The organism is Vibrio sp. Vb0349, from assembly GCF_033338975.1.
Genome location: NZ_JAWOTS010000006.1, coordinates 1 through 57671, shown reverse-complemented (window position 1 = coordinate 57671; position 57671 = coordinate 1). Strand labels below are relative to the sequence as shown.

55 protein-coding genes (1 of these 55 running past the window's edge) are annotated in these 57671 nt (G+C 44.9%); 34 read left to right on the top strand and 21 right to left on the bottom strand.

What is annotated here, in order from left to right; translation table 11 throughout:
• A protein-coding gene (locus R7Q47_RS09430; protein WP_005380301.1) for an AbgT family transporter crosses the window boundary here: on the top strand, positions 1 to 1122 show its 3' portion. The gene continues 465 nt to the left of window position 1, outside the view; the window shows 1122 of its 1587 coding nt (coding positions 466–1587); its start codon lies off the left edge, out of view; its stop codon occupies positions 1120 to 1122.
• Between the two features lie 106 nt (positions 1123 to 1228).
• Here the strand turns inward: R7Q47_RS09430 and R7Q47_RS09425 are convergent, their stop codons facing one another.
• The 8 genes from R7Q47_RS09425 to R7Q47_RS09390 all read right to left on the bottom strand — a co-directional run bounded on the left by R7Q47_RS09425 (position 1229) and on the right by R7Q47_RS09390 (position 8393).
• Positions 1229 to 2302: a hypothetical protein gene (locus tag R7Q47_RS09425; protein WP_248486931.1), complete on the bottom strand. Its 1074-nt coding sequence runs from the start codon at positions 2300 to 2302 to the stop codon at positions 1229 to 1231.
• Complete coding sequence (locus tag R7Q47_RS09420; protein WP_213912252.1) at positions 2302 to 3411, bottom strand: ATP-grasp domain-containing protein; 1110 nt, start codon at positions 3409 to 3411, stop codon at positions 2302 to 2304. Before R7Q47_RS09420 ends, R7Q47_RS09425 begins: the two co-directional genes overlap by 1 nt.
• Positions 3399 to 4667 (bottom strand): F390 synthetase-related protein, encoded by a 1269-nt coding sequence (locus tag R7Q47_RS09415; RefSeq protein WP_372434315.1) that lies wholly within the window; start codon positions 4665 to 4667, stop codon positions 3399 to 3401. Before R7Q47_RS09415 ends, R7Q47_RS09420 begins: the two co-directional genes overlap by 13 nt.
• Complete coding sequence (locus tag R7Q47_RS09410) at positions 4655 to 5518, bottom strand: MBL fold metallo-hydrolase (RefSeq protein ID WP_213912254.1); 864 nt, start codon at positions 5516 to 5518, stop codon at positions 4655 to 4657. Before R7Q47_RS09410 ends, R7Q47_RS09415 begins: the two co-directional genes overlap by 13 nt.
• Complete coding sequence (locus R7Q47_RS09405; RefSeq protein ID WP_005380308.1) at positions 5487 to 6473, bottom strand: NAD-dependent epimerase/dehydratase family protein; 987 nt, start codon at positions 6471 to 6473, stop codon at positions 5487 to 5489. The genes R7Q47_RS09410 and R7Q47_RS09405 overlap by 32 nt, the downstream gene beginning before the upstream one ends.
• On the bottom strand, positions 6470 to 7459 hold the full coding sequence (locus R7Q47_RS09400; RefSeq protein WP_248486929.1) for a ketoacyl-ACP synthase III: 990 nt from the start codon (positions 7457 to 7459) through the stop codon (positions 6470 to 6472). The genes R7Q47_RS09405 and R7Q47_RS09400 overlap by 4 nt, the downstream gene beginning before the upstream one ends.
• Before the next feature lie 194 nt (positions 7460 to 7653).
• Complete coding sequence (locus tag R7Q47_RS09395) at positions 7654 to 8103, bottom strand: YaiI/YqxD family protein (RefSeq protein WP_005380310.1); 450 nt, start codon at positions 8101 to 8103, stop codon at positions 7654 to 7656.
• The gene (locus tag R7Q47_RS09390) at positions 8100 to 8393 is read right to left on the bottom strand and encodes a hypothetical protein (protein ID WP_005391777.1); all 294 of its coding nucleotides are present in this window, start codon (positions 8391 to 8393) and stop codon (positions 8100 to 8102) included. The genes R7Q47_RS09395 and R7Q47_RS09390 overlap by 4 nt, the downstream gene beginning before the upstream one ends.
• Before the next feature lie 932 nt (positions 8394 to 9325).
• On the opposite strand from R7Q47_RS09390, the gene R7Q47_RS09385 reads away from it, so the two are divergent.
• Positions 9326 to 9811, top strand: coding sequence for a GNAT family N-acetyltransferase (locus R7Q47_RS09385; RefSeq protein WP_005380314.1), 486 nt, complete (start codon positions 9326 to 9328; stop codon positions 9809 to 9811).
• On the opposite strand, the gene R7Q47_RS09380 is transcribed toward R7Q47_RS09385, so the two are convergent.
• Both R7Q47_RS09380 and R7Q47_RS09375 read right to left on the bottom strand, forming a co-directional pair.
• Positions 9771 to 10070, bottom strand: a complete 300-nt coding sequence (locus tag R7Q47_RS09380; RefSeq protein ID WP_005380315.1) for a DUF3301 domain-containing protein — start codon at positions 10068 to 10070, stop codon at positions 9771 to 9773. The two genes, R7Q47_RS09385 and R7Q47_RS09380, sit on opposite strands and share 41 nt — an antisense overlap.
• 13 nt (positions 10071 to 10083) lie before the next feature.
• Positions 10084 to 11121: a DUF3549 family protein gene (locus R7Q47_RS09375; RefSeq protein ID WP_169628591.1), complete on the bottom strand. Its 1038-nt coding sequence runs from the start codon at positions 11119 to 11121 to the stop codon at positions 10084 to 10086.
• A gap of 76 nt (positions 11122 to 11197) precedes the next feature.
• Between R7Q47_RS09375 and R7Q47_RS09370 the strand changes: the two genes are divergently transcribed.
• Complete coding sequence (locus R7Q47_RS09370) at positions 11198 to 11512, top strand: YqcC family protein (protein WP_005391784.1); 315 nt, start codon at positions 11198 to 11200, stop codon at positions 11510 to 11512.
• Positions 11513 to 11516: 4 nt separating this feature from the next.
• Positions 11517 to 12287, top strand: coding sequence for a tRNA pseudouridine(65) synthase TruC (gene truC / locus R7Q47_RS09365; RefSeq protein ID WP_047102610.1), 771 nt, complete (start codon positions 11517 to 11519; stop codon positions 12285 to 12287).
• A 90-nt stretch (positions 12288 to 12377) separates the two neighbouring features.
• On the opposite strand, the gene R7Q47_RS09360 is transcribed toward truC, so the two are convergent.
• The 3 genes from R7Q47_RS09360 to map form a co-directional block, all read right to left on the bottom strand.
• Complete coding sequence (locus R7Q47_RS09360; protein WP_005380322.1) at positions 12378 to 12761, bottom strand: DUF3461 family protein; 384 nt, start codon at positions 12759 to 12761, stop codon at positions 12378 to 12380.
• A 142-nt stretch (positions 12762 to 12903) separates the two neighbouring features.
• Entirely contained in the window at positions 12904 to 15528 is a 2625-nt protein-coding gene (gene glnD / locus R7Q47_RS09355) for a bifunctional uridylyltransferase/uridylyl-removing protein GlnD (RefSeq protein WP_017636037.1), read from the bottom strand.
• A gap of 108 nt (positions 15529 to 15636) precedes the next feature.
• The gene (gene map / locus R7Q47_RS09350) at positions 15637 to 16515 is read right to left on the bottom strand and encodes a type I methionyl aminopeptidase (RefSeq protein WP_005380326.1); all 879 of its coding nucleotides are present in this window, start codon (positions 16513 to 16515) and stop codon (positions 15637 to 15639) included.
• Between the two features lie 384 nt (positions 16516 to 16899).
• Here map and rpsB point away from each other — a divergent pair, with 384 nt between their 5' ends.
• From rpsB to R7Q47_RS09245, 21 genes are all read left to right on the top strand, one after another.
• The gene (gene rpsB, locus R7Q47_RS09345; protein ID WP_005380327.1) at positions 16900 to 17628 is read left to right on the top strand and encodes a 30S ribosomal protein S2; all 729 of its coding nucleotides are present in this window, start codon (positions 16900 to 16902) and stop codon (positions 17626 to 17628) included.
• Positions 17629 to 17760: 132 nt separating this feature from the next.
• The gene (gene tsf / locus R7Q47_RS09340) at positions 17761 to 18606 is read left to right on the top strand and encodes a translation elongation factor Ts (protein WP_005380328.1); all 846 of its coding nucleotides are present in this window, start codon (positions 17761 to 17763) and stop codon (positions 18604 to 18606) included.
• A 147-nt stretch (positions 18607 to 18753) separates the two neighbouring features.
• Positions 18754 to 19479 carry a UMP kinase gene (gene pyrH / locus R7Q47_RS09335; protein WP_005380329.1) on the top strand — a complete coding sequence of 242 codons (726 nt, stop codon included), beginning with the start codon at positions 18754 to 18756 and terminating at the stop codon, positions 19477 to 19479.
• A 100-nt stretch (positions 19480 to 19579) separates the two neighbouring features.
• The gene (frr, locus tag R7Q47_RS09330) at positions 19580 to 20137 is read left to right on the top strand and encodes a ribosome recycling factor (RefSeq protein WP_005380330.1); all 558 of its coding nucleotides are present in this window, start codon (positions 19580 to 19582) and stop codon (positions 20135 to 20137) included.
• 96 nt (positions 20138 to 20233) lie between these two features.
• Positions 20234 to 20989 (top strand): isoprenyl transferase, encoded by a 756-nt coding sequence (locus R7Q47_RS09325; protein ID WP_005380331.1) that lies wholly within the window; start codon positions 20234 to 20236, stop codon positions 20987 to 20989.
• Positions 20990 to 21001: 12 nt separating this feature from the next.
• Positions 21002 to 21844: a phosphatidate cytidylyltransferase gene (locus tag R7Q47_RS09320; protein ID WP_005385351.1), complete on the top strand. Its 843-nt coding sequence runs from the start codon at positions 21002 to 21004 to the stop codon at positions 21842 to 21844.
• Between the two features lie 50 nt (positions 21845 to 21894).
• Entirely contained in the window at positions 21895 to 23100 is a 1206-nt protein-coding gene (ispC, locus tag R7Q47_RS09315; RefSeq protein ID WP_005385353.1) for a 1-deoxy-D-xylulose-5-phosphate reductoisomerase, read from the top strand.
• Positions 23100 to 24458: a sigma E protease regulator RseP gene (gene rseP, locus R7Q47_RS09310; protein WP_005380334.1), complete on the top strand. Its 1359-nt coding sequence runs from the start codon at positions 23100 to 23102 to the stop codon at positions 24456 to 24458. Before ispC ends, rseP begins: the two co-directional genes overlap by 1 nt.
• 44 nt (positions 24459 to 24502) lie before the next feature.
• The gene (bamA, locus tag R7Q47_RS09305) at positions 24503 to 26917 is read left to right on the top strand and encodes an outer membrane protein assembly factor BamA (RefSeq protein ID WP_005391802.1); all 2415 of its coding nucleotides are present in this window, start codon (positions 24503 to 24505) and stop codon (positions 26915 to 26917) included.
• 13 nt (positions 26918 to 26930) lie between these two features.
• Entirely contained in the window at positions 26931 to 27440 is a 510-nt protein-coding gene (locus tag R7Q47_RS09300) for an OmpH family outer membrane protein (RefSeq protein ID WP_005391804.1), read from the top strand.
• Between the two features lie 6 nt (positions 27441 to 27446).
• Positions 27447 to 28478 (top strand): UDP-3-O-(3-hydroxymyristoyl)glucosamine N-acyltransferase, encoded by a 1032-nt coding sequence (gene lpxD / locus R7Q47_RS09295; protein WP_167415390.1) that lies wholly within the window; start codon positions 27447 to 27449, stop codon positions 28476 to 28478.
• Positions 28479 to 28710: 232 nt separating this feature from the next.
• Positions 28711 to 29163, top strand: a complete 453-nt coding sequence (gene fabZ / locus R7Q47_RS09290; RefSeq protein WP_005380349.1) for a 3-hydroxyacyl-ACP dehydratase FabZ — start codon at positions 28711 to 28713, stop codon at positions 29161 to 29163.
• 1 nt (position 29164) lies between these two features.
• Entirely contained in the window at positions 29165 to 29953 is a 789-nt protein-coding gene (lpxA, locus tag R7Q47_RS09285) for an acyl-ACP--UDP-N-acetylglucosamine O-acyltransferase (protein WP_005380357.1), read from the top strand.
• Positions 29954 to 30072: 119 nt separating this feature from the next.
• Positions 30073 to 31212: a lipid-A-disaccharide synthase gene (lpxB, locus tag R7Q47_RS09280; RefSeq protein ID WP_017636041.1), complete on the top strand. Its 1140-nt coding sequence runs from the start codon at positions 30073 to 30075 to the stop codon at positions 31210 to 31212.
• Between the two features lie 9 nt (positions 31213 to 31221).
• Entirely contained in the window at positions 31222 to 31857 is a 636-nt protein-coding gene (rnhB, locus tag R7Q47_RS09275; protein ID WP_167415389.1) for a ribonuclease HII, read from the top strand.
• A gap of 81 nt (positions 31858 to 31938) precedes the next feature.
• Positions 31939 to 35418 (top strand): DNA polymerase III subunit alpha, encoded by a 3480-nt coding sequence (dnaE, locus tag R7Q47_RS09270; protein WP_005385364.1) that lies wholly within the window; start codon positions 31939 to 31941, stop codon positions 35416 to 35418.
• 46 nt (positions 35419 to 35464) lie between these two features.
• Positions 35465 to 36424: an acetyl-CoA carboxylase carboxyl transferase subunit alpha gene (gene accA, locus R7Q47_RS09265; RefSeq protein ID WP_005380365.1), complete on the top strand. Its 960-nt coding sequence runs from the start codon at positions 35465 to 35467 to the stop codon at positions 36422 to 36424.
• Positions 36425 to 36531: 107 nt separating this feature from the next.
• Positions 36532 to 37842 (top strand): tRNA lysidine(34) synthetase TilS, encoded by a 1311-nt coding sequence (tilS, locus tag R7Q47_RS09260; RefSeq protein WP_318088938.1) that lies wholly within the window; start codon positions 36532 to 36534, stop codon positions 37840 to 37842.
• A gap of 70 nt (positions 37843 to 37912) precedes the next feature.
• Positions 37913 to 38227 (top strand): c-type cytochrome, encoded by a 315-nt coding sequence (locus tag R7Q47_RS09255; protein WP_033905507.1) that lies wholly within the window; start codon positions 37913 to 37915, stop codon positions 38225 to 38227.
• A gap of 188 nt (positions 38228 to 38415) precedes the next feature.
• Entirely contained in the window at positions 38416 to 38754 is a 339-nt protein-coding gene (glnB, locus tag R7Q47_RS09250) for a nitrogen regulatory protein P-II (RefSeq protein ID WP_005380372.1), read from the top strand.
• A 140-nt stretch (positions 38755 to 38894) separates the two neighbouring features.
• Positions 38895 to 39740: an endonuclease/exonuclease/phosphatase family protein gene (locus tag R7Q47_RS09245; protein WP_054574849.1), complete on the top strand. Its 846-nt coding sequence runs from the start codon at positions 38895 to 38897 to the stop codon at positions 39738 to 39740.
• Between the two features lies 1 nt (position 39741).
• On the opposite strand, the gene R7Q47_RS09240 is transcribed toward R7Q47_RS09245, so the two are convergent.
• From R7Q47_RS09240 to gloB, 3 genes are all read right to left on the bottom strand, one after another.
• Entirely contained in the window at positions 39742 to 40428 is a 687-nt protein-coding gene (locus R7Q47_RS09240) for a YIP1 family protein (protein ID WP_005380375.1), read from the bottom strand.
• Positions 40425 to 42008, bottom strand: a complete 1584-nt coding sequence (locus tag R7Q47_RS09235; protein WP_318088936.1) for a LysM peptidoglycan-binding domain-containing protein — start codon at positions 42006 to 42008, stop codon at positions 40425 to 40427. The genes R7Q47_RS09240 and R7Q47_RS09235 overlap by 4 nt, the downstream gene beginning before the upstream one ends.
• 254 nt (positions 42009 to 42262) lie before the next feature.
• Complete coding sequence (gene gloB, locus R7Q47_RS09230) at positions 42263 to 43021, bottom strand: hydroxyacylglutathione hydrolase (protein WP_005380380.1); 759 nt, start codon at positions 43019 to 43021, stop codon at positions 42263 to 42265.
• A 37-nt stretch (positions 43022 to 43058) separates the two neighbouring features.
• Between gloB and R7Q47_RS09225 the strand changes: the two genes are divergently transcribed.
• Complete coding sequence (locus tag R7Q47_RS09225; protein WP_017636046.1) at positions 43059 to 43805, top strand: class I SAM-dependent methyltransferase; 747 nt, start codon at positions 43059 to 43061, stop codon at positions 43803 to 43805.
• Here R7Q47_RS09225 and rnhA read toward each other — a convergent pair.
• Positions 43802 to 44266 (bottom strand): ribonuclease HI, encoded by a 465-nt coding sequence (gene rnhA / locus R7Q47_RS09220; protein ID WP_005380384.1) that lies wholly within the window; start codon positions 44264 to 44266, stop codon positions 43802 to 43804. The two genes, R7Q47_RS09225 and rnhA, sit on opposite strands and share 4 nt — an antisense overlap.
• A 59-nt stretch (positions 44267 to 44325) precedes the next feature.
• Here rnhA and dnaQ point away from each other — a divergent pair, with 59 nt between their 5' ends.
• From dnaQ to R7Q47_RS09195, 5 genes are all read left to right on the top strand, one after another.
• On the top strand, positions 44326 to 45048 hold the full coding sequence (gene dnaQ / locus R7Q47_RS09215; protein WP_005380385.1) for a DNA polymerase III subunit epsilon: 723 nt from the start codon (positions 44326 to 44328) through the stop codon (positions 45046 to 45048).
• Between the two features lie 8 nt (positions 45049 to 45056).
• Positions 45057 to 46307, top strand: a complete 1251-nt coding sequence (locus tag R7Q47_RS09210) for a TIGR03503 family protein (protein ID WP_318088935.1) — start codon at positions 45057 to 45059, stop codon at positions 46305 to 46307.
• Positions 46308 to 46487: 180 nt separating this feature from the next.
• Entirely contained in the window at positions 46488 to 47060 is a 573-nt protein-coding gene (locus R7Q47_RS09205; RefSeq protein WP_137282305.1) for a hypothetical protein, read from the top strand.
• A 191-nt stretch (positions 47061 to 47251) separates the two neighbouring features.
• Positions 47252 to 47644: a DUF1353 domain-containing protein gene (locus R7Q47_RS09200; RefSeq protein ID WP_137282304.1), complete on the top strand. Its 393-nt coding sequence runs from the start codon at positions 47252 to 47254 to the stop codon at positions 47642 to 47644.
• A gap of 84 nt (positions 47645 to 47728) precedes the next feature.
• The gene (locus R7Q47_RS09195; protein ID WP_005391824.1) at positions 47729 to 48139 is read left to right on the top strand and encodes a GNAT family N-acetyltransferase; all 411 of its coding nucleotides are present in this window, start codon (positions 47729 to 47731) and stop codon (positions 48137 to 48139) included.
• 73 nt (positions 48140 to 48212) lie between these two features.
• On the opposite strand, the gene R7Q47_RS09190 is transcribed toward R7Q47_RS09195, so the two are convergent.
• Positions 48213 to 49988, bottom strand: a complete 1776-nt coding sequence (locus tag R7Q47_RS09190; RefSeq protein ID WP_167415386.1) for a SulP family inorganic anion transporter — start codon at positions 49986 to 49988, stop codon at positions 48213 to 48215.
• 202 nt (positions 49989 to 50190) lie between these two features.
• A complete protein-coding gene (gene fadE, locus R7Q47_RS09185; protein WP_005385392.1) occupies positions 50191 to 52635 on the bottom strand; it encodes an acyl-CoA dehydrogenase FadE in 2445 nt (814 codons plus the stop codon).
• Positions 52636 to 53011: 376 nt separating this feature from the next.
• On the opposite strand from fadE, the gene lpcA reads away from it, so the two are divergent.
• Complete coding sequence (lpcA, locus tag R7Q47_RS09180) at positions 53012 to 53587, top strand: D-sedoheptulose 7-phosphate isomerase (protein WP_005380392.1); 576 nt, start codon at positions 53012 to 53014, stop codon at positions 53585 to 53587.
• 50 nt (positions 53588 to 53637) lie between these two features.
• Entirely contained in the window at positions 53638 to 54483 is an 846-nt protein-coding gene (locus R7Q47_RS09175; protein WP_005385395.1) for a class II glutamine amidotransferase, read from the top strand.
• A gap of 389 nt (positions 54484 to 54872) precedes the next feature.
• On the opposite strand, the gene purN is transcribed toward R7Q47_RS09175, so the two are convergent.
• Both purN and purM read right to left on the bottom strand, forming a co-directional pair.
• On the bottom strand, positions 54873 to 55529 hold the full coding sequence (gene purN, locus R7Q47_RS09170; protein WP_318088934.1) for a phosphoribosylglycinamide formyltransferase: 657 nt from the start codon (positions 55527 to 55529) through the stop codon (positions 54873 to 54875).
• Positions 55530 to 55680: 151 nt separating this feature from the next.
• Positions 55681 to 56721, bottom strand: coding sequence for a phosphoribosylformylglycinamidine cyclo-ligase (purM, locus tag R7Q47_RS09165; RefSeq protein ID WP_005389861.1), 1041 nt, complete (start codon positions 56719 to 56721; stop codon positions 55681 to 55683).
• A 179-nt stretch (positions 56722 to 56900) separates the two neighbouring features.
• On the opposite strand from purM, the gene upp reads away from it, so the two are divergent.
• Positions 56901 to 57527, top strand: a complete 627-nt coding sequence (gene upp, locus R7Q47_RS09160) for a uracil phosphoribosyltransferase (RefSeq protein WP_167415385.1) — start codon at positions 56901 to 56903, stop codon at positions 57525 to 57527.
• Positions 57528 to 57671: the final 144 nt, after the last annotated feature.

The window sequence follows — 57671 nt, the reverse complement described above, 5'->3', positions numbered from 1 at the left end:
CTTGGCTATGTGGTACTTATTCCACTGGCTGCAATGCTGTTCCATTCTTTAGGTCGTCACCCACTTGCCGGTCTTGCTGCGGCGTTCGCTGGTGTATCTGGTGGTTACTCAGCAAACCTACTTATTGGTACGGTTGACCCGCTGTTGTCAGGCATTACTGAAACGGCGGCGCAAATGATTGACCCAACTTACACTGTTGGTCCAGAAGTTAACTGGTACTTCATGTTTGTGTCGACATTCTTCATTGCAATCACAGGTGCGTTTGTTACTGAAAAAATTGTTGAGCCAAAGCTTGGCAAATACAGTGAAGAAGAAGCCTCAGAAGATTTGTCGAACGACAAAATGGGTGGCTTAACAGACATTGAGAAGAAAGGCCTAAAACTAGCAGGTGTTGCTGTACTGGTTGTTTCAGCGCTGCTTGCTTGGACGGTTGTTCCAGAAGACGGCATTCTACGTTCTGATGCAGGTACAATTGCAGGTTCACCATTCCTGAAAAGTATCGTGGCATTCATCTTTGTGTTCTTTGCTATTCCAGGCTTTGTGTTTGGTAAAGTTGTTGGCACGATGAAGACGGATCGCGATGTAATTGATGCAATGGCGAAATCTATGTCTTCTATGGGCATGTACATTGTATTAGTTTTCTTTGCGGCTCAGTTCGTTGCTTTCTTTAAATGGACTAACTTCGGTCAGGTATTCGCGGTTGCTGGCGCTAGCTTCCTGCAAGAAATTGGCTTAACTGGCCCAATGTTGTTCTTTGCCTTCATCCTGATGTGTGGCTTTATCAACCTAATGATTGGTTCGGCATCGGCACAGTGGGCAGTAACGGCTCCGATTTTTGTTCCTATGTTGATGCTTGTTGGTTATGCACCGGAAACGATTCAGGCTGCTTACCGAATTGGTGACTCGACGACAAACATCATTACTCCAATGATGAGCTACTTTGGTTTGATTCTTGCCGTAGCGACTCGTTACATGAAGAACTTAGGTATCGGTACGCTGATCGCGACCATGCTACCTTACTCAATCTGCTTCATTGTAGGTTGGAGTGTGCTGTTCTACCTATGGGTATTCGTATTTGGTTTACCAGTAGGCCCTGGCGCAGCAACATACTACACACCGTAGAAAACGGTTACCTCACACAGCTCCATTATAAAAAGCCTGCGAACGTCGCAGGCTTTTTTATCGATTGAGACTGTGTACGCAGGCTTACCTGATTATAGATGTCGGTTTATAGCTGAAAACGCATCAACAAAGGGCGATAAAAGTGCTGAGTGAGCCAGCACAAGCTTTTCCAAATTATGCGTTTGTACCAAGGTAAGTGCGCAATATAAACATAGCTAAATTCAATTTCTGGCCGGGCTTTTCTGTTGCGTTTAAAAGCCGGAGCGCCTGAGCTCATATTAAAGCGACGCTGGTATATCATGGCATGGCGGATGGTATAGGCCGATATTCGACGATACAATGCGAGGCGTTGTGGCTTATTGGTATCGTAGCCAAAAATTGGGCAAGTCATATCATTATCAATTTCTACAATGCCTAACGTAGCCAGCATCTCTTCTTGATAAAACAGTCCCACTAAATGTACTAATTTGTTCTGGCTCGCCTGTTTTAAATATTGGCTTGAAAACTGGATGTTATTGATGCTGTATTTATCAAGGTAAAGCATGTCATATAACTCTTTGGCACGCTGAAATTCTTCATCAGTGGTCAGTGGCCTAAACTGCCAATCTTTATCATTAAGCAGTTTGAAGTCTTTCGTTAAATCTCGGTTGAAGCTGAACGCTTGCCAATCATCAAGTAAATACACTTGTCGTGTTACCAAGCTTTGCCATTTTGGCTGCTTCAATCGCTGAATTAAGTGTAAATGCTGACGCTGGTTGAGGGAGCGAAGCACCAAGGGAAAGGTGGGGTATTGATCGAGTGCGACGCGACGCAGTTCATCGAGATTTAAGGCTGCCCATTGTTCGCTATACATATTGGTGGACAAGCACTGATTGTTGAGCGTTTGGACTTGATCCAATCCAGCCAGTGATAAGATTGGTTTAGTCATATTAATAAGTAACTTACATACCCATCGAACAGCCACATTTTTGACTTTGTGAAGCTCTTCTTCGGCGTAGCCACTAAGCAGTGTCATAGGGGACACGGCATAACAGTTGTTTGGTATTTTTGGTGTTACGGAGTAGGGAATGGCAACATCATCGATATAGTAGCAACCAAAGCTTGCTGTGCATTCATCAATGGGATTCGACTGCATAAGAGTGAAAAAAGTTTTATGCCATTCTTGAGAGGAAAGCGTCATTAGTTCAATGCCTCTCCATTCCACTCAATATCAACGGTAGAAGCGTCGCTCCACTTCGTCTTGTTCTGCCTAGCTAACCGGAGTAATTCAAACATACTCCGGATTTGGCTCCCGGCCGGTAAGTTATGCTGTTGCATCACATTCACTCCAGACCACCAATCTTGCCAAGTTCGAGCCTTGAACAGGGATAATCCACCTTCCGCGATGAGTGTTATTGGACCTAAATGATGCAATCGCTGCTTGGAAGGACTGGTAAACTCCATATTAGGAAGCAGTTGGTTGCATCGAGACGAGAGTAGGTGCAAACCACTGGTGGCTCTTGGGTTACATTCAATCACGTAGAGTTCATCTTGTGATTTGATGAAGTCAAACGACACTTGCCCATGATAAGTATGACGTTTACCAAAAGCTGCGATAAATCTATCTAGTCGTTCGCACGAGATCGGCTGAAAAGCACTGGCGGCCGAGCCGTTTACACAGTATTTCGGCACATAAGCTTGGTGTGCTTTAAGGTCACCATGTTCAAAAATGGCATAGTTACACACCGGAGTCCCATGGATTTTTTGTTGCTGAACCCAAGGGAAAAGGGGCGATATCGTGGCGGCAGAAATAGACTGAGTCGTCACATCTCTTATGACTTGCCCGCCAAACCGAGAGTAAACGGGCTTTAGAACGGTTCTCTTATTAATTTCAATCTCACTTTTATCAGCGACCAAACGAGTTTTGGGAAGTGTAATTTCTGGCAAATCTTGAAGCTGTTCAAAGACGGTCAACTTGTTGTGCAGGGCATTGAGTAGTCCTACATTGGGCAGAAAAAAATCTACTTCTGGGCATTGTTTGGCAACATGAGCCAAGTAATACACTTCTTCACAAGTGGGTATCACCATATCAATACGCATCTGAGTAATGATTTTTAGGATCTGCTGTTGATAGTTGGGAAACGCAAATCGAGGCGAAGCGGTGGGGATATAAGACTTGATGCCTCGCAAAAACGATCCTAGAGGTTTTTTTAGCGAATCGGTGAGAATTACGTCATGTCCATGATGCATACACATGGTTGCCCACTCTAGTGCAACTGGTGCTCGGGCTCCGGTGATTAAGACCCGCATATGTTCACCACACGTCGTTGTTTATTCATTGGCGTCCAAATAGGCGCAGGGCGGTAACTAAATCTGACAGGATCAAGCCGCAATTGGTCAAACAACTTTATCAAGGCTTGATGTATAACCCGATGGTGGTGAAAATCCGCTTCAATTTGAATGGCTTGTGACCCTGTTTGGGTGATTCGGTAATCCACGCGACCTTTGGCAAATAGCGTTATAGCGCGGTAGATGAGATCTGGTAACACCGTCACTGGGACGTGGTTTGCGTTTAGCGTGAGGCGATCACCACATCGTCCGGCAATCGCGCCAAGAGGTTCAAATACGCCATTATCCTGTTTATTCTCAATAATATCGTCGAGCTGATAACGAATAATTGGCTGAGTTTTACGACGAAAATCGGTGATAATTGGGCTGTAATGAGTACGTTCGGTATTCAGCCAATGTTTTTCGATGTAAACAACATCTTGATTCCAGCGCATTTGTCCATGCTGATCAGTACATGCAAGAAAACCTTCGGTACATTGATAGACTTCATGGAGTTCGCTGTCGAACCGTTGAGAAATAAAGTGACGGTCACTCTCAGTTAGGACTTCTGCACCAGAAATGATCCGCTGTGGTTGAATTTCGGGTTGACTAAATTGACCGCTGAACTGGGCGCAGAGCTGAAGAGCTTGCGCACTACCAACCAAAAGTGTGGGTTGGAACTCATCCAGCTCTTTTATCCATTCTTGGTAAGGTTTGGTCAAATCGGCATAAAAGAATGTGACTGGCCCTTTCGCGATGGATTTATACAGTGGGCTGTTGGCGCGCAAGGCTAGCGCAATTCGGTGTTTTTGCCATAGGTTGGGCAACAGGCGAGCCAATATATTGCCAGCCCATAGTTGCGTTTCCTGTTTGTCAGCAAGAAACAACCCGCGCATGCCTGATGTGCCCGAGGAAAGCCCAACAGTAACATCGCCAACTTTCGAAGCGGCGAAGTTGCGTGACTGTTCTGCGTCGAGTGCTTGTTGCATTAGCTGTTCAGCATCTAAGCCTTTCGTATTCAACTCCGAGAGGTTCTCCATCATGGTTTGCTTATTCATGATAGGGAAATCACTGAGTGCTGCACCTTGAAGTGAGCGGTAATACGGTGAATGACAGCATACCCATTCCAGGTGTTGCGTTAAATGTTGTTGCTGCCACGCTTCGACTTGTTCCCTTGAACCGAATGGGCGGTAGCGGGTTCGCCAGAATTCTGAGATAAGCGTTATCACTTCATCCACCCTTCTTTGATTAGCTGCCGGATAGTTTCCTGACAATGTGAAGGCACGAAGCGAACAAAGTGGTGGGTTTGTTGGTAGCAACTTCTCAATTCGGAGAGGGTGTTTTTATAGGCATTTGTGTCATCGCAAAGCATGTTCGCCAGCCAATGCTGATCAATATTTTCACTCAAGCTCTCGATTAACCAGCATGCATCGGCGAGTAAGAATAGCCAACCTTGGTCTCTTTTAACCAGCAAGCCCACTTGGCCAGCTGCATGGCCTGGCAAGCTAACCATATAAATGACTCCGTCGTCGAACATGTCTTTACAGAGCAAATTAACACCTTGGCACTGAGGAAGAATTTGGCTGATTGGTACAGAAAAATCACTATGAATGAATAAGTTAGGTTCAATCTGTGGAGGAAGTAGAGCTTTTAGGTATCCTTTTCTTACGCCTCCAATTCGACCACTTTTAGTAATTGCATCTACCCCTTTTTGTTGGCAATGCAATTGAGAGTGGGAAAACTCAGACACGGCAGCAATGTGATCAGCATGGAAGTGGGAGAGCACTAAGTGTTCAATATCATGAGGTTTGAGACTTTCTTTTGCTAACTGCGCAACAATTCCGTGTTCTTTTTTATAGCGACAAGGTGTTGTCCAAGCATAAAAACGTTCAGGGAAGGGACGAGTCGCGCTAAAAAAATGCTCGTGATATCCCGTGTCGAACAGGATGTTGCCTTGCGTTGGGTGCTGAATTAACGCAACGGCTGCCGGAAATGCTCTAGGCTTGATACCAGAACCTGGTTTGACAACAAAGCCTGGGTGTACGCAGTGTCCAGCCTCAAAGATTTTTATTTTTAGACCAGTTTGCATACTGCTGTATTCCTTCTTGAATTGAAAAAAGCGGTTGGTAATTCAGTGTTTGTTTCGCCTTGCTGATATCCAGAGTTTGATGATAGTTAAACAATCCTGCGCTGTATGAGGTGAGCCTTGGTTCTGGCTGATGTGGTAAGTGCCTTCGTATTTGCTCACTGAGCTTTAATAATGGTGATACCACACCGTATGGTAATGATTGTAACGTTACTTTTAGGTTTAACCCCTCACATAAAGCTTGCAGAACAGTCTCAATTGGCATTGGTTCGTTGTTGGAAATGTTGAACACATCACCATGCTGAAGTCGGTCTGCCTGAGTGCAAGCGAGCATCGCTGCATGGGCAACGTTGTCGACATAGGTCAGATCAACCACAGGATTTCTACCCGATGGCAGAAGCAGAGTGTTGTTTTTTATCGCCTTAAGCACTCTTGGGATAATCGCGCGATCATTGGGTCCAAAAATGCCACGCGGTCTTAAAATGATCGCTTTACTTCGACCTTTTACGGCTTCAATTTCTGATAGATATTTTGTGTGTGCGTAATCATTACACCAGTATGAAGCTATGGCGTCGGTTTCTCGAATATTCCAACGGTCTTGATGGTCAAAGTAGACGCTGGTGGACGAAATATGGATAAAACGCGAGATTTGATGCGTATTAGCCGCATTGACGAGGTTTTTGGTGGCATCTACATTGGCTTGATAAAACGCCTGCCACTTTCCCCATGGGCTTGAGAGAGCGGCACAATGGATGACTGCATCCATACCTTGGCATACCGCATGAACTGCTGAGTGGTCTCTTAAATCGACTATATGGGGGATAACATCGAATTGCTCGGCGAGTTGTTTAGCGATGACTGTATTTCGTGCTATAAAATGCAGTTCATGCTGCTGGTGAAACATTCTCAGAATTGCGCTACCCAACATCCCGCTGCCACCAGTGACCAATATCTTCATAGTTTTAGCACTCCCATCCCTAGCGACAACCCTGCGGCGGTGCCAGCTAATAACACATGTTTTCCTGCGGTTTCTGGCTGATTACGCAGCCAGTGTAAGTTAATTGGGAGTGAGGCGGCGACTTGGTTTCCCAAAGTCGAAAAGTGATTAACGGTTTTCTCTGTTGGTAGCTCGGTGAGTGAAGGCAGTTTTTTTAATCCATGCGCGCTGGCTTGATGAGGAAGAAAATAATCAATATCGCCGAGTGTTACCGGAGAGGCGTCAAACCCTTTTTTTAGAAACGCTGGTAAGGCTTTACGCACATGTTTAAAGAGTGCTTTGCCCTCCATTTCAAACTGGCAACTTTTTAAATAGGCTTGATGCTCGGAGGTATGCGGATTGATATGACTACCTCCGCCCTTAATTTGACAAAATGAATACCCGGTATGATGCGTTTCAAAGTGACTGGTGAGCAATCCATCATCGTCGTGTTCTTCGAGCAAAAATGCGGCGGCACCGTCCGCGAATAGCGTTGCAACTTCTGGTTTGAGCGTAAAATTTCGATTCAGTGTGATGCCAGTGGCGAGTTCGCTGGTGACAATAAGAATCCGACGGTATCGTTTTGCTAAGAATAGACTCTGGGCAAGATCAAGCGCAGAGAGAAAGGATAAACAGGAGCTGTTCAAATCAAAGCTTTCTAGCCATGTTGGAGCGTCTAACGCGGCGAGAACCGCTGAGGCGTCGTAGGGTAGAGACTGGTGGTGTGTGCCGCTAGCGTAGATAAGAAGATCAACGGAGCTTAAGGTATGTGTGTTTCCTAAACACTGCTCTATTGCCTGCACCGCCATGTAAATAGCGGTCTCTTTTGTATTGGCTACATGACGATATTCAACGTCGAATTTATTTCGGCAGGTCCCTGGCGCTAATTTTAGGAAGCGATCCATCTCTCGATCAGACCATTGATTCGTTGGCAGGTAGCTTCCACTGGAAACGATGTTAAAGCCCATTATTCTCTATACACTTATTAAAAACGTCGTTCAAAATAAACCACGTTGCATATTGAAGCTATGGCGAGCGAGATGAAAAATAAACAGAACAAAACAAATGGGAGTAAGAGCACGCTTTGGGTGCAATGCTGAGAATGAATTTTCAGGAATGAGCCAGGCTTTGATTTGCTGGCTCAATATGAATAGAGTGAGGGTTACTTCTTGAATTTCGCCAAAATACGATCCAAATGGTTTGCAAATTCGCGTCGATCGGTTTGAGAAAGCGCGGCGGGCCCACCTGTCTGAATTCCGCTTGAACGCATGGTTTCCATAAAGTCGCGGATATTTAGGCGAGCTTTGATGGTGTCTTTTGTATAGAGCTCGCCACGAGAACTGAGGGCTTGAGCGCCTTTAGAGATGACCTCATCTGCAAGCGGAATATCTGACGTGATCACCAAATCGTTGGCTTCTACACGCTTGACGATTTCGTTGTCTGCGATGTCAAATCCCGCAGGGACTTGCAGCGAGTGGATGTTGTCTCTTTTCGGCACAGGGACAACGTGGTTAGCGACAAACGTACATTCAATCCCCGTACGCTCGGCGGCACGCACAATGGTTTCGCGAATAACTTTCGGACACGCGTCTGCATCTACCCATAACTTCATGATGATTTCTCACTGAGTTTCGCTTCTAACTCTTCAATACGAATGGCTAGCATTTTTACGGTGCGTTCTAGGGCTTCAAGACGATCATTATCGGTGTGGTGCTGTGCTGCGATTTCAACCTTGGGTACGCGTTGAGCACTCTTCCAACTTTTTATTGCGGTGATTAACGCTGGCATTGGAACTGGCGTTTTCAATCGTGCTTTCACTAACGCTACGGTTGGCTCTTTTCCTTGTTGTTGCAACTGTTCCATTGCCGCTTCTAATTCTTTAGTAACGTCTTGAGTTAACATTTTTAATCCTTAACAACGATATATCTATCATCATACGTTGAGTGCGCTGATTTGGCGAATGGCATTTTGGAGAGTGTAGTGTGAGAGATCTCTTACATAGGTTGTGAGAGAAAACGATTTCGTAAGCGGAAAAAGAGAAGATAAAGAGCTTAAGTTTATGATAAACAATGATTTAACAACTTGTTAACCAATGTGAGGGCCAAATATTTATCTTAGATAGATTGTCTATTTTTGGAAAAGGCGTAAATTGAGAGTTGTCAGCAGGAAGCAGACATGGAACAGGAAAGCACCAAGGATTTGGTTATCGTCAGGAAGACGATTTGGTTGGTCAGGATGATTAATCAAGCATGGAGCGTAGGACATTGTAAGGATACGATCATCAATAGGATGTTGATGACTAAGGATAGACAATGGACCCCTCTAGGATTGAGGTTATGGACAGCATCAGGAAGATGCAAGGGACACCGCTCAAGGAACAAGTGACGTGTGCTAACGAGGAATGTTAGCAGTCAGGATGATAAGGACACCGCTAGGACGGCGACGTAAGGAATAAGCTGACGGAATCAGCCACTATTATGGATGATGCATGGAGCACTTTTAGTAGCCGGACTGCTGCGAGTAAGACCATGACCCCGATACTTATGTGTCGGGGTCTTTCTTATATAAAAACGATATCCAGTGCTCTCATTGAATTAAGCATCTCGATGTTACTTGGGGATATCAATATCACAAAATATATAAATTCCTAATAACACTTAATAAAAAACAACTCAGATCAATATCCTTTCCAACCAGTTGGTTTAACTTTCGGCTTCTCTACAAGGTGTTATGCCCGCAATCATTGAGCATGTTCAGCTCATCGAGTTTGTGATCTGCGGATAGATTAAGTTTGTTGTAATCAAGGAACAGATGTGGCCATAGTAACCAGAAGAATGCTTCTTCTACCCTACAATGAGTCGTTGCAACTAGAATTCGTCATGCTGAATTGCTGTGCGAAAAACCGTGCTGAATTGAATGGTCCGTATACAGTTGCGTCTGCCAAACAGATGTTTGAGAAAATACTGGATGATGAGAACATTTATAGTATGGCAGTGCTAGAGAGCACCAGTCGTGACTATATGGGGCACGTGTTCATTGCTAATCTCGATTCCGAACCTGAATTAGGGTTTATTTTTGATAAATCATATTGGGGTAAAGGGTTAGCAACAGAAGCACTAAAAGCATTTTTCCCCAAAGCGTGCCGTGAATTGGGCTTGAATAAGGTGAAAGCTAACGTGAATAGCAATCATCAAGCTTCTATGGCAGTACTGAAAAAGCTGGGATTTGTTGAAACAAAAGAAAGTAAGGATATATATGGTCCTTACTTTGAAATGGAATTTACAAGCGATGCGGTGGTAGGTGAAAGTTCTGCGGCCTGAAACCGACCATGGTTAACTCTCCTTGGTAGCAATCGTCACCAAGAGATGAAAACTCAAATTGATACACCGTATGCCAACGCCAGACTCCGTCTGGCGTTTTTAGTTTATGGGCACCAAAGGCGATGCTGATTAATTGGAGATCCAATTGCTCACATTTACGCGTGATGGCCGCTTTTGCGAGTTCGGCTTGGCGACGCTGTTGCCAAAACAGGTAACAGAAAAAGCAGAGCCCTAAAATTGCTAAAAGATCACCAATCATTCCTGAACCTTTCTTAGCTTTTTGTTGTTTGTTGTAAGCTTACTAGCGCATTTGCTAGTTCCTCTGATGGGTTTGAATGCATTAAAGGCAATAACACCATTCTTAACTCTGGCAGCATCACTAAATCGGCAAATAACTGATTAAATAGGGCTTGATTACCGGTTTGAGCTAAACGCAGCAAAAACTGTTCTGCTACCTTTTCATTGGCGAGTAAGTGCCAAGCGCGACCCGCCACACCAATCAATACCTCCTGATGGCTTAAACGAGGGCTATGCAATATCGCATCTAATACTGGAGAGGCGACTTCTGTTGGTGCACCAGCAAGGGCTCGGATAAGTGCTGAAAGTAGGAAGAGATCAGGTTCGCTACTTGCGATTTCTTGCTGTGCCTTTTCCGCGATACGTTCTGCTAAACGCTCTTGAAGCTCTACGTGCTCAAGCGCACCTAATAGGGCATAAAGTGGCTCATTTGGTAGGTGGTTCAACGCTTTGCGTATCATTAGCCCGTTTTGCTCTTTGTCCAGGCGAGCGGCTATGTCTGTGATACCTTGCAGACCTACAGTTTGCCAATTATCCCAGCCTAAACCTCCAGAGAAGTAATGCTGGGTATGCTCGTAATATTGGCTGGTAGGAAGATTGAGGTTTGCGCGGACCTGGCTATGAAACACGGCCATTTTATCTTCGGAAGGTTTGAAAGTGTATGGGTTGTTAGACAGCTTTTGTTGTTGCTCTTCAGTGATATCATCATTGAGGCGTGTTCCCATAGCCTCCACGACGTATTTAATGAAATTGCCGATATCCGCTTGCTTTAACAAACCGCGCTCGTCCAATTCAAACTTTAGAAACCAAATCCAAGGTTGCTTTTGTTCATTCCAATAAGCGATGGCAAGGTGTGCTTTACGCTGCATTGGAAATGGGTACGGTGCTTGACCTTTTTCTACATCGGCAAACTCTTTCTTAGCGATGGTTTTGATACGACGACCAAGATCGAAGATTTGATAATCACAGTGGCTGTTGTTCAACAGTTGAGTGAGGGTTTGAATGTTTTCCATTAAATACGACGTCCTAACGTTCTTTTCACAAGAAATGGTATCATTCTCGGCTAATTCAAGGTTCGAGATAGAATTAATGGTAACAAATACTCAATTGGTCGACTTACTTCACCAACTTGAAACGCAGCTTAAAGAACATAAGTTGTGGCAACACACTAGGCCTTCAGAGCAAGCCTTACAAAGCGTGGAGCCATTTGCGATTGATACATTGCATCCTCATGAGTGGTTGCAGTGGATCTTTATAGACAGAATGCACGTGCTAGTGGAAAACAACCAACCATTGCCAAGAGGGTTTTCTCTCGAGCCCTATTTTTCAGAAGCGTGGAAGCAGGAACCGCAGTTCGCCGAGCTGCTTGTTACAATCCGAACCATTGACGAACTGTGTAAGTAAACGAATGCTAGAACAAGAAATAGCGCGATCTTCAGAACCAGTTGAGCTGGAGATCGTTTATCAGGATGAATATTTTGTAGCGGTCAACAAGCCTGCCGGCATGTTAGTGCATCGCAGTTGGTTAGATAAACACGAAACTCAATTTGTCATGCAAACTTTGCGCGACCAAATTGGTCAGCATGTGTTCCCATTGCATCGTCTGGATCGTCCAACATCTGGTGTGCTTGTGTTTGCGTTGTCGAGTGAAGTCGCATCACAAGTCATGCCGATGTTTGCTGAACATAAAATGGAAAAGACATACCACGCAATAGTACGCGGTTGGATTGAGGAAGAGGGCGTCTTGGATTACGCGCTCAAAGTCGAGTTGGACAAGATTGCTGATAAGTTCGCTTCACAAGAAAAAGAAGCGCAAGAAGCGGTGACGGAATATAAGCCGTTGGCTAAAGTGGAAGTTCCCTATTCGACGGGTAAATTTCCTACAACGCGTTATTGCTTAGTTGAGATGAAACCTAAAACGGGGCGTAAGCACCAACTTCGTCGTCATATGGCACATCTACGCCATCCGATCGTGGGTGATACAACGCACGGGGATGGAAAGCACAACAAGCTGTATCGCACAGAGTTTGATTCTCATCGTTTGCTACTGCATGCTTCAGAGTTACGGTTCATCCATCCATTTACCGATCAAGAGATTGTTATGACGGCCAATCTTGATGAAACTTGGCAGCAATTGTTTACTCGATTTGAGTGGGATGAATCGATGATTAACCGATAATCGGCGCAGTTAGATCTAGATAATGATTGAGTACAAATAAAAAGGGTTAGCATCAATGCTAACCCTTTTTAATATTTAAGACTTAACGTTTTACTTTAGTTTTTCAAGATCCGCTTCGATCTCTGCGATCTTACTCGAAACGACTTTTTCTAAATGACGAAGGTCTGAAAGAATTTTCTCTTTTACATCAACCTCAGGTTGTTTCGTTGGCTTAGTAATTTTATTCAGTTCATCAATGACTAATGTGAGGTTACGGTTGATTTCCGTTACTTCTTTATATTTGTGACTGCCACTATCAACAAGAACATTTTTGATTTGGCGTGGGTATTTGAATTTAACGCTTTTAGCGAACAGTTCGCCTTTTTGCTTGTGGAAATAGATCTTGAGTACGTCTTTGTGTGCTTCTTGGCGTAGGGAATAACGTTCAATCTGCTTAGGGTCGTGAATACCCAAACCAGTGAGGTGGGGATACATAGGCTACCTCTATTACATCGAATTGATATTGATATAACTGTAGCAGCCTATGTATGAGCTAGATAGCTGATATTTAGCCAAAATGCTTAACTTGTGGGCAAGATCGCTCTCGCCCTGAACCGAAAAGATTGGCAGGTTTGATCTAAGCTGCGACCTCATCAGATAACTTTTCGATCAATCTCTCTCTTAGCTCATCTTGCTGTTCTTCACTTAATCTTCCTCCTGCATCACTGGTTAAAATAAACAAGTCTTCTGCTCGCTCACCAATGGTGGTGATTTTGGCACCGTGAAGGTTGATATTTAAATCAGCAAACGTACGGCCTACTTTGGCCAACAGCCCTGGTGTGTCTAGCGCGACAAACTCCATTAAAGTGTGTTTTTTACCTTTGGTTGGTAAGAAGTCGACTTTGGTTTTCACGTTAAAGTGCTGAAGTTTGTTCGGAGTACGGCGCGTTTTAATCTTGGTTGGTCGGCCTGCCTCCAGTACATGAGTGAGGTGTTTAATCACCGCGGCGTGACGAGATTCATCGATCGCTTCGCCATGTTGATCGAGTACCATAAAGGTATCAATCACGTGCCCATCTTTGCTGGTCATTATTTGTGCGTCGTGTACATTAAAATTACGCCTATCTAACTCCGCCACGACCGTCGCAAATAAAGCAGGCTGGTCTTTCGTATATACAAACACCTCAGTGCCGCCACGAGTGGCTTTTTTACTGATCAACACCAAAGGCTTAGTCGGATCTTCCATGCGAAGTAAGTGTTCGCAGTGCCACGCGATTTGCGTATGAGTATGACGAAGGAAGTAGTCAGCTTTGAAGCGTTGCCACAATACTTCAATTTCGCGCGCGGCAAACCCCTCTTTGCGCAGCATTGCGGAGGCCATCTGTTGATTGTGGCGAATTCTCTCACGCACATCGACAGGGTTCTCTAGCCCTCTGCGTAAAGCACGTTGTGTGGAGTAATACAGCTCTGCAAGTAAAGTTCGTTTCCAAGCATTCCAAAGTTCTGGGTTGGTTGCACAAATATCTGCAACTGTCAGGCATACAAGATAATCGAGAGATTCTTCGTCTCTGACTTTTTTGGCAAACTCGGTAATGACATCGGGATCATAAATGTCTCGGCGCTGTGCTGTGACGGACATTAATAGATGATGCCTTACCAACCAAGCGACAAGTTTCGCTTCGGGCTTCGATAAGCCATGCTCAATACAGAAGTCGTACGCTTCTCCTTCACCGATAATCGAGTGATCGCCGCCACGACCTTTCCCGATATCATGGAAAATAGCGGCAATAATCAGCAGCTCTTTCTTTTGCATCCGTGGGTAGACGTCACAGCAAATAGGGTGCTTCGCATGATTTTCTGGGTCACTAAAAGTGTTGATGTGTTTAAGTAAGCGAATACTGTGCTCATCAACCGTGTAGGCGTGGAATAAGTCAAACTGCATTTGACCAACAATCTGACTCCATTGCGGTAAATAGGCCGCCATAACCCCTAATCGGTGCATGAGGCTGAATGCTTTGTGCAGAGCATTAGGGTGACGACATAACGCCATGAACTTTTCACGCGCAGCAGGAATGGTGTGCAAAAACTTGTTGAGCCGACGCCGAGCGGTGCGCAGTTGACGCAGCGTTGGTGGGCTCACCCCTTCAATAGTTGAGTCGTTAGCAATATGTAAGAACATATCCAGAATAGTTTCTGGGCGAGCTTGGAACAATGCGGGTTTCCGCGCTTCAATTAAAGAACCGCGACGTTGAAAGTCTGTATCGAGAATCTCGGCACTTTCTGTTGCCCCACCATTAATGATTGCTTGGTCAAAGAGTTTGAGTAGCATTTTATTGAGCTCTGCCACACGACGAAGCGTGCGGTAGAACTCTTTCATCATCATTTCTACGCCTCGGTTGCCTTCTCCGACATAGCCTAGATTTTCCGCAACTTGTGCTTGATGAGCAAAGGTCAAGCGGTTGTCATAGCGGCGAAGCTCCATATGCAGAGCGAAACGTACTCGCCAAAGGAAGTCCTGACATTCAACCAATTCTCGGTATTCTGCGTCAGTTAAAAATCCGTATCGGCTCATTTCCAACAATGAAGTCGCACCAAAGTGACGTCGAGCGACCCAGCTTAATGTATGAATATCGCGTAGCCCGCCAGGGGTTGATTTAATGTCCGGTTCTAAGTTGTAGGTCGTGTCGTGGTAACGTGCATGGCGTTCGCGCTGCTCTTGAATTTTAGCGCGGTAAAACGTCTCACTTGGCCAGAAGGAGTCTGATAACACGACTTTCTTCAGTGCCTGAAAGGTGTCCTCGCTTCCACACAGCAGTCGCGCTTCTTGCAGGTTTGTCGCGACCGTTAGATCGGCTTTACCAATTTCAGCACATTCAGTAACGGTGCGAACAGCGTGTCCGACCTCGAGTTTTAAATCCCACAACAGCGTAATGAATTCGCTGATTTTTGCTTCTAACGCGGTTGGCAGTTTATTGTTCGACAGAATCAAAATATCGATATCGGAGAGTGGATGCAGCTCACCGCGTCCGTAGCCACCAACGGCAACCAGGGAAATGTTGTAAATATCCTTGAAACCAAAATGTTGCCACAAACGATTGAGAAGCAGATCCATATATTCAGCTCTGGCTAAAACCAAGCTTGTTACCGGATGATGATTGAGAAACTCTTGGTTTTGATTAGAGCTAAACTTCTCTAATTCTTGTTTGAGTTCACCGATATTGATTTGTTCATCGGAAAAGGTAAGAGGGGACTGAAGTGTCATATTTGCCATCCGTGCAAGCTAATCTAATAACAATCTAACAAATTTGCGGCAGATAAAAAATATCCCCGCCGAAGCAGGGATATAGTAAACAACGAGTGGTCGTCAGCTTTACGCGTTTTTCATTAGGCGAGGAATCGTATCGTCGCTACGAAGCGTCAGTACTTCACAACCTTCTTTTGTTACAACAATGGTATGTTCCCATTGCGCAGAGTTCTTGCCGTCGCCCGTGTAAACAGTCCAGTCATCTTGTGCATCAACAGAGCAACCAAATTTACCTGCGTTAATCATCGGCTCAATAGTAAAGCACATGCCTTCTTTTAATACGCGGCGGTCTTTGTTCTTGTAATGAACCACTTGTGGTTCTTCATGGAACTCATCGCCGATACCGTGACCACAGAAGTCTTTCACAATAGAAAACTTGTTGCGAGGATTGTTCTTGTTGTTCTCTTTGATGTACTTCTCGATAGCTGTACCGATGTCACCAACTGTTGAACCTGGCTTTACGGTACGCATACCAACGTACAGTGCTTCTTGAGCTACCATGCACAGACGTTTGTTTGCAGGCGAAACATCACCGACTAGGAACATCTTAGAAGTGTCACCATGGTACCCCTGAGGACGCACGCTCAGATCTGCATTCTCATCATTTGGAACGATTACGGTAATATCAACGTTTAAGATGTCGCCATCTTTTAGTACCGCCGGCTTCATTTGGCCGTTGCTACCGATTTCGTCTTTTTCCGCTGGAATACCGTGGCATACGATATGGTTGATTGAAGTACAGATCGACTTAGGGAAACCATGGTAATCAAGCGGAGCAGAGTATGCGCCTTTTTCTAGAGCGTACTCATGACAGATTTTGTTTAACTCTTCTGTCGTCACACCAACTTTGATGTGTGGTTCGATCATTTCTAGAATCTCTGCGGCTAGCTTGCCCGCAATGCGCATGCGTTCTATTTCTTCAGCAGTTTTAATCTTGATTGACATTGGCTTTCTCTACTTATTCCTAAGCACGTAAACGTGCGAATGGCCGCATTCTATCAGACATCGGGGCGTTAACCCAAGTTAGATAGGAATATGCATCATTCTTAATTCGATCATATGTTTAAAGTTTTGCTTATAAATAGGAGAAAGTGGCTCGGTGAAGAAATAATTTTTACTAGCCACAGTGAGCTAAAATATGGTATAAAGCGCGCCGGAATAGAGGACTGTTCTCTTCGTTTAGCAAAGTTAAGCGGCGAAGCAAGCTTCATCCGAATAACCTTTTATCTTTAAATCACACACATTCCGTCACATATTCCGGGGTGCTGAGCAGAAGCTTGGTCGGAGTTATGGGGAATGTGGAGGCCTAACCCCATAGAGGATTTTAAAATGGCAACTGTATCAATGCGCGATATGCTAAAAGCTGGTGTTCACTTCGGTCACCAGACTCGTTACTGGAACCCAAAAATGAAGCCATTCATCTTTGGCGCTCGTAACAAAGTTCATATCATCAACCTAGAAAAAACTGTACCAATGTTCAACGACGCTCTAGCTGAACTAGCTAAAGTTGGCGAGAAGAAAGGTAAGGTTCTATTCGTAGGTACTAAGCGCGCTGCATCTGAAGCTGTTAAAGAAGCTGCAATCGCAAGCAACCAGTTTTACGTAAACAACCGCTGGTTAGGCGGTATGCTTACAAACTACAAAACAGTTCGTCAGTCTATCAAGCGTCTAAAAGAACTAGAGACTCAATCTCAAGACGGTACTTTTGACAAACTAACTAAGAAAGAAGCTCTAATGCGTACTCGCGAAATGGAGAAGCTAGAGAAATCTCTTGGTGGTATCAAAGACATGGGCGGCCTACCAGACGCTCTATTCGTAATCGACGCTGATCACGAACACATTGCAATTAAAGAAGCTAACAACCTAGGTATTCCAGTATACGCTGTGGTAGATACTAACTCTAACCCAGACGGCGTTGACTACGTAATCCCAGGTAACGACGACGCGATCCGCGCTGTACAGCTATACCTGAACGCTGCTGCTTCAGCAGTATCTGAAGGTCGTAACAAAGACGTAGCTGCAGTTGCTGAAAAAGACGGTTTCGTAGAAGCTGAATAATAGCGGCTCTGTGTCACACTTGGTCTATGTGAAACCTTTGTGTAGCATAAACTAAGTTATAGTTAGCAATGGGGGCCGACAATGTTAGGCCCCTGTTTTTTACCTTATTTCGAATCAAACGAGGAAGACAGAATGGCAACTGTAACTGCTGCTCTAGTTAAAGAACTTCGCGAGCGTACTGGCGCTGGCATGATGGAATGTAAGAAAGCGCTTGTAGAAGCAAACGCTGACATCGAACTAGCAATTGAAAACATGCGTAAATCTGGCGCAGCGAAAGCAGCTAAGAAAGCTGGTAACGTTGCAGCTGAAGGCGCAATCATCATCAAAGAAGAAAACGGCGTTGCTGTTCTTCTTGAAGTTAACTGCCAAACTGACTTCGTTGCTAAAGACGGTAACTTCACTGCATTCGCAGAAGAAGTTGCAGCTGCAGCTCTAGCTTCAAAAGCTTCTGTTGAAGAACTACAAGCACAATTCGAAGACGCACGTGTAGCTCTAGTAGCTAAAATCGGTGAAAACATCACTATCCGTCGCGTAGAATACGTTCAAGGCACTGCAATCGCTTCTTACCGTCACGGTGAGAAAATCGGTGTTGTTGTTGCTGGTGAAGGCGACGCAGAAACTCTTAAGCACGTTGCAATGCACGTTGCTGCTTCTAAGCCAGAGTTCGTTAACCCAGAAGACGTACCAGCTGACGTAGTAGAAAAAGAGAAAGCGGTTCAAGTTGAAATCGCAATGAACGAAGGCAAGCCTGCTGAAATCGCTGAGAAGATGGTTGTTGGCCGCATGAAGAAATTCACTGGCGAGATCTCTCTAACAGGTCAAGCTTTCATCATGGAGCCTAAGAAAACTGTAGGCGAAATGCTGAAAGAAAAAGGCGCTTCAGTTTCTACGTTCGTTCGCCTAGAAGTAGGTGAAGGTATCGAGAAGAAAGAAGAAATGAGCTTCGCTGAAGAAGTTGCAGCAGCTCAAAAAGGTTAATCCTTAGAGACTGTATAAAGATTAGACCGTAGCCAAGGCTGCGGTCTTTTTATGAGCAGTGAACGATTAGCCGTGATGAATAGCCATAACTGAAGTTGTGTCTATTCATGACTGTTAATCAACAACTCTCTTTGGAAGGTAAACTCCATGACTACGAACCCTAAACCAGCGTATCAACGTATTCTATTAAAACTGAGTGGTGAAGCTCTTCAAGGTGAAGACGGTTTTGGTATTGATCCTGCGGTCCTTGATCGTATGGCACAAGAAGTTAAAGAACTGGTTGAACTGGGTGTTCAGGTTGGTGTAGTTATCGGTGGCGGTAACTTGTTCCGTGGTGCAGGCCTAGCTGAAGCTGGTATGAACCGCGTAGTTGGTGACCACATGGGTATGCTTGCTACAGTAATGAATGGCCTAGCGATGCGTGATGCTCTTCACCGTGCATACGTAAATGCGCGCGTTATGTCTGCAATCCCTCTAAAAGGCGTATGTGACGACTATAATTGGGCTGATGCGATCCGTGAGCTTCGCCAAGGCCGAGTTGTCATCTTCTCTGCTGGTACTGGTAACCCGTTCTTTACAACGGATTCTGCTGCTTGTTTACGTGGTATCGAAATTGAAGCGGATGTTGTACTAAAAGCGACGAAAGTTGATGGTGTATTTACTGCTGACCCTGTAGCAAACCCAGACGCAGAGCTGTATGATAAGCTATCTTATGCAGAAGTTCTGGATAAAGAGCTGAAAGTTATGGACTTGGCGGCGTTTACGCTAGCTCGTGACCACAAAATGCCAATCCGCGTATTTAATATGAACAAGCCAGGCGCACTACGTCGCGTGGTAATGGGCGAAGCAGAAGGCACGCTCATCAACGAATAAGCTTGGCTTAAGGTGCCACTCCAAAGCGTTAGGGTGGTGCTTGCTTTGCTCAACCGTTTTAGGCTTTCTTCAGGAAAGATGACATTTTTAAGGTGAAACTGTGATTAACGAAATCAAAAAAGACGCGCAAGAGCGCATGGATAAAAGCGTTGAAGCGCTTAAGAACAACCTTTCTAAAATTCGTACAGGTCGTGCACACCCAAGCCTACTATCTGGTATTTCTGTAGAATACTACGGTGCAGCAACACCTCTAAACCAAGTAGCAAACGTTATTGCTGAAGATGCACGTACACTTGCAATCACGGTTTTTGATAAAGAGCTGACGCCGAAAGTAGAAAAAGCGATCATGACGTCTGACCTTGGTCTAAACCCCATGTCAGCTGGCACTATCATCCGCGTTCCACTTCCACCGCTAACGGAAGAACGTCGTAAAGACCTAGTTAAGATCGTCCGTGGTGAAGCTGAAGGTGGTCGTGTTGCTGTTCGTAACATCCGTCGTGACGCAAACAACGATCTTAAAGCGCTTCTAAAAGATAAAGAAATCTCTGAAGATGAAGATCGTAAAGCACAAGACGAAATTCAAAAGCTAACTGACGTTGCAGTTAAGAAGATCGATGAAGTTCTTGCTGCAAAAGAAAAAGAGTTGATGGAAGTTTAATACTCCCACACACATCACTGTTGGAAAACGCTGTGCTCACAGCTCAGCGTTTTTTTATGTTAGTCTATCCAACTGATGGAACTCAATTAACTCCCTATGCAAAATTCTCAAGCCTTCTCTGATTCCCTTCCTAAGCATATTGCCATCATTATGGACGGTAATGGCCGTTGGGCTAAGTCCAAAGGAAAACCTCGCGTATTTGGTCATAAAAAAGGCGTTAGTGCCGTTCGTAAGACCGTGGCTGCTGCTTCAAAACTAGGCATTAGAGCCATGACGCTGTTTGCTTTTAGTAGTGAAAACTGGCGTCGTCCGGAGGAAGAAGTGGGTCTTTTGATGGAACTGTTTATCACGGTCCTGTCTAGTGAAGTAAAAAAACTACACAAAAATAACTTACGGTTGCGCGTGATCGGTGATACCAGTCGATTTAGTGAGCGTCTACAAAAGAAAATTGTAGAAGCAGAAAACCTAACGGCAGATAACACGGGTATGGTGATCAACATTGCAGCCAACTATGGCGGTAAATGGGACATCACAGAAGCTGCTAAAACGTTAGCGCTAAAAGCACGTAACGGTGAAATTCGTGTAGAGGATATCAATGAGCAGCTAATCACTGAGCATTTGACCATGGCAGACCTACCGGAAGTGGATCTTTTAATTCGCACCAGTGGAGAGTGCCGCATCAGCAACTTTATGTTGTGGCAAATGGCTTATGCAGAAATGTACTTTACACCAGAGTACTGGCCAGAATTCGATGAAGACAGTTTGGTAGAAGCTGTGACTTGGTTTATCAACCGAGAACGTCGTTTTGGCTGTACAGGTGAACAAATAAAGGCATTGATGGCAGCTCAATAAGGACTAGTTAGTTTGAAACAGAGAATAATAACAGCACTAATTTTAGCTCCCCTGGTTATTTTAGGCATTTTTAAATTACCGCTAATGGGCTTTATTGCCGCTTTAACTGCAATAACGCTATTAGGTTTTTGGGAGTGGACTCAGTTTACAGGAAGCAACTCTCGCATTGCTGCCCTTGTGCCGGCAATCATTATTACCGGACTTAGTTTTCTATACATCTCGCCTGATGCATATAGCCTCAATCACTTAACGACACCTCATTATGTCGTCTTGGGTATTGGTTTTGTTTGGTGGATTATTGCTAGCTTAATGGCGATTACTTACCCCAAAACGACGAAATCTTGGCAAAGTAATTTTGTTTTACGTCATGTATTTGGTTTTCTGACATTAATCCCATTCCTTTGGAGTGTGATTATTCTCAGAGCGTATGACATCACTGTAGATCCATACCACGGCGCAAAGCTTGTGTTGTACGTTTGTTTCTTGGTATGGGCTGCAGATAGCGGCGCCTACTTTGCAGGCAAAAGCTTAGGCAAACGTAAGATGGCTCCTCATGTAAGCCCCAATAAAACTATTGAAGGGCTAATTGGTGGCATTATCACGGCATTAATCGTAGCGTGGGCATTTGCTGATTGGTTCGACATCCAGTTCACTAGCCCTGTCCATATGGTGCTGATTACGCTAGTGACTGTCGTTATTTCAGTGCTTGGTGATCTGGTTGAAAGTATGTTCAAACGTGTCTCAGGCATTAAAGACAGCAGTAACATTATCCCAGGGCACGGTGGTGTGCTAGATCGTATCGACAGCCTAACCGCAGCATTCCCAGTTTTTGCTCTTCTTTACTACGTATTCTAATTTATCAGGAGCGGCGTCGTCGCTCCTGAGCTTTCTAACGGTCTTACAACATGCAAAAGTTAACGATTCTTGGTGCTACTGGATCAATTGGTGCAAGCACGCTTAAAGTGGTCGAACAAAACCCAGATCTGTTTTCTGTCGTTGCCTTAGCGGCAAGCACTAACGTTGAAAAGATGATCGGTCTATGTCGTCAGTGGCAACCTAAGTATGCGGTCATGGCAGATAAAGCTGCGGCGTCTCAACTTCAAGCTGAGCTACACTCGGTTTCGCCAGGTACCGAAGTGCTAGGTGGTGTTGATGCGCTATGCCATATTGCTTCGCTGGACGAGGTCGACAGTGTAATGGCTGCTATTGTAGGAGCCGCTGGCTTATTGCCTACCATGGCTGCCGTGAAAGCAGGTAAGCGAGTCTTGTTGGCAAATAAAGAAGCACTTGTAATGTCAGGCCAGCTATTTATTGATGCTGTAGAAGAATTTGGCGCAGAGCTACTTCCCGTCGACAGTGAACACAACGCCATTTTCCAATGTTTACCACAGCAAGTACAAACCAATCTAGGTCGTTGCAATTTACAAGAACATGGCATTTCTCATATTTTGTTGACTGGATCTGGTGGTCCTTTCCGTTACACTGACATCGCAGAACTGGAGCAGGTGACACCCGCTCAGGCGATCGCTCATCCAAACTGGTCGATGGGGCCAAAAATTTCTGTTGATTCTGCCACGATGATGAATAAAGGCCTTGAGTATATCGAAGCTAAGTGGCTATTTAATGCTGCTCGCGAACAACTGAAGGTGGTTATTCATCCTCAATCTGTGATTCATTCTATGGTTCAGTATCGTGATGGTTCGGTCTTGGCACAAATGGGAGAAGCGGATATGGCGACGCCAATTGCGCTCACCATGTCATACCCGTCAAGAGTAGAAGCTGGGGTTAAGCCGCTAGACTTCACGAAAGTTGGTGAGCTGACGTTTTTGCAGCCTGACTTTGCTCGTTACCCATGTTTAAAACTCGCAATTGATGCTTGTTATGAAGGTCAACACGCAACAACGGCATTGAATGCAGCTAATGAAGTCGCTGTTGATGCATTTTTAAATAACAGACTAGGTTTTACCGATATTGCTCGCATCAATGAGTCTGTGTTGAATAAAATCAACGCAAGCTGCAAAGCTGAGAATGCGAATAGCTTGGAAAGCTTGCTCGAGCTAGATAGAATGGCACGAACTATTGCCCTAGAAACCATACGCGAGCGTAGCTGATGACTGGTATATTGTGGAATCTCATTTCTTTTATCGTCGCACTGGGCATTCTTGTTGCCGTGCACGAATTTGGGCATTTTTGGGTTGCTCGCCGTTGCGGCGTTAAAGTTGAAAAGTTTTCAATCGGTTTCGGCAAGTCTATTTGGAGTAAAGTAGGCAAAGACGGAACGGAGTACAGCATCTCAATGATCCCTCTCGGCGGCTATGTGAAAATGGTTGATAGCCGTGTCGATGAGGTGCCAGAACATGAGAAGCACCTAGCGTTTGATAAGAAGCCGTTATGGAAGCGAACCTCTATTGTTGCGGCTGGCCCCATCTTTAATTTTCTTTTCGCAATTTTTGCCTATTGGCTGGTATTTCTAATTGGTATCCCGGCTGTTAAGCCTGTAATTGGTGAAGTTACGCCCAATTCGATTGTTGCGGAAGCTGGAATTGAATCTGGAATGGAACTTAAATCGATATCTGGTATCAAAACTCCGGATTGGGAATCAGTAAATATGGGATTGATTTCTCATATTGGCGATGATTTGATGACGGTAACACTAACGTCAGCGAATGAAGTTGGTTCAGAAGTAACGAAAACGCTCGATTTACGTGAGTGGAAGTTCGACCCAGAAACTCAGTCAGCGATGCAGTCGTTAGGTTTTGCTCCGTATACACCGGAGGTGTATCGAGTTATCGAGCAGGTCTCGCAAGGTGGAGCGGCGGAAAAAGCCGGTGTGCTTCCAGGTGATGAGGTTGTCGCAATTGGTCAACAACGCGTAACCGAATGGAAGCAAGTGGTTGAAGCGGTTCGTTCTAATCCTGATACACCGCTTGAATTGACGGTGTTGCGTCAGGGTTATGAGCAAACATTGACGCTGACGCCCGGTAGCCGTGAGCTAGCTAACAAAGAAGTCGTTGGTTTTGCAGGTATTGCACCTAAAGTCGCAGAATGGCCAGAAAGTTATCGCTTCGATCTTCAGTTTGGTGTATTCGAGTCAATAGGTAAAGCAGTAGACAAAACTGGCCAAGTCATTGGTTTGACAATCAGCATGCTTAAGAAGCTGATTGTTGGAGACGTTGGTTTGAATAATCTGAGTGGACCAATATCAATAGCCAAAGGCGCAGGCGCGACAGCAGATTATGGTTTGGTCTACTTTTTAGGTTTTCTCGCTCTAATTAGTGTTAACCTAGGTATTATTAATCTCGTTCCTTTACCAATGTTGGATGGCGGTCATTTGTTGTTTTTTGCAATTGAAGCAGTCATTCGACGTCCTGTTCCTGAGAAAGTGCAGGAAATGGGCTTTAGAATTGGTGGTGCGATCATCTTCTCGCTCATGGCGTTAGCGCTATTTAATGATTTTACTCGTCTGTGATAGTTCAGAGACAAAAGCAGTAGCAAGGAATAATTAGAACAAGTATGGCGATTAAGCGAATTCTATTTGCAAGTTTACTGGCGACCAGTGTATCTGCAAATGGAGCAGAGAACTTCGTAGTTCAAGATATTGAAATCGATGGATTGCAGCGTGTAGCACTGGGTGCTGCATTGTTGAAAATGCCTGTACGTGTCGGTGATACCATTGGCCAAGGCGATGTTGCAGAAATTATCCGCGCCCTGTATGCATCTGGTAACTTTGAAGATGTGAAAGTGTTGCGTGACGGTGGTGTTCTGATGGTTCAAGTCAAAGAGCGTCCTACCATTGCAAGCATCTCTTTTTCAGGTAACAAAGCAATCAAGGACGAGCAGCTACAAGAAAACCTGAACGCGTCTGGCGTTCGTGAAGGTGAAGCGCTTGACCGCACCACGCTAAGCAACATTGAAAAAGGCTTAGAAGACTTTTACTACAGCGTAGGTAAATACAACGCAACAGTAAAAGCGGTGGTGACTCCACTACCACGTAATCGTTCTGATCTTAAGTTTGTCTTTACTGAAGGTGTGTCGGCAAAAATTCAGCAAATCAACTTTATCGGTAATGAAGTGTTCAGTGATGAAGAACTGCTTTCGCGCTTTAACTTAAATGTTGATGTGCCGTGGTGGAATTTCCTTTCTGATGAAAAGTATCAAAAGCAAGTTCTTGCAGGTGATATTGAAGCACTCAAATCATTCTACCTGGATCGTGGTTACTTAAAATTTAACGTTGATTCGACACAAGTTGCAATCTCTCCTGACAAGAAAGGGGTATACATTACTCTTGGTCTAGAAGAGGGCGAGGTTTACACCGTTAAGGACGTGAAGTTCCGTGGTGATTTGATTGGTGAGGAAGCGACGTTCGAAAGACTTGTGCCATTTGAAGACAATGAGACATACAACGGCTCGTTGGTGACTTCAATGGAAGAAGGGATTAAGCGTGTGCTTGGTGAGTCCGGTTATGCTTATCCTCAAGTGAATACCATTCCAGAGTTTGACGACGAGAATCAAGAAGTTTCTTTGGTCGTTAACGTAGACCCGGGTAACCGAATTTATGTTCGTGATATTCGCTTCACGGGTAATAACTCAACCAAAGATGAAGTCCTTCGTCGTGAAATGCGTCAGATGGAAGGCAGTTGGTTGAACTCGAAATCGATTGAAACGGGTAAAACTCGTCTAAATCGTTTGGGCTACTTTGAAAATGTTGAAGTACAGACGGTTCGAGTTCCTGGTAGTGATGATCAAGTTGACCTAGTTTACTCTGTCAAAGAAGCGAACTCTGGTAGCGTTAACTTCGGTGTTGGCTACGGTACAGAATCGGGTGTGAGCTTCCAGGTTGGCCTGCAACAAGATAACTTTATTGGTAGCGGTAACCGTGTTGGTATCAACGCGATGATGAATGACTACCAGAAAAACATCAGTCTTGATTACCGTGATCCGTACTGGAACTTAGACGGTGTAAGCTTGGGTGGTAAGGTTTTCTATAACGAATTTGAAGCGAAAGAAGCCAATATCGTTGACTATACCAACGAAAGCTATGGCGCGAGCTTAACGTGGGGCTTCCCATTCGATGAGTTGAACCGTTTTGAATTCGGTGTCGGTTATACGCACAACAAGATCGGTAACTTATCGCCTTACTTGCAGGTAGAGCAGTTCTTACGAGCACAAGCAGACAACATTGATTCTAGTGGAGCGTTGAACACAAACGACTTCGACTTCAATATCTCTTGGACACGTAATAACTTAAACCGTGGCTACTTCCCTACGGCAGGTAACCATCAGCGTGCATTCTATAAAATGACCGTACCTGGCTCTGACGTTCAATACTTCAAAATGCAGTACGATGTTCGTCAGTATGTGCCATTGACTAAAAAGCATGAGTTTACCCTCTTGTTCCGTGGCCGCTTAGGTTACGGTAATGGTTACGGTCAAACGGATGGCAACGATAACTTGTTCCCATTCTACGAAAACTACTACGCAGGTGGCTTTACATCGCTTCGTGGCTTTGGCTCAAACTCTGTTGGTCCTAAAGCGGTTTACCGTGATACATCTGGTTCAAACAATGGCGCAGATACAGCAACAGATGACTCTGTTGGTGGTAACGCCGTAGCGCTAGCAAGTGTTGAGTTGATTGTCCCAACACCATTTGCATCAGAAGAAGTACAAAACCAAATTCGTACCAGTATCTTCTTTGATATGGCAAGTGTTTGGGATACGGAGTTTGACTACCGCGATTCAGGTGCGGAATATGGTGACCGTTACTACTACGATTACTCAGATCCAACCAACTACCGCTCTTCTTACGGTGCGGCGTTGCAGTGGATGTCTCCAATGGGGCCACTAGTATTCTCACTAGCGAAACCAATTAAGAAATTTGATGGCGATGATGAAGAGTTCTTCACATTCACTATCGGTAGAACTTTCTAAAGAGGAAAATATTTTGAATAAAATGATCAAAGCGGCTGGGATTGGCCTTCTTGTACTGAGCTCTTCAATGTTTGCAAATGCGGCAGAAGCTGCACAGAAAATTGCTTACGTAAATACAGCTCAAGTTTTTCAAGCTCTTCCTCAACGTGAAGTTGTACTACAAAAAATGCAGAAAGACTTCAAAAGCAAAGCTGATGAACTGAAGTCAATCCAAGCACAAGCTAAAACAAAGATTGAGAAGCTACAACGTGACGGCGAGCTTTTGGGTCAAGACGAAGTTGAAAAGCTACGTATCGATATCGCGAAGCTCGACAGCGAGTACAAAGTGAAAGCACAAGCACTGGAAAAAGCAAGTGCGCGTCGTGAAGCTGAAGAAAAAGCGAAGCTTTTCAAAACGATTCAAGATGCAGTTAAGAAAGTCGCAGACAAAAATGGTTACGATCTTGTGATTGATATCTCGGCTTTGCAGTACGGCAAGCCAGAATACAATATCTCTGAAGACGTAATTAAAGCTCTAAAATAAGAAGTTATGAAGACATTAACATTAGCCGAATTGGCGACAATTACCGGGGGTGAGCTGTTTGGTGACGAGTCTCTCGTTGTAAGCCGTGTTGCTCCAATGGATAAAGCACAAGAAGGTGACGTAACCTTCTTGTCTAACCCAAAATACGCAAAACACCTTTCTGAGTGCCAAGCTACCGTTGTTATGGTAAAGGCTGAGCATAAAGATCAATGCGTTGGAAATGCGTTAGTGGTTTCAGACCCTTATGTCGCATTTGCTCGTGTGGTTCAAGCGATGGATACCACACCAAAGCCGGCAAACGATATTGCACCAAGTGCTGTGATTGCCGCTGACGCTAAGATGGGTGAGAACGTTACAATCGGCGCTAACGCCGTGATTGAAACGGGCGTGGAACTCGGCGACAACGTAAGCGTTGGCGCTGGTTGTTTTATCGGTAAGAACGCCAAGCTAGGGAATAACACCAAGCTTTGGGCTAATGTCACTATCTATCATGAAGTGTCATTGGGTGATGACTGTCTTGTTCAATCGGGCACCGTTATTGGCTCTGATGGCTTCGGTTATGCGAATGACAAAGGCGAGTGGATTAAAATTCCTCAGCTTGGTTCAGTGCGTATCGGTAACCGCGTTGAGATTGGTGCTTGTACTACGATTGACCGCGGTGCACTCGAAGATACTATCATTGAAGACAATGTCATTCTGGATAACCAACTTCAAATCGCGCACAACGTGCAGATCGGATATGGTACCGTGATGCCTGGTGGTACTATTGTCGCGGGCAGTACAAAAATTGGTAAGTACTGCCAGATTGGCGGCGCGTCTGTTCTGAATGGCCATATCACTATCGCAGATGGTGTGGCGATTACAGGTATGGGCATGGTAATGCGCAGTATCGAAGAAAAAGGCCTTTACTCATCAGGTATTCCACTACAAACGAACAGAGAGTGGCGTAAAACTGCAACTCGAGTTCACCGTATTGATGAGATGAATAAGCGCCTGAAAGCGGTTGAAAAACAGCTGGAACAGAAAGAAGAAATTTAGAACAAGTTATCTTTCGCTCTGTATTTAACGTGAAAGCTAACAAGTTCTAGTTCCATATTCTGTAAGAAGACTCGCGAAATGCGGGTCTTTTTCTTCTATAATGACGCGCTCTAAGTAGATTTAACTCCAAGATGGTGCGTATTTTGCTAGTATATTGCAAAGCGATTCGGCTTTACGACCTGTTGCCACGTTTGCCATCTTGGCGGCAAAAAATTGATATAGGAAGACGACTTTGACTACTGAAAAGAAAACGATGAACATCTCTGAAATTCAAGAGCTACTACCTCATCGCTACCCATTCTTATTGATCGACCGAGTGATAGACTTCCAAGAAGAGAAGTACCTTCACGCGATTAAAAACGTGTCGGTTAACGAACCTCAGTTCACAGGTCACTTTCCTCAACTACCAGTATTCCCAGGTGTTTTGATTTTAGAAGCAATGGCTCAGGCAACAGGCTTACTTGCATTTAAATCATTTGGTGCACCAACAGAAAATGAACTGTACTACTTTGCAAGCGTAGACGGCGCGAAATTCCGTAAACCAGTGGTTCCGGGCGACCAATTGGTTATTGAGGTAGAATTTCTGAAAGAACGTCGCGGCATTGCTGCATTTAGCGGTGTAGCAAAAGTTGACGGCGAAGTGGTATGTTCTGCAGAACTGAAGTGTGCTCGTCGAGAGTTTTAATATGATTCATGAAACCGCTAAAATCCACCCGGCAGCGGTGGTAGAAGAGGGCGCCAAAATTGGTGCTAACGTAACAGTAGGTCCTTTTACGTACATCACCTCTACGGTTGAAATTGGTGAAGGCACAGAAGTGATGTCTCACGTTGTGATCAAAGGTCACACAACTATTGGCAAAGATAACCGTATTTTCCCACATGCTGTCATTGGTGAAGAAAACCAAGACAAAAAATACGGTGGTGAAGACACAACTGTGGTTATCGGTGATCGTAACGTCATTCGTGAAGCGGTCCAAGTTCACCGCGGCACAGTGCAAGACAAAGCAACCACGATCATTGGTGATGACAACTTATTGTGTGTGAATGCACACGTTGCGCATGATGTTGTTATTGGTAACCACACTCATATCGGTAATAACTCGATTCTTGGTGGTCACGTTACTGTTGATGATTATGCCGGTGTGATGGCACTGTCTGCGATTCATCCGTTTTGTACAGTGGGCGCTTACGCGTACATTGGCGGCTGTTCAGCAGTGGTGCAAGATGTCCCAGCTTACGTACTCGCGCAAGGTAACCACGCCACACCTTTCGGCTTGAACCTTGTTGGCTTGAAGCGTAATGGCTTTGAGAAACCAGAGATTCGTGCGCTACAAAAAGCGTATAAAGAAATCTACCGTTCAGGTAAGACGCTAGAAGAAGTGAAGCCTATTCTAGCTGAAATGGCTCAAGAGTGGCCAGCAGTGAAGCGTTTCTCAGATATTCTGGAAACGACGGAACGTGGCATTATTCGTTAATTGGCGAATGAACCAATAAATAAAAAGATCGTGACCGAATTTGAGGTTACGATCTTTTTGTGTTTTATGGATAAGGCAAACCGTTATCCATAGCGCACAGGAAAAATAGCGAAGTAGATATGGAAAGACCATTACGTATTGGCATCATTGCCGGAGAATTGTCTGGCGATACGCTAGGTGAAGGCTTTATCAAAGCAGTAAAGCAGCAATATCCAGACGCAGAGTTCGTAGGCATTGGCGGTCCGAAAATGATAGCCCAAGGTTGCGAGTCTCTGTTTGATATGGAAGAGCTTGCGGTGATGGGATTAGTCGAGGTTTTAGGCCGCTTACCGAGACTTCTTAAAGTGAAAGCTGAGCTCGTTCAGTATTTTACTCAGAATCCGCCTGATGTTTTCATCGGGATCGATGCTCCTGACTTCAACTTACGCTTGGAGCTTGACCTCAAGCAAGCGGGCATTAAAACCGTTCATTACGTGAGTCCGTCTGTTTGGGCTTGGCGTCAGAAGCGCATCTTTAAAATAGAAGCGGCAACGAACTTGGTACTAGCATTTCTTCCGTTTGAGAAAGCGTTCTACGACAAATTTAATGTACCTTGCGAGTTCATTGGTCATACCTTGGCTGATGCCATCCCACTAGAATCAGAACAAGCGCCTGCACGTGAGTTGCTTGGTTTAGAACAAGATAAAAAGTGGCTTGCTGTCCTGCCAGGCAGTCGTGGTAGCGAGTTAAAAATGCTCTCAGAGCCATTTATTGAAACCTGCAAGTTACTCCATAAAAAATTTCCAGAACTGGGGTTTGTTGTCGCGCTTGTTAATCAAAAACGCCGTGAGCAGTTTGAACAAGCATGGAAAGAGCTAGCGCCAGAGTTGGACTTCAAGTTAGTTGATGACACCGCACGCAACGTCATCACCGCATCCGATGCCGTGATGTTGGCCTCCGGTACCGTAGCGTTGGAGTGTATGCTTCTCAAGCGTCCAATGGTGGTGGGTTATCGTGTGAATGCATTTACTGCTTTTTTAGCTAAACGTCTATTGAAAACGAAGTATGTGTCATTGCCGAATATCTTGGCGGATGATGAGCTCGTCAAAGAATATCTACAAGATGAGTGCACACCAGACAATTTGTTTACTGAGGTTTCTCGCTTATTGGAAAGCGACAATAAACCGATGTTAGATAAGTTTACGGAAATGCATCATTGGATTCGTAAAGATGCGGACCAACAAGCCGCAAACGCGGTTCTAAAACTGATTGAGAAATAGAGATTTATCATGGCTGTTAAACCAAAAGTGACCAAAACCAAAGTTGAACTCCCTCCGTTTGAATATCCGCAAGGTTATCAGCTTGTGGCCGGAGTCGACGAGGTAGGACGTGGCCCTTTGGTAGGAGACGTCGTCACCGCTGCGGTTATCCTTGATCCTAACAATCCTATTGAAGGGTTGAACGATTCGAAAAAATTGACCGAAAAGAAACGCATGGCGCTGCTTCCTGAAATCAAAGAAAAAGCATTGGCGTGGGCGGTCGGGCGTTGTTCTCCTGAAGAAATCGATCAACTGAATATTTTGCAGGCGACTATGGTTGCGATGCAGCGTGCAGTGGCGGGGTTACAGGTTCAACCTGATTTGGTGTTGATTGATGGTAACCGTTGTCCGGAGCTGCCAATGGATGCTCAAGCTGTAGTAAAAGGCGATCTACGTGTTGCCGAAATCAGTGCGGCTTCCATTATTGCCAAAGTCGTGCGTGACCAAGAGATGGAAGAGTTGGATAAACTTCATCCACAATTTGGCTTCGCGAAGCACAAAGGTTACCCAACTAAAGTGCACTTTGAAGCGATTGAGCAACACGGAGTGATCAGTGAACACCGCAAGAGTTTCAAGCCAGTAAAAAAAGCGTTAGGCATAGAATAATCAAACGATCTAATTGGTGTTATAAACCCAACCTCTTTAGGTTAGAATCCCCAACAAAATAGAGTTACACGGTACCTGTTAATGTCAGATCCCAAATTCATCCACCTGCGTGTTCATAGTGACTTCTCGATGGTGGATGGCCTCAACAAAGTTCCGCCAATTGTAAAGAAAGTTGCTGAGCTCGGTATGCCCGCAATGGCGTTGACCGACTTTACCAACCTATGTGGTTTGGTGAAGTTTTACGGTACGGCGCATGGCAGTGGTGTTAAACCGATCATTGGTGCTGACTTTAAAATGCAGTCGGACGAGTTTGGTGAAGAGCTGACACAAGTGACTTTGCTTGCGGCGGATAATGTAGGTTATAAGAACCTGACGTTATTGATATCAAAAGCGTACTTACGTGGACATGTTCAACACCACCCAGTGATTGACAAAGCCTGGTTGGCTGAAATGTCTGAAGGCCTGATTGTATTATCCGGCGGTAAAAGCGGGGAAATTGGTCGCGGCCTTTTGAAAGGCAACCGTCAAATAGTGCAAGGGTGTGTTGATTTCTATAAACAGCATTTTCCAGATCGCTTTTATCTTGAGCTACTTCGTACCGGTCGTCCAGATGAAGAAACTTATCTTCACTTTGCGGTTGAATTGGCAGAGCAGCAAGACTTGCCAGTAGTGGCGACCAATGAAGTTGTATTCCTGAGTCCAGACCTATTTGATGCTCATGAAATACGCGTAGCGATTCACGATGGTTACACATTAGAAGATCCGCGTAGGCCAAAAAACTACAGTCCGCAGCAATATCTTCGTACAGAAGAAGAAATGTGTGAGCTGTTTGCTGATATTCCTGAAGCGTTAGAAAACAGTGTCGAGATAGCGAAGCGTTGTAACGTGACTGTGCGCTTAGGTGAGTACTTCCTACCAGCTTTCCCAACCGAAGGGATGAAAGAGACTGAGTTCCTAGTCATGAAATCCCGAGAGGGGTTGGAAGAGCGTTTAGAGTTCCTATTTCCAGATGAGGAAGAGAGAAAACGTCGCCGCCCTGAATATGATGAACGTCTTCAGATAGAGCTAGATGTTATCAACCAAATGGGATTCCCTGGTTACTTCTTGATCGTAATGGAGTTCATCCAGTGGTCAAAAGATAATGGAATTCCTGTAGGTCCTGGACGTGGTTCCGGTGCCGGCTCTTTGGTGGCTTACGCATTAAAAATCACCGACCTGGATCCATTAGAATACGACTTGCTGTTCGAACGTTTCTTGAACCCAGAACGTGTTTCGATGCCCGATTTCGACGTCGATTTCTGTATGGATAAACGTGACCAGGTTATTGACCACGTTGCAGAAATGTACGGTCGCGACGCGGTGTCTCAGATCATCACATTTGGTACCATGGCGGCAAAAGCGGTAATCCGTGACGTTGGCCGCGTATTGGGTCATCCATTTGGTTTTGTTGATCGTATTTCAAAGCTGATCCCGCCCGATCCGGGCATGACGCTAGATAAGGCGTTTAAAGCTGAACCTGCACTACCTGAATTGTATGAGGCTGATGAGGAAGTTAAAGAACTCATCGACATGTGTCATATTTTGGAAGGCTGTACGCGAAACGCCGGTAAACACGCTGGTGGTGTTGTAATTTCACCTACAACAATTACCGACTTTGCGCCAATTTATGCAGACGCTGAAGGTCACTTCCCGGTTACTCAATTTGATAAAAACGATGTTGAGACCGCTGGCCTAGTTAAGTTTGACTTCTTGGGTTTACGTACCTTAACCATTATTGACTGGGCGTTAGGGCTGATTAACCCACGTCTAGAGCGAGAAGGTAAAGAACCGGTTCAAATTGAATCCATACCGTTAGAAGACCCTGCCTCTTTCCGTTTGTTGCAAAACTCTGAAACGACAGCAGTATTCCAGCTTGAATCTCGAGGCATGAAAGAGCTGATTAAACGACTTCAGCCAGACTGTTTCGAAGACATCATCGCATTGGTAGCACTCTTCCGTCCGGGTCCTTTGCAATCGGGCATGGTAGATAACTTTATCGACCGTAAACATGGTCGAGAAGCGATCTCTTATCCAGATGAAAAGTGGCAACACGAGTCGCTAAAAGAGACGCTTGATCCAACCTACGGCATCATCCTGTATCAAGAGCAGGTAATGCAGATTGCGCAGATCTTAGCAGGTTACACGCTAGGTGGTGCGGACATGCTTCGTCGTGCAATGGGTAAGAAAAAGCCAGAAGAGATGGCAAAACAACGTGCTATCTTTGAAGAAGGTGCGATAAAGAACGGTATCGATGGCGAGTTGGCGATGAAAATCTTCGACTTGGTAGAGAAGTTCGCCGGTTATGGTTTTAACAAATCGCACTCTGCTGCTTATGCATTGGTTTCTTATCAAACTCTTTGGCTGAAAACACATTATCCTGCCGAATTTATGGCTGCGGTAATGACAGCCGATATGGATAACACGGAAAAAGTCGTTGGCTTGGTCGATGAGTGTTTCCGTATGAAGCTTACCGTGCTGCCACCAGACATCAACTCTGGCCTATATCGCTTTAATGTTGATGAAAATGGCGCAATTGTTTACGGTATTGGTGCGATAAAAGGGGTTGGTGAGGGCCCTATCGATGCGATTCTTGAGGCGAGAAATAAAGGTGGTCACTTTAAAGACCTATTTGATTTCTGTGCTCGAGTTGATCTAAAACGTGTCAATAAACGAGTGATAGAGAAGCTGATTTACGCGGGCGCGTTGGATCGACTAGGCCCACACCGCGCGGCGATGATGGCGTCACTCAATGATGCGGTAAAAGCAGCAAGTCAACATCACCAAGCTGAGGCGTTTGGTCAAACGGATATGTTTGGTGTGCTAACGGATGCACCTGAAGAAGTAGAGCATAAGTATACGCAGGTTCCGCCTTGGCCAGAAAAAGTGTGGTTAGAGGGCGAGCGTGATACCCTAGGTCTATATTTGACAGGGCACCCAATTAACGCCTACGTAAAGGAACTAAACAAATACACCAGTTGTCGACTAAAAGACGCAACGCCCACTCGCCGCGATCAATCTGTCACGGTAGCCGGCCTGGTTATTGCCGCTCGTGTAATGACGACCAAGCGTGGTACACGAATTGGTATTATGACACTGGATGACCGAAGTGGCCGCATGGAAGTGATGTTGTTCTCAGATGCGCTGGATCGATACGCTGAACTTCTCGAAAAAGACAGAATTTTGGTCGTTTCTGGACAGGTCAGCTTTGATGACTTCAACGGTGGCCTTAAAATGTCGGCGCGTGAAGTTATGGATCTCGGCAGTGCGCGCGAGAAATACGCTCGTGGTTTGTCGGTATCGATAGATGCAAATCAGATCAACGATCAGTTTTTTGAGCAGTTCAGCCGTATTTTAGAACCGCACAAAGCCGGAACCGTACCCGTCAATGTATACTACCAGCGTGCCGACGCCAGAGCGCGGTTAACATTGGGCACCGAGTGGCGAGTTACGCCAAGTGATACATTACTCGACGATTTAAAACAGTTGCTTGGCAAAAGCCAGGTAGAACTCGAATTTAACTAAAAATTCAGCGCAATATGTTAGACGCTGAGTAAACAAGGATTCATAGATGAGCCTAAACTTTCTTGAATTTGAAAAGCCAATTGCAGAACTAGAAGCGAAAATTGAAGCATTACGTGATGTCTCTCGTCACGGTGGTGATTCTGCGATTGACCTGGATAAAGAAATCGAACAGCTTGAGAAGAAAAGCTTAGAGCTGAAGAAAAAAACCTTCAGTGACCTAGGTGCATGGGAAACAGCTCAACTGGCTCGTCACCCACTACGTCCTTACACGCTGGATTACATCCAACACGCTTTTGAGGAGTTTGATGAATTAGCGGGTGACCGCGCGTTTGCAGACGACAAAGCGATTGTGGGTGGCATGGCTCGCCTTGAAGGCCGCCCTGTGATGATCATTGGTCACCAAAAAGGTCGTGAGACCAAAGAAAAGGTGAAACGTAACTTTGGTATGCCGAAACCAGAAGGTTACCGTAAAGCGCTACGTTTGATGGAAATGGCAGAGCGTTTCAACATGCCGATTATCACATTTATCGACACGGCTGGCGCGTATCCAGGTGTGGGCGCAGAAGAGCGTGGTCAATCTGAAGCTATCGCGAAAAACCTAAAAGTGATGTCTGGTCTTAAAGTGCCAGTAATCTGTAACGTTGTTGGTGAAGGCGGTTCTGGTGGTGCACTAGCAATCGGTGTAGGCGACTACGTGAACATGCTTCAGTACTCTACGTACTCAGTAATTTCTCCTGAGGGTTGTGCTTCAATCTTATGGCGTGATTCAGACAAAGCGCCACAAGCGGCAGAGGCAATGGGTCTAACTGCTCCGCGTCTTAAAGAGCTTGAACTGATCGACGAAATCATTGAAGAGCCACTAGGCGGCGCTCATCGCGATCATGTTCAAATGGCAGCGAATATGAAAGCGACACTACTTCGTCAGCTAGAAGATCTAGAACAATTGGATGAAGAGACGCTACGTGAGCGTCGTTACCAGCGTCTAATGAGCTACGGTTACTGTTAATTTCGGTGATTGCTATTAAGCGTTAGCTGATATCTCAAGTGATAACAGTTAAAATAGAAAGGGTTGGATGAGAGTCCAGCCCTTTTTTTGTACCTATCGGATCGCTTATGGAATCGCTTTACCCGCATTTTGCTCAAGTTCTCGGCCGCTACTATCAATTAGGCACTAAGGTTGTCTTAGCGTTTAGCGGAGGAGTGGATTCACGTCTTTTACTCGAATTACTCAGTCGCTACCAACAAGCGCACTCTGTAGAGTGTCACGCTGTGTATGTGCACCATGGTTTAAGCTCGAATGCCGATAATTGGGCCGATAAATGCTTACTTTGGGCACAACAAGTGGGGATATCGTGCTCGATCGAGCGAGTGAGCTTAGACATCAGCAATGGTGAAAGTATTGAACTTCTTGCTCGTGAAGCTCGCTACCAAGCCTTAACTAAGTACATTCAAGAAGGCGATATACTGTTGACTGGTCAACATGCCGACGATCAAATAGAGACTTTTCTCCTTGCGCTTAAGCGCGGCAGCGGGCCTAAAGGGTTATCTTCGATGGCGGAGAGTATGCCGTTTTCTTGCGGATCTCTAGTTCGACCATTGCTTACTATCAAGCGGAAGACCATCGAAGACGCCGCTACTAAATTAGGCTTGGAGTGGGTGGAAGACGAAAGCAATCAAGATACCCGTTATGATCGTAACTTTCTTCGTCATTGTGTTATTCCTGAATTGTCTGGTCGCTGGCCGAGTATCCATCAAGCGGTTCAGCGCAGTGCAAGTTTATGTGCTCAACAAGAAGCGCTATTGGATGAACTATTGAGCGCGGTGTTTGAACGCGCTTTACAAACGGATCTAAGTTTGAGTATTGAAGAACTGGCTAAGCACAGTGGATTAGCGCGTGCGCGCTTGATTCGTATGTGGCTGTCTAAGCTTAATACTAGTATGCCGACTCAGGTACAACTCAATCTCATCTGGAATGAAGTCGCATTAGCTCAGCAAGATGCCAACCCCAAACTACAACTTAAACAAGGTGAAGTGCGCCGTTTTCGAAATTGTCTCTATTGGGTAACGGAAACGGCTGACGTCACTGAGTGGCAAAGTACGATTCAAGTTGATGCGACTTTGTCGCTGCCAGAGCGGCTAGGGGAGCTGACCTTAACGACGAGTTCTAGCAACGCAACGATTGCGCTTCCGAGTCAGCCAGAATTGCTTCGCGTGACCTTTAATCCGGAAGGCTTATCAGCGCATCCAACCACGCGTAATCACAGTCGAAAACTGAAGAAGTTGTTCCAAGAATACAATGTGCCAAGCTGGCTGCGTCGTCAAATTCCGATTTTGATGTATCAAGACCGAGTCGTTGCTGTGGCAGATCTGTTCGTTGATCAGGCATTTAATGGTCAAGATTGTGAACTTATTTGGCGCAGGTAATGAAAATTCATGCCACAATGTCGATTATAAAATATAAAAATCCTTAAATAATAATTGATTAGGTGAAGCAATGAAGAAAACAATCATGGGTGCAATGGTGGCGTTAACCATGTTCAGTGGGCAAGCTCTAGCTGCGGGAGATGTCGCAGCAGGTCAAGCAAAGTCGGGAGTATGCGCGGCGTGTCATGGCGCTGATGGTATTGCTGTCATTCCGGGTTACCCAAATCTGAAAGGGCAAAATGAGCAATATATTATCAGTTCAATTAAAGCTTATAAAAATAAAGAGCGAACAGGTGGGCTTGCTGCTGTGATGCAAGCTCAAGCTTCATTGTTGTCTGATGAAGACATCGCTAACCTAGCGGCTTACTACGCAAGTTTGAAGTAAACGCGAGTCTGAAGTAAAGCTTGGACGATTGGGCATTGAGCAGTCCTCATTGGGTTTTATCAACTTATGATATTCGCCATGTTAATTTGCTCAGCCTGGATTTTCGCTGGTGGATCAGAGACAAACATTGAATGTTGCGAAACGCTAAACGATAATAAGCGCAATCGATTGAAGCTTAAGGGATGAACATGAAAAAAATTGAAGCGATTATCAAGCCATTTAAATTGGATGATGTTCGAGAAGCGCTAGCTGAAGTTGGCATTACAGGGATGACCGTCTCTGAAGTGAAAGGTTTTGGTCGCCAAAAGGGTCACACAGAGCTTTACCGTGGTGCAGAGTATATGGTGGACTTTCTACCTAAAGTGAAGCTCGAAATCGTTGTAACCGAAGATGTGGCTGATAAATGCGTAGAGACAATCATTGAAACCGCGCAAACTGGTAAGATTGGTGATGGTAAAATATTCGTCACTGATATTGAGCGTGTGGTTCGTATTCGTACTGGTGAAGAAGACGAAGACGCGATCTAAGGTTTCTTGTCACCTGTTTCGTATTTATTATGCTAAAAGGGAGCCAAGTGGCTCCTTTTTTGTTGTTTGCTTATTAGTGAAATCATTTAACCCGAGATTAGTTGTTCTAGATTTCGGGTGCCTACATTCAGGTTTGTCGTATGTTTAAGCGTTTTTTTCTGGCGTTAGCTTTTCTTATTATGGCGGTATTGGTCGGCTTCCAGGTTATTTTCACCGTACCAGATCAGCCGCAAATTATTACCCAAACAGGTACCGAGCTGACACAAGATATTAGGTGCATCGAATTTAGCGATTCAAAAGCTCTCGATCATGACGGCAAAATCAATGTGCTTGTCTGGAATATCTACAAACAGAACCGGGCTAATTGGCAACGTGCACTCGATGAGTTTTCTGCTGATAAGCAGTTACTGTTATTGCAAGAAGCCAGCATGACACCATCATTTAAACAGTGGTTGGTGGATGGTCGCTGGGTTAGTAATCAAGTGAGTGCTTTTAAGGCGCTGGGTAGCGGTGCCGGTGTAATTAGTATTGCTCAAGGGCAACCAGAAAAAGCCTGCGCTTACACCTCTAAAGAGCCGTGGCTTCGCTTACCTAAGTCTGCATTATATAGCCAGTATCACTTGAGTAATGGCGAGAAACTCGCTGTGGTGAATGTACATGCGATTAACTTCACCGTAGGTACAAAAGAGTATGTATCGCAGTTAACGGCGCTTGAAATGCTTTTAAAGCATCATGTGGGGCCAATTCTATTTGCTGGAGACTTCAATAGCTGGAGTGAATCTCGCGTTAATGCGATGAGGCAGGCCTTAAAGGCTGCGGACTTACAAGAGGTGACGTTCTTGCCGGATCATCGAGTCCAATTTATAACAGGGTTACCACTGGACCATGTGTTTTACCGAGGTCTGACGCTTAAGTACGCAAAAGCGCCGCAGAGCGACGCTTCCGATCATAACCCATTGTTATTGTCATTTACGTTAAATGACTAGCTTAGGTTACCACAATATAAAGTGCCCAAATAACGTAGAAGAATACCCATGGCAGGCTTGCAATCACCAAAGCTTGGCCACGTTCAAACTCCGTCCACGTCAGTACAACGCCGTAGCCGAGCACAATGTACCAAGGCAGAAGCAAAGGTAACGAGCTAGCGAAATGAGACCATTCGTTAGTAAGAGGCAGCTTTAATAGACCATTGAGGCTATTTAAATCGGCAGCGTAAGTCATTACCTGACCATGCTTGAGTAGCAAGCTCGCGTAGCTTGCTACATCGCCCAATACTGCTGGGAATAAGATAGCACACGATGCGGCAAACCATTTCCAGTAACCGTATTGTTGTTTGCTTGCCTTTGTTGCAAGAAAGAACCAAAGCGCGAGCAATAGTAAGGTGGCAAAGCGGTTGAATACATCATTGATGATCGCGCTTGCCATTAGCGTGTTTGGTTCTAATAGCTCAATCTGCTTCGGGTCGATTTGCTGAAATTGCGCAGCAAGTTGGTCACTGAGCCACGTGAAATCGACATTCGAAAAGTAAGCACCCCAGAATAAAAACGGACTCAGCATCAGGAAGATGAACGGTTGCCATCCCCATCCACCGCGTTGATAAAGCGCAAGAAAACAAGATGTTGGAGAACGAAAAATGTCCAACAGCATCACAAGTGGATTGCTTGATGGGTTCATACACTTACCTTCGTTACGTCAACGTACAACTTAAGCTTTTGACCTGGTTGTAAGTATTTTTTCTTGTGTAGCGAGTTCCATTTCACGATGTCGTTCGTTTTTACTTTGAACTTGCTTGCAATGCCGCTAATGGTGTCGCCAGAGCGAACGTTGTAGAAAACGGTACGGATCACAGAACCTTTGTCTGAGTCCTTCCAAATCACTAGCTTTTGACCCACACGCAATGGATCTTTAGGGCCCATACCATTCCATTTAGCTAACGATTTATACGACACTTTATTGTTACGTGCGATTGACCACAAACTTTCTCCAGACTGAACGACATGGGTGAGCTTGAGTTGACCACGAGCACGAGATTGAGTCTTGTTTAATCGGTTTTGTGCCGTTAATGCATATTTTGCATCGTCTTTTGTTGATGTCGGAATCAATAGGTATTGACCAATACGAATGTTGTTATTCGATAGGCCGTTGGCACGTCGAATGACTTTCGTGGTTGTGCCGTATTTATTAGCTAGCACGCTTAAAGAGTCACCAGATTTCACCTTGTAGCGAGCGACCTTCATCCCTTTACCGCGATTTTTCTCCACCTTGGTGAGAAAAGTCTCTTTTTTCTCTACGGGAATCAAAAGTTGGTGCGGCCCCTCAGGCGCTGTCGACCACTGGTTGTATGCTGGGTTGTAACTCTGCAACTCTTTTACGCTAATGCCGGCATAATCTGCGGCAATAGCCAGATCTAACTGCTCTTCTGGATCAACAAGCGTTAGAACAGGCTTGTTTGGAATTGCAGGAATATTAAGTCCGTACTTGTCTTGGTTTGCGATAACGTCAGCCAAGGCCAATAGCTTAGGAACGTAACTACTGGTCTCTTTTGGTAAGTCTAATGAGAAGAAATCGATAGGTTTACCGAGCTTTTTATTTTTACGAATTGCGCTAGAAACACGGCCACCACCACTGTTGTAAGCAGCAATTGCATGCTCCCAGCTACCATCAAAACGCTCGTTTAGTTGTACAAGGTAGTCCAGCGCTGCATCCGTTGCTGCTGCCACATCTCTGCGACCGTCATACCAGTAGTTTTGCTCTAGTCCCATCATTTTTCCGGTGCCAGGGACAAATTGCCACAACCCAGCCGCGCTACCATGTGAGTAGGCAAAGGCATCGAATGAACTTTCCACTACAGGAAGTAAAGCAAGCTCCATTGGGAGTCCGCGCTCTTCGATACGTTTTGTGATCATGTATAGAAAAGGAGTCGCACGCTTAGATACCGTGTAAAGGTGATTTGGGTGCTTTAAATACCACGTACGGTAGTAGTCCACTTTCTTGTGGTTTGGGATATCCATGTCCAGCTGCATGGCGATACGTTGCCACACATCTTCTTGTTCTTGGGGGGAGAGAACTTTAGGCGCGTCGTTAGCGGATTTTTTTGCTAGTGACGATTTATTGCCCGGTTGAGCTTTTACTGCATTTTGCTTTGCAGTCTGCTCAGATTTATTGGTTTCTGGTGTAGAAGACGTTGAATCTGACTGAGTCAATTGACAGCCAGATAATAACAACGCCAACGCCCAAGTATACTTCAAACGCATGGATTCAGCCTATTTAGGGCCTGTTTATCTTCACCTGCCTGTCGCGCAACGTAATGTGCGTGGCAGTCGCAAGATAATAGACATCTTTTAAACACTAACTAATTTATAGAGGCAAAGAGCTTCTAATTATGCAATGGGGAGAAATTCAAATAGATTTATATCAACCCCAAACGTAAGAGAAGCGCCAGTGGCGCTTCTCGAAAAATCAGTCCCTGATAATACTGGGGTCTTGCAAACTTACAAGCAGAAAATGGTTAAAATTCGTTCTTCCACTCGCGTAAAGCAGTAAAAACCGAGCATGGATCGCTATTTTTAATGCGACTAGCAACAGATTGAACCACGTCAGGGTTAGAGGTTCGCAAGAACGGATTAATCCACTTTTCTTTGCGTATTGTTGTTGGAAGTGTCGGAATGTTGAGTGCTCGCAGTCGGTTTACATCGTCGCGATATTGGCGAAGTTGCTCATTGTCAGGTTCAACCGCTAGAGCAAACGCCACGTTACTCGCCGTGTATTCATGTGCGCAGAAGACTTGAGTTTCTTCTGGTAGAGACGTTAGTTTGCTCAGTGATTCAAACATTTGCTCAGGCGTACCTTCAAAAATACGACCGCAGCCAGCAGAAAAGAGCACATCACCGCAAAACAGTTTTCCGTCCCCAACGTAACCGATATGGCCCAAAGTATGACCGGGTAACCCAAGTACTAAGAAAATCTCACCAAACAACTCTAGCTTGTCGCCTTCTTCCATTGGTGTCGTTAGGGTTGGAATTGGCTCTGATTTTGGGCCCACAACGGCGACGTTAGGAAATGCACGCACTAAGTCTGGAACGCCACCAATGTGATCGTTGTGGTGGTGCGTAATTAAAATCGCTTCTAAAGTTAATTCGTTAGCCTGCAGAAATTCTAATACTGGCTTCGCATCGCCCGGATCGACGACTGCGCAGCGCTTATCGCTATTTTGTATCAGCCAGATGTAATTATCATTAAATGCGGGTATGCTTTTGATCTCTAACACGATTCGTTCTCCGTCACCCATTTTAGTCAGGTGGTTAATGAAACCAGCACTCAGCAACAAAACTATACCACACCCGTCGACTTGGTCAGCAATGAACAACGGTCCGTGGGTGCTTGAGTCAATCCAGACCCGACTTGATGAATGGTGCCCGAAACTCTTCGGCTACCATATGCTCAAACTGGGCGGGTTGAGCTGTGAGCTAACCAGCTGTAATTGTAACATTCAACACCAAGTCAACGTAGATATCCAGAACCCGTTGCATAATGTGATTGCAGATGGTTACGAATTACCCTTTTTGGAAAAAAGCTTTGATGTTGTGATACTCGCTCATCAGCTCGACTATGCAAGCGATCCACACCGTTTGTTGCGTGAAGTCGATAGAGTGATGATGGACGATGGCTATGTAATTATTACTGGATTCAACCCATTAAGCTTGACTGGATTAGCGAGTTTGCTTCCATGGCGTAAACATAATTTGCCTTGGAGTGGACGAATGTTTACGTCGAACCGCATCAAAGATTGGTTAGGGTTACTTAATTATCAAGTGATTCATTGTGATCGTTATGCGCTGTTTCCGATGAAACGTTACCGTACGATGTGGACATGGTTGGAAAATAGTCTTGGTGATTGGGCATCACCCGCTGGGAGTTTGTATTACATAGTCGCGCGGAAACGGACATACCCTCTCAAGCCTATCAAACCGCATTGGCGCTTGAAGAAAAAGCTCACACCACTTGGGGTGATGAATCGAGAGGGTAACACTATGAGGAAAGAATCTCGCTAAGAGGGTTGGTAACCTGTATCTTCCTCAGTTGGGTTTTCTGCAGCAGTCCGGGCTAGCTCGTCACACATTTCGTTCTCACGATGGCCCGCGTGGCCTTTTACCCAATGCCATTCAACTTGATGGCGTGCGGTTTCTTTGTCTAGAGCTTGCCATAAATCGGCATTCTTCACGGGTTTTTTATCCGCTGTTTTCCAACCACGCTTCTTCCAGTTATGGATCCACTGAGTAATACCTTGGCGCACATATTGGCTGTCAGTCGTTAAAGTGACTTTGCAAGGTTGTTTTAGCGTCTGCAGCGCGACGACAGCCGCCAACATTTCCATGCGGTTGTTGGTAGTTAACGTATAGCCTTTGGAAAGTGTCTTTTCTACGTCTTTGTAACGCAATACTATGCCGTAACCACCTGGTCCTGGGTTACCTAAACAAGAACCGTCAGTGAAAATCTCAACGTGTTTGGTCATATTTTTTGGTACTATTAGCCGAAACATTTAATAAAGCATAGTCTGACATACATAACCTTATGAATACCAGCAGCAATTCTGAATATAACCGCATTGTCGTTCTCGATACCGAAACCACAGGTATGAACCGCGAGGGTGGTCCTCACTACATGGGACACCGCATTATTGAAATCGGTGCCGTGGAGATCATCAACCGTAAGCTGACTGGTCGTCACTTCCACGTTTATTTAAAACCCGATCGTGAAATCCAACCAGAAGCGGTGGAAGTTCACGGTATTACGGATGAATTCTTGGTTGATAAACCGGAATACGCGAGCGTGCACCAAGAGTTTCTTGAGTTTATTAAAGGCGCAGAACTTGTTGCCCACAACGCGCCCTTCGATACCGGCTTTATGGATTACGAGTTTGGCATGCTCGATCCTAACATCGGCAAAACGGACGACTACTGCAAGGTGACCGATACCCTTGCTATGGCGAAGAAAATCTTCCCTGGTAAGCGAAACAACCTTGATATCTTATGTGAACGTTACGGTATTGATAACTCGCACCGTACACTCCACGGAGCTTTGCTCGATGCGGAGATTCTAGCCGACGTTTACCTCTTTATGACGGGTGGTCAAACGAGTCTAGAATTTAACGCGAATAAACAAGAGGGTGGGGTAGAAACCATTCGTCGTATTGAAGGAAGAAAAGCGCTAAAGGTTTTGCGCGCAAGTGCCGATGAACTAGAAGCTCACCAAAAAAGATTAGAGTTGGTGAACGACTGTATTTGGCATCAATAGGAGAAGCTATGTTGAGGGCTTTGTTGGTCGCGTTTTTAGCGATATGGAGTAGTCTCTCGAGTGCTGCGAGTGAATCTACAATGTCTTTGTTAGACAATCGCTTTCGAGTTGATCCAACCATCGAGCAGATCACGTTTTTGGTTTATCGTGAGCAAAGTTCTCAGCCAGTTGTTTTAGTCCGTCCTGACGGTAAAAAATACTATGCTTGGGGCTCTTACGACAATGTACGTTGGTATCAAGAAGCCTCACTCGATATTATTTCCGTTGATAACCCGATGCCAGGTCCATGGCAGGCTGTGGGGAAAGTTACGCCTAAAAATAACATCCGCTTAATTTCTCACCTAAAGCTCAGTACGGATCTGTTCCCAAACCGATTATATAATGGGGAAGCGCTTAAGTTTACAGCTCGTCTGACCTCCGACGGCAAACCTCTTGTATTGCGCGACTTCCTTGATCGCGTGAATCTGCGCGTGACATTTACCAAGTTTGTCGAAAATGAAGATGAGCTGATCAAAGAAGCTCGTCCAGTGCCGATGGTTGTGGGTGAGTTTTCTGATGACGGCCGCGGCTTGGATGAAAAAGCAGGGGATGGTGTGTTTACGGTTCAGCTCCCGATAGACGTTGAGCCTGGTAAGTACCGCGCGCGCATCACGTCTGGCAATGGCGTATTCTTACGAGCGCAAGAACAAGTCATCTTGGTTTATCCGAACCCAATCTCTCGTACTTTTATTCAGGCTCGTAATTCCGATAAGCCACACCAATTAGTGGTGAGTGGCGAGCAAGGTATGATTGCACCAGGCTCCATTGCAGTCACAGTGAAAAAGGACGCTCCCGATGGTTTCATTAGTTACAGCCAAGGACAGGTCTCTAAAGATGGAATGAGAGTTACGTTGGACCTCAATAACGATGCTGAGCTTGGTAAGTACGCATGGCGCGGCGAGATCTTTGCCACTGATTTTGCAACCCAGCGTCCGTTGGTGTTTCCTATTCCAGAGCAAACCTTCAGTGTTGTTGATGAAGTTGATCTAGAAGCTGCTCGAATTGCAAAAGAAGCTGAATTAGCCGAACAGCGCCGTATTGAAATGGAAAAGCAAATTATCGCTGAGCGAGAGGCTGAGCGTAAGCGCAGCATGATTATTATCGCGGTGGGTAATTTGATAATGCTGCTGATTGTGATCATTGCATGGATAGTCTGGCGCAAAATTAAAGCGAAGCGCGATGCCATGCCAGAGATGCAATTAGAAGTACCAAAGAAATAGTAGTAACACATAAAGCGAGAAACGGAGCCAATCGGCTCCGTTTTTTTATCAAGTTACCAAGTTGGAAGAAGAAAAATGGATAAATTATGAATATTTAAGTTTACTGTATTCAAATATATGTTTGGGATTTTATATAAATAATATATCATTTTTACTTTCTAAATTGGTTGCATTTTTAATGTGACTAACTTTCAAAACAATCAATTAAAGATAAAAGAAATAATGAATAAAATTTTAGCTTTTTTTTGTGCAGTGATAATTGTAGGTTGTTCTTCTATTGATAATGGTGTTAATAATCCAGATTCGGGAAGTAATAATTTAAAATCACTTGATACCTTCACTTTCGATCCCTTAAGTAAAATCCAAAAAGTAGAAATACCAACTTATTATGATGGCTTGTTTGATACAGCAAGACCCTATTTAGATGAAAAGTACCCTTACACTTATGTCAGTAAACCTCAAGCATACATAATTGATGACGAGATTATTTCTTTTGCTCCCTGGTTTCCTGTCGAAGGAAGGTTTACGGTTTTTCCAACCGCTCACTATATAGTTATAACTCAAGAAACCGAGAGTGGCTTAGTCTCCGCACGATTTAATCATGAACAAGTAATTAAGCTGTTAAGTGAAGAGTATAAAATTACTGAGCATACAAGTCCGTTTTTTCATTATGTTCTAGAGGTTTCTCCAAGTGAACAAGCCAATTTTGTAGAAGATATCCATAAAAAATTGAGTAGACTTCCTTCAGAATAAGGGTTTCTGGTTGAATTTTGATCAATAAAGTCAGGGGTTCTGGCTTTATTGATTGCATGGAGTTCTATTCATATTGATTTGGGCTTTGTAATAGGTAGTACGCCATAATAACAAGAGCCGATCTTGTAGGGTTTCTGGATAAATATTCAGCTGTGCGTGATAAATAAGAATAAGTAAACGCGAGGTCTCTGATGAAATACAAAAAGCGTCAGAAGTATAAATACACTCTCCATTCTGAAGAAAAGATTGAGACTCACATTTCAGTGAGTCAGGCGTATGACAGCCCTTTTCTTAGTTTGTCCAAACAAGGCGTGTTAACGATTAAAAAGGGCTATGCATGGGATGGAGCGAGTGGGCCAGCGTTAGACACAAAAAACATTATGAAAGCTTCTTTAGTACATGATGCTCTTTACCAACTCATGAGGGAAGAGGTGTTGCCTCAAAGTGCTCGAAAGCATGCGGATACGTTGTTGAGAGAAACATGTTTAGAAAAAGGAATGTCTAGCTTCAGAGCAACTTATATCTATTATGGCGTCAGAGTTGTCGGCGGGTTCTTTTCTAGACCCGATACTTTGTGTGCTTAATGGGAACATCTTTCCAACGTTTAACTGTTTATTTATACAGTTTAGTTATGTAAGCTCCAAGGTGATACAAAGGAGTAGTACATAATGACAATAAGATATGAAGAGCATGTGCCAAGCCCGAAAGAATACTGTGATATGCGTATCAAAGCCGGGCTATCACCCAAATCGTTGAAAGCTGCTGAAATTGGTCTACCCAATTCGTTATATGGCGTATCTGTTCGGGATGAAGGAAAGCTCATTGCAATGGGTCGGGTTGTTGGTGACGGGGCGTGTAACTTCGAAATTGTCGACGTTGCCGTTGATTCTGATTATCAAGGCAACGGTTTAGGTAGAAAAGTCATGGAATACATCGACGGTTATCTTTCTTCTGTTGCACTTGAAGGCTCTTACGTTTCTATGATTGCTGATGAACCGGTCTTTTACGAAAAGCTTGGTTATAGGCTGGTGGCTCCTAAAAGCCAAGGGATGACAAAAAAGTTTAAGCCAAAGGCGTAACACGTATTCAGCTGTGAAGATAAGCACTAGAAAACAGGAGTTTAATTTCCTGTTTTCTATATTAAATTTGTATTTAAGCCACTTCTGGAATTGGTTTGGGTGGCTGCTCTAAATCAGGCTCTTTTTGAACAGTAGGAATTTGTCCCTCACCCACAGCACTGATGTAACAGCCACTAAGTTTAATGGCAAGGTACATATCAGCTCGCAGTAAGATGCCTCCTTCACTGGTGCTGATACCAGTAAGCTCACACCATTGACGAAGACGTCGTTTCCTTCCTGCGAGGATTAAGCGTACACCTCTCTTTTTCAAAGTATTGTGAATATCTGCCAGTGTTGCCATCACACTGAGATCCAAGTGAGTAAAGCTCGATACGGCGTCGATGACAACGCAACTTGCGTCTTTGTGATGCTCTGCCTGCTCTAACACTCTACGTTTAAAGTAAGGAGCATTGAAGTAAGTTAGCGGTGAGTTAAAGCGGTAAATCACCATTCCAGGAATAGGCGAAGCTTTTCCTGAGTCGTCGATGGTCCGAATGGTACCTTTTTCATCCAAGCCAAGTAGCTGATCACTCGGTCGCATGACAATCCGTAAAAATTGAAACAGCCCTAGCAATACCGCCAAAGTGATCCCCGGTATTACACCCACGATCAACACAGAAATAAAAGTAATGATGGCCAGATAAAATGCATCTTTGTCACGAGATTTTAATTTCCAAATTGCTTTAAGATCGAGCAGCGATAGGGACGCAATGATCAATACAACACCAAGTGAAGCGATAGGGATGAACTGTAAAGGCTCGTAAATAAATACCGCAATAATGGCAATGGTGATTGCAGCGACAATCGAAACTAATTGAGATTTACCACCATTTGCATCATTAACGGCTGTGCGTGAGTCAGCGCCGCTTATCGCGAAACCTTGTGAAAACGCTGAGGCAATGTTGGCAAAACCCAACGCCTGAAACTCTTTATTTGCATCAATATCATAACCGTTTTTAGCCGCGAAACTGCGGGCGGTGAGCATCATGCTAACAAAACTGACAATCGCAAGGTTGAGCGCCGGGACCACTAGTTCACGAACTTCACCTAGCTCAAATTCCGGTGTTTGAAACTGAGGGAAGCCACCTTGAGTGAGTCCGACAACCGATACGCCCATGTCTTGTAAATGGAAAAACCAAACTGACGCAGTAGTTACGAGGATCGCTAGCATGGCAGCAGGCCAAGTTGGTCGGTAGCGTTTGGTGAGCAAATAAACGACAACTGTCACGATACTCAGAGTTACAGTAGGCCAATGAAGATCGGTTAATCGTTGTGGAGCTTCCCATAAACGTTCCAGTAAATAACGTTGCTCGTATTTCAAACCGACTACTTTCGCAAACTGACCAACGATAATTGTGAGAGCAACACCGTTGAGTAGACCCAAAAGAATCGGACGAGAAAGGAAATCTGCAAATACCCCTAGCTTGAAACGACTTGCCAGTACACACCAAATCCCCGTCATCGCTGTCATGGTCATAACCAACTGCCAATGTTTTGTGGGGTCACCTGCGGCAAGTGGTGTCACAACAGCAGCAATCACTGCACAGGTTGCTGCATCGGGTCCGACAATGAGTTGTCGAGATGTGCCCATCATGGCGTAAACCAACATTGGCAGTACACACGAATACAGACCGACAATTGCGGATACACCAGTTAACTGTGCGTAAGCTATGGCAACTGGCAGTGCAACCGCGACAACAGAAAAGGCGGCTCTAAAGTCGTTAACAAACCATTCTTTTTGATAATGCTTAAGCTGAACAAGCCCTGGGAACCACTGTGCGAGTAATATTTTAGCCAACGGATTTACCATATATGTGAGTGAGTTACTTAAAGTATACACCGCTTAGTTGGAACGTCTGTGAGTTAGTTATCACTGGAAATCGGGGGAAAGATTGGAGTGCGAGGATTTTATTGCGCAGGGGGGCTTTGTAGTGTGAGGTGTTATGAATCCGATTCTGGAAGCAATAAAAAACGGGAGCTGATACTCCCGTTTGTGGTCTCAGATTCTAGAGTTACGCGACACTATCCATCTGAGGGTATAGCGGCTTTGCGGCAAGCAGTTCCGGCTCAAAATCGTCAACGTTGATTGTATCTAGACGATGCTGTTCCGCTTCTCTGAGTAGATCGGCTTCTTCTTGCGTGATAAAGCCTTGCTCTAGCCCTTCCTGAGCAATCATATCCAAACGTAAGAATGGGCGACGCTTACCCTGCGCTTTACATACTTTGTCAAACACAGGCTCAGCTTGAAGAATGACTGATAGTGCAAGTTCAATCTTACCTGCTGCGTTGTGCTCGGTTGGTTCAAGGTATTGACCGCGACCAATGCGTGAGCGCGTTGCACTTGGCGTTTGTAGAATGCGCGCCACTTTACTGTCTAGTTTATCGCTTGGTGCTTTGCGTACGCGACCAAATGGCATGATTAATACGCGTAGCGCACGGCCAATTACTTTGTTCGGGAAGTTTGCTAAGAATTCATCTACTGCCACTTCCGCTTGTTTCAAACTGTCTTGTAGACCCCAGTGTACTAATGGTAAATCTTCGACCGGACGGCCATCTTGCTCAAAACGTTTCAACGTCGCAGAGCTCAAATATAGCTGGCTTAGAATGTCACCAAGACGTGCTGATAGACGCTCTTTACGCTTCAAAGAGCCACCTAGCACTGCCATTGAGATATCCGATAGCAGAGCAAGGTTTGCACTGTAACGGTTCAATTGTTGGTAGTAACGCTTGGTTGCATCTTTGGTTGGTGATGAAGAGCCCAGACCGTCGCTCAAACCAAACCAGATACTGCGCACTAGGTTACTCATTGTAAAGCTCACGTGACCAGCAAGCGCTTTATCAAATTTCTCGACAGCATTACTTGCTTCAGAATACGCCGCGTTCATTTCCTCAAGAACGTACGGATGGCAACGGATTGCGCCTTGGCCAAAGATGATCATTGAGCGTGTTAGAATGTTAGCACCCTCAACCGTTACTGCGATTGGCGCACCTTGGTAACCACGAGCTAGGAAGTTAGAAGGTCCCATACAGATACCTTTACCGCCTACGATGTCCATTGCATCGATGATGCTTTGCTGGCCGCGGTGCGTACAGTGATACTTCACGATAGCTGAGATTACTGATGGCTTTTCACCTAAGTCGATACCCGCAACGGTTAAGTTGCTTGCTGCATCCATCACGTAAGCATTACCACCCAAGCGTGCTAATGGTTCTTCAACTCCTTCCATATGGCCGATCGGCTGTTTGAACTGACGGCGAATACGTGAGTAAGCACCGGTTGCCATTGCCGCAGTTTTGATGCCACCTGTTGAGTTTGAAGGTAGCGTGATACCACGTCCAACCGACAGACACTCAACCAGCATACGCCAACCTTGGCCCGCCATTTTTTCGCCACCGATAATGAAATCGATAGGAACAAAGATGTCTTTACCGCGCGTTGGACCATTTTGGAATGGCACATTGAGTGGGAAGTGTCGGTTACCAATCTCAACACCTTTGACATCAGTTGGGATAAGCGCACAAGTGATGCCAAGATCTTCTTTGTCGCCTAGCAAACCTTCAGGATCGCGAAGTTTAAATGCTAAGCCTAGTACCGTTGCGACTGGCGCTAGGGTGATGTAGCGCTTGTTCCAAGTCAGGCGCATACCCAGTACTTCTTTTCCTTCCCATTCGCCTTTACAGACCACACCGTAATCTGGAATAGAGCCTGCGTCAGAACCCGCTTCTGGGCTCGTTAAGGCGAAACAAGGGATTTCCTTACCTTCAGCTAAACGCGGTAAGTAATGATTTTTTTGATCTTCAGTACCATAGTGTTGCAGTAGCTCACCAGGGCCTAAAGAGTTAGGAACACCAACGGTAGACGATAGAACGCCAGAAACACCCGTTAGTTTTTGTAGTACTAGTGATTGCGCGTATGCTGAGAACTCAAGACCACCGTACTTTTTCTTAATGATCATGGCGAAGAACTTATGATCTTTCAGATATTGCCAAACTTCTGGCGGTAAGTCCGCGAGTTCATGGGTCACTTGGAAATCACTCACCATGGCGCACACTTCATTCACAGGGCCGTCTAAAAAGGCTTGTTCTTCTGCACTTAACTTAGGTGCTTGAATCGCGTGTAGCTTTTGCCACTCTGGTTTGCCTTTAAATAGTTCGGCTTCCCACCAGACGGTACCCGCGTCTAACGCTTCTTTTTCGGTTTGAGACATAGCTGGCAGCACTTTCTTGAAAAGCACTAACGCTTTGCGGCTAATTAAAGACTGACGTACGCCAGGAACCGCGAGCACAGCTGCGGCGAGAACGTAAATAGCCCAACCAATAACGCCGACAGTACCTGCTACTGTAAGAGCCAGCATGGCCGCGGTGAGTAAGCTAATAGATTTCACGAGAGACATGCGGTGGTAGAGCGTAATGCCTAGCACGATCGCCATCGTGATGATTGAGAGCAAGATGTCCATATATATTTTCCTTTTCAGACTTTATAAGTTTTGTACGTCTGCATGTTAGGTAAGAGGTCTAACCAGTTGGTTTAAGTGTAATCAAAATATTAAGGAAATGTAAAACATAAGATTGGATAAAAAGTGATCTAAGTAGAGTTAAAATTCTAAAGTTGAGATTTGAGTGATGGTTTCATGAGCAAGTTGACAAGTTTATTACCATCACTAATCTAAATCTGTTGGTTCACTATCGACACTAATTCTCGTTTGTGGGTAAACTCAGAGTAATCAAACCCGAGTTCAGGTTTATGAAATGTCCGATACCAAATTGGTATCAGAACAATTTGCTCAGTGAGTCAAGAGCTGACTGAAGCCGAAATAATAAAGAGAACGTCTTATGTACCATGATCTGATTAGAAGTGAATTAAACGAAGCTGCTGAAGTGCTCAACAAATTTTTAAGCGATGACCATAACATTGCGCAAATCGAAGCAGCGGCGAAAATGATTGCTGACTCATTCAAGCAAGATGGTAAAGTATTGTCGTGTGGTAACGGTGGTTCTCACTGTGATTCAATGCACTTTGCCGAAGAGCTAACAGGCCGTTACCGAGAAAATCGTCCTGGCTATGCTGGTATTGCTATTTCAGATCCAAGCCACCTTTCTTGTGTGAGTAATGACTTTGGTTATGACTTCGTGTTTTCACGCTATGTAGAAGCGGTTGGTCGAAAAGGTGACGTACTGTTTGGTCTGTCGACGTCAGGTAACTCAGGTAACATCCTGAAAGCGATTGAAGCAGCACAAGCGAAAGGCATGAAGACGATTGCGCTAACAGGTAAAGATGGCGGCAAAATGGCAGGCCTTGCAGATATTGAAATCCGCGTGCCACACTTTGGTTATGCAGACCGCATTCAGGAAATTCATATTAAGATTATTCATATCATCATTCAGTTGATCGAAAAAGAGATGGAATAATCGTTTACGGCCACCGTTTCGAGCTGTGTTGTTAGGGAGTTTTTTAAACCATGTGTGAATTGCTCGGTATGAGCGCTAATGTTCCAACGGATATTTGTTTCAGTTTTACTGGGCTCATGCAGCGTGGAGGTCGAACCGGCCCACACCGTGACGGATGGGGGATCACCTTCTACGAAGGGAAGGGCTTTCGAACCTTCAAAGATCCCAAGCCAAGTTGTGAGTCTAAAATAGCAGAGTTGGTACAAAATTATCCCATCAAAAGTCGTGCGGTCGTTAGTCATATCCGACAGGCGAATCGTGGTGGTGTTAATTTAGAAAATACTCATCCCTTTACACGTGAGCTGTGGGGTAGGTATTGGACGTTTGCGCATAACGGTCAGCTCTCTGGCTACCAAGACTTGCATACAGGTCGACATCGACCTGTCGGTGAGACAGATAGTGAACTGGCATTTTGCTGGTTATTGAAGCAAATGGAAGATCGATATCCTGAGCCACCAAAGGATATGGAGTCGGTATTCTTATATGTTGCTAAATGTTGTGATGAGCTAAAAGAGAAGGGTGTATTTAACATGCTTCTGAGTGATGGTGAGTATGTAATGACGTATTGCACCAATCATTTGTATTGGATCACAAGACGCGCACCGTTTGGAAAAGCCGCGTTGCTTGATGAAGATGTGGAAATTAACTTCCAAGAAGAAACAACGCCACACGACATCGTTTCTGTGATCGCAACTCAACCTTTGACGGGCAACGAAGCTTGGCAGCGTATGAAACCTGGCGAATACGGCTTGTTTCACCTAGGTGAACTAGTCAAAAATAATGCCTCTGAACTGGTAAATGTGCCGTTTGCGGCGGCTAAGCCGGGCAATCAAGCGCCAACCGAACCGTTAGAGTGATGGTCTCTTACTCTGAATATAAAAATAAAGCTCGCTTAATCGCGAGCTTTATTTTTATGCGTTTTAAACCGAGGGCGGATACGGATGAGCATTCTTACTTTCTAGAGTGCTGGTAGTAGAGTCCTAGTCTCGCTAAGGCTTGCTGTAAAGACGTAACTGATAGAAATTTCTCATAAAACACCTCGTCAGTCTGAACGGTGAAGAACGAACCAGATTCAGAATCTACTTTCCGAGTGTTATGTTACTCAAGTGGTTATGGGATTTTTTAGAATGTTGGGTTTTAGGTTTCTAGTCTAACTACGGCTTTCTTGAATCAAGTTTATAAGTATTAAAACAACCAAGAGCAGCCCTCAGGCTGCTCTTTTGTGCTTGGAGTTTATTATTCAGGGCTACTCATCTGAGGCGTACCCATGTACGCCAAGCTCTGCGCCATTCAAATAGGCTTTACCATCCTTCATGATCAACCGCTCGTCTACCAGCCACTTAGCCACCATAGGGTAGATTCGGTGCTCCTGCGCCTGAACACGTGCCGCAAGTACACTAGCATCATCGTCTTCGAACACAGGAACTTTTGCTTGCAGTATGACAGGGCCACCATCAAGCTCTTCCGTTACAAAGTGCACACTCGTACCATGTTCTTTATCGCCAGCATCAATTGCTCTCTGGTGTGTGTGTAGCCCAGGATATTTTGGTAGAAGAGAAGGGTGGATATTGATCATCTTACCCATGTAATGAGAAACAAATGCGCTGCTCAGAATGCGCATGTAACCAGCAAGAATAATCACGTCTGGTTGGTATTCATCTATTTGACTCATTAGCTCTGCATCAAAGCTTTCACGCGAGCTGAATGCTTTAGGGTCGACAAAGTGACCGTCTACATCAAACTTTTTTGCACGTTCTAAACCAAAAGCATCTGCTTTGTTAGAGAACACGGCTGCCACTCGTGCGTTTGGCATGCTGTCTTCGCAAGCTTCCAAGATAGCTTGCAGGTTACTTCCGTTACCCGAGATGAGGACCACAAAGTTTTTTAGGGTATGGTTTTTCATGATGTCGAGAGCGCCTTGGTATTGTAGGTTGGAGTTATGTAGCTTCTAAACTACCTACTAATAGAATGGTTTTTAGTGTTCTAGATAGCAAAATGAGGACCTAGTCATCTAGTGTCCTCATTCTTCTTATCTTTTGAGCTCGATTTGCAAATTATTGGATTTCAACTTGCTCTTCGTTCGCGTCTGCTTGTGCGATTTGACCAATCACCCACGCGTTTTCGCCTTCTTCTTTAAGAAGAGCAACTGCTGCGTCTGCCTGGTCTTTCGGTAGTGCGACGATTAGACCTACACCACAGTTGAATGTGCGGTACATTTCGTGTGTGTCGACGTTGCCTTTCTCTTGTAGCCACTTGAAGATAACTGGCCATTCCCAACTGTTACCATCGATAACTGCTTTCGTGCCTTCAGGCAGTACGCGTGGGATGTTTTCCCAGAAACCACCACCAGTGATATGAGAAATCGCATGGATGTCGTGTTTCTCAATCATCTTAAGTGCTGACTTGATGTAAATTTTTGTTGGTTCTAGTAGGTGCTCACCAATAGTGCGGCCTGCTAGCTCTTCGCTCTTATCTGCACCAGATACTTCTAGGATCTTACGGATAAGGGAGTAACCGTTTGAGTGTGGGCCGCTTGAGCCAACAGCGATAAGTGCATCACCAGCAGCGACTTTCGTGCCGTCAATCACGTCTTCTTTTTCTACTACGCCAACACAGAAACCAGCTACGTCGTAGTCTTCGCCTTCATACATGCCCGGCATCTCCGCAGTTTCGCCACCAATTAGGGCACAACCTGCTTGAACACACCCTTCTGCGATACCTGAAACAACATCCGCTGCGGTATCAACGTCTAGTTTGCCTGTTGCGTAGTAATCTAGGAAAAACAGTGGCTCTGCGCCTTGCACGATAAGATCATTTACACACATTGCCACTAGGTCGATGCCAATCGTGTCGTGCTTGTTCATATCCAGTGCTAGGCGAAGTTTTGTGCCAACGCCATCAGTACCAGAAACCAGTACAGGTTGTTTGTATTTAGTTGGCAATTCGCATAGCGCGCCAAAACCACCGATACCACCCATAACTTCAGGGCGACGAGTACGTTTTACCGCACCCTTAATACGATCCACAAGCGCGTTGCCTGCATCAATATCTACACCAGCGTCTTTATAGCTAAGAGAAGAGTTGTTACCACTCACAGGGAAGTCCTCGGTATTAAGTTGGATATGAAAACGGCGCTATTCTAACAGTGCTTAAACATAGATAGCAAACGTTTGCGTCTGTTTTTTTCTTTAGTGATTTATCCTGATATCCCTGTGAAAATCATGTATAATCTGAAGGTTTGTTTAAATATTGCCAACTATAGCCGGAGATGGACATGAAAGTTGTTGAAGTAAAGCACCCTCTAGTAAAACATAAAATTGGTCTAATGAGAGAAGGTGACATCAGCACAAAACGTTTTCGTGAGTTAGCGACTGAGGTCGGTAGCCTACTTACTTACGAAGCAACGTCAGACTTTGAAACAGAAAAAGTGACCATTGGTGGTTGGAACGGTCCGGTAGAAGTAGACCAGATTAAAGGTAAAAAAGTAACCGTAGTGCCAATCCTACGTGCAGGTCTAGGCATGATGGATGGAGTTCTTGAGCACATGCCAAGCGCACGTATCAGTGTTGTGGGTATTTACCGTGATGAAGAAACGCTTGAGCCAGTTCCTTACTTCAACAAGCTTGCTTCAAACATCGAGGAGCGTATTGCGCTTGTTGTTGACCCAATGCTTGCAACAGGTGGTTCTATGATTGCTACTATCGATCTCCTAAAAGAGAAAGGTTGTAACCAAATCAAAGTGCTGGTACTTGTTGCTGCACCAGAAGGTATTGAAGCGCTAGAAAAAGCACACCCAGATGTTGAGCTATACACTGCGGCAATCGATGAGAAGCTTAATGACAAAGGCTACATCGTTCCGGGTCTAGGCGATGCAGGTGATAAGATCTTCGGTACTAAGTAATTCTTTGATGTATTACTATGACTGAACAGAAAAAGGCTTGGTGAAAACCAAGCCTTTTTTGTATCTACTGTGCCGTCCTAAATAAGGTTGACACTTTCCACCCCCAAAATTGGAGAGTGTTATGAAATCAACAACTAAAAGAAC

Bases quoted from the DNA above. Each gene is read 5' to 3' on its own strand.
- rpsB (WP_005380327.1), top strand. From the start codon at position 16,900: ATGGCAACTGTATCAATGCGCGATATGCTAAAAGCTGGTGTTCACTTC.
- R7Q47_RS09240 (WP_005380375.1), bottom strand. From the start codon at position 40,428: ATGAACCCATCAAGCAATCCACTTGTGATGCTGTTGGACATTTTTCGT.
- R7Q47_RS09425 (WP_248486931.1), bottom strand. From the start codon at position 2,302: ATGACGCTTTCCTCTCAAGAATGGCATAAAACTTTTTTCACTCTTATG.
- R7Q47_RS09325 (WP_005380331.1), top strand. From the start codon at position 20,234: ATGCAAAATTCTCAAGCCTTCTCTGATTCCCTTCCTAAGCATATTGCC.
- rseP (WP_005380334.1), top strand. From the start codon at position 23,100: ATGACTGGTATATTGTGGAATCTCATTTCTTTTATCGTCGCACTGGGC.
- R7Q47_RS09245 (WP_054574849.1), top strand. From the start codon at position 38,895: ATGTTTAAGCGTTTTTTTCTGGCGTTAGCTTTTCTTATTATGGCGGTA.
- ispC (WP_005385353.1), top strand. From the start codon at position 21,895: ATGCAAAAGTTAACGATTCTTGGTGCTACTGGATCAATTGGTGCAAGC.
- R7Q47_RS09225 (WP_017636046.1), top strand. From the start codon at position 43,059: ATGAAACCAGCACTCAGCAACAAAACTATACCACACCCGTCGACTTGG.
- glnB (WP_005380372.1), top strand. From the start codon at position 38,416: ATGAAAAAAATTGAAGCGATTATCAAGCCATTTAAATTGGATGATGTT.
- pyrH (WP_005380329.1), top strand. From the start codon at position 18,754: ATGACTACGAACCCTAAACCAGCGTATCAACGTATTCTATTAAAACTG.
- R7Q47_RS09420 (WP_213912252.1), bottom strand. From the start codon at position 3,411: ATGCGGGTCTTAATCACCGGAGCCCGAGCACCAGTTGCACTAGAGTGG.
- lpxD (WP_167415390.1), top strand. From the start codon at position 27,447: ATGAAGACATTAACATTAGCCGAATTGGCGACAATTACCGGGGGTGAG.
- R7Q47_RS09235 (WP_318088936.1), bottom strand. From the start codon at position 42,008: ATGCGTTTGAAGTATACTTGGGCGTTGGCGTTGTTATTATCTGGCTGT.
- R7Q47_RS09395 (WP_005380310.1), bottom strand. From the start codon at position 8,103: ATGAAGTTATGGGTAGATGCAGACGCGTGTCCGAAAGTTATTCGCGAA.
- purN (WP_318088934.1), bottom strand. From the start codon at position 55,529: ATGAAAAACCATACCCTAAAAAACTTTGTGGTCCTCATCTCGGGTAAC.
- tsf (WP_005380328.1), top strand. From the start codon at position 17,761: ATGGCAACTGTAACTGCTGCTCTAGTTAAAGAACTTCGCGAGCGTACT.
- R7Q47_RS09370 (WP_005391784.1), top strand. From the start codon at position 11,198: ATGGTAACAAATACTCAATTGGTCGACTTACTTCACCAACTTGAAACG.
- R7Q47_RS09375 (WP_169628591.1), bottom strand. From the start codon at position 11,121: ATGGAAAACATTCAAACCCTCACTCAACTGTTGAACAACAGCCACTGT.
- upp (WP_167415385.1), top strand. From the start codon at position 56,901: ATGAAAGTTGTTGAAGTAAAGCACCCTCTAGTAAAACATAAAATTGGT.
- lpcA (WP_005380392.1), top strand. From the start codon at position 53,012: ATGTACCATGATCTGATTAGAAGTGAATTAAACGAAGCTGCTGAAGTG.
- R7Q47_RS09210 (WP_318088935.1), top strand. From the start codon at position 45,057: ATGTTGAGGGCTTTGTTGGTCGCGTTTTTAGCGATATGGAGTAGTCTC.
- R7Q47_RS09360 (WP_005380322.1), bottom strand. From the start codon at position 12,761: ATGTATCCCCACCTCACTGGTTTGGGTATTCACGACCCTAAGCAGATT.
- R7Q47_RS09175 (WP_005385395.1), top strand. From the start codon at position 53,638: ATGTGTGAATTGCTCGGTATGAGCGCTAATGTTCCAACGGATATTTGT.
- R7Q47_RS09410 (WP_213912254.1), bottom strand. From the start codon at position 5,518: ATGCAAACTGGTCTAAAAATAAAAATCTTTGAGGCTGGACACTGCGTA.
- R7Q47_RS09190 (WP_167415386.1), bottom strand. From the start codon at position 49,988: ATGGTAAATCCGTTGGCTAAAATATTACTCGCACAGTGGTTCCCAGGG.
- dnaE (WP_005385364.1), top strand. From the start codon at position 31,939: ATGTCAGATCCCAAATTCATCCACCTGCGTGTTCATAGTGACTTCTCG.
- glnD (WP_017636037.1), bottom strand. From the start codon at position 15,528: ATGACACTTCAGTCCCCTCTTACCTTTTCCGATGAACAAATCAATATC.
- R7Q47_RS09195 (WP_005391824.1), top strand. From the start codon at position 47,729: ATGACAATAAGATATGAAGAGCATGTGCCAAGCCCGAAAGAATACTGT.
- rnhB (WP_167415389.1), top strand. From the start codon at position 31,222: ATGGCTGTTAAACCAAAAGTGACCAAAACCAAAGTTGAACTCCCTCCG.
- map (WP_005380326.1), bottom strand. From the start codon at position 16,515: ATGTCAATCAAGATTAAAACTGCTGAAGAAATAGAACGCATGCGCATT.
- R7Q47_RS09200 (WP_137282304.1), top strand. From the start codon at position 47,252: ATGAAATACAAAAAGCGTCAGAAGTATAAATACACTCTCCATTCTGAA.
- bamA (WP_005391802.1), top strand. From the start codon at position 24,503: ATGGCGATTAAGCGAATTCTATTTGCAAGTTTACTGGCGACCAGTGTA.
- accA (WP_005380365.1), top strand. From the start codon at position 35,465: ATGAGCCTAAACTTTCTTGAATTTGAAAAGCCAATTGCAGAACTAGAA.
- truC (WP_047102610.1), top strand. From the start codon at position 11,517: ATGCTAGAACAAGAAATAGCGCGATCTTCAGAACCAGTTGAGCTGGAG.
- tilS (WP_318088938.1), top strand. From the start codon at position 36,532: ATGGAATCGCTTTACCCGCATTTTGCTCAAGTTCTCGGCCGCTACTAT.
- R7Q47_RS09255 (WP_033905507.1), top strand. From the start codon at position 37,913: ATGAAGAAAACAATCATGGGTGCAATGGTGGCGTTAACCATGTTCAGT.
- R7Q47_RS09390 (WP_005391777.1), bottom strand. From the start codon at position 8,393: ATGTTAACTCAAGACGTTACTAAAGAATTAGAAGCGGCAATGGAACAG.
- R7Q47_RS09400 (WP_248486929.1), bottom strand. From the start codon at position 7,459: ATGGGCTTTAACATCGTTTCCAGTGGAAGCTACCTGCCAACGAATCAA.
- rnhA (WP_005380384.1), bottom strand. From the start codon at position 44,266: ATGACCAAACACGTTGAGATTTTCACTGACGGTTCTTGTTTAGGTAAC.
- fadE (WP_005385392.1), bottom strand. From the start codon at position 52,635: ATGGACATCTTGCTCTCAATCATCACGATGGCGATCGTGCTAGGCATT.
- R7Q47_RS09380 (WP_005380315.1), bottom strand. From the start codon at position 10,070: ATGATTGGTGATCTTTTAGCAATTTTAGGGCTCTGCTTTTTCTGTTAC.
- dnaQ (WP_005380385.1), top strand. From the start codon at position 44,326: ATGAATACCAGCAGCAATTCTGAATATAACCGCATTGTCGTTCTCGAT.
- lpxB (WP_017636041.1), top strand. From the start codon at position 30,073: ATGGAAAGACCATTACGTATTGGCATCATTGCCGGAGAATTGTCTGGC.
- lpxA (WP_005380357.1), top strand. From the start codon at position 29,165: ATGATTCATGAAACCGCTAAAATCCACCCGGCAGCGGTGGTAGAAGAG.
- R7Q47_RS09405 (WP_005380308.1), bottom strand. From the start codon at position 6,473: ATGAAGATATTGGTCACTGGTGGCAGCGGGATGTTGGGTAGCGCAATT.
- R7Q47_RS09385 (WP_005380314.1), top strand. From the start codon at position 9,326: ATGCTTCTTCTACCCTACAATGAGTCGTTGCAACTAGAATTCGTCATG.